The organism is Streptomyces sp. NPDC000983 (assembly GCF_040299205.1).
Taxonomy (GTDB): Bacteria; Actinomycetota; Actinomycetes; order Streptomycetales; family Streptomycetaceae; genus Streptomyces.
In genome coordinates this window covers 55,510-110,990 of record NZ_JBEPBM010000015.1, presented here as the reverse complement: position 1 = coordinate 110,990, position 55,481 = coordinate 55,510, and the positions used below count along the sequence as shown (strand labels likewise).

Here is a 55,481-nt window from a genome sequence, read left to right as displayed (position 1 = left end):
CTCCGCGTCGGGGAGCAGGGTCTGGCGGACGAGGTTCATGACCGGCAGGCTCAGCGGCACCGCGGAGAGGAATCCGGCCAGCCGTTGGGCGAGCGGGGACGCCCCTGCCCTGAACCGGCGCAGGACGTCGTCGGCTTCGTACCGGGTGGGGGGTGAGGGCTCCGCAGACGCAGGCGCAGGCGCAGACGTCGTCGGCTGCGCGCGGGGGATCGTCAGGCACGGCACCCGCGTCCACTGCCCGCTCCCCGCCACCAGCTTCGCCAGGTGCAGCACGGACGCCGGCTCCGCCTCCACCACCGGGATCGCCAGCACCTCGGGCGCGGGCCGCAGCCGTACGCTCCGGCGGCGGCCGGCCGTGGTCGCGCCCAGCCGCCACGACGTGTTCGGCGACGCGGGGCCCACCGAGCGCACCGGCATCGGGCGCGGCCGTACCGCGCCCCGGTCCCACAGCCGGCGCGGCAGCACGTTCAGCAGCGCCACCGGGCCGTGGGCCGCCCACTGCCGAAGCATGCGGGCGACGTCCGCCTCCGCCCAGCCGGACGCCACCGTGTCCGTGACCACCAGGACCAGCCGATGGCCGGACGGGTCGGACACCTCCTGGACGCTGCGCCGCTCGCCGTCGGGTGTGCGGGCCACCGACAGCGGCTCGGCGGAGGCCGGGTCCGTGCCGCGCAGATGCCAGGTGCGTACGTCGCGGAAGATGCCCGTCTGCACGAACAGCCGCCGCAGTTCGCCCACCAGGTCGTGCCAGAGCAGCATCGAGTGGTGGGCGTCGACGACGAGAGCGAGGTCCAGTCGGCGGCCGCGGCGGGGCCGCAGCACCGGTGTGGGGAGGCGCTGCTCGATGGTCCTGCGGACCGTCAGCTCCTCGTCGAGTTCACAGTCGGACGGATTGCCTCCCCAGGTGTCCGTCGACCGGCCCAGGGGGCGCAGCGCCCGCATCACGGCGAGGGGGTCCCGCACGGACGAGGCACGGCGGATACGGACCCGTTCGATGCCCTGCCGTACCGGACCGGGGGTGTCGGTCACGTCGCCCGCGCTGTAGAACTCCTCCTCCGGCACGGGGTCCGGCCCGCCCGGGCCCCCGGCCGGGTGGTCGGGCGGGGGCTGCTCCGCGCACACGTCGGGGAGGTCCGGCTCGGACCCCGGGTCCGGGTGCGCGGTGCCGCCGATGCGCGCGGCCAGCCAGAGGATGTCGGCGAGTTCCTCCGGCCCGGCCTTGGCGCCGGACTCCTCCAGCGCCCGCAGCAGCCGCTCGATCACGCCGACGGGCCCGTCAGCCGTTGCAGTACGGCGTCGAGGAAGTCCGCGCGCTCGTCCGCGCCCGACCACGCGCCCTTCAGCCGCAGCTGGACGGCGTTGAGGAGCTGGTCCGTCGCCAGGTCACCCTCGGTGCGACGCTCGACGAAGTCGGTGATGAGGTCCTGGTAGCGGTCCTCCCGGGTCGAGGCGTCGAGCTTCAGCCGCTGCCGGACGATCTGCTTCAGCTTCTCCTCGCGCGGCGGCTCGACGTGCAGCCGGATGCAGCGGCGCAGGAAGGGCGGCGGGAAGTCGCGCTCGCCGTTGCTGGTCAGTACGACGACCGGGAACGCGCTGCACTGGACGCGGCCGCGGTCGATCCCGGCGCGCAGCTCGGGATCGTCCTGCGTGCCCACCTTGATCAGGGGCTGACGTGCGGCGATCCGGGCCAGTTCGGGGATCTCGAAGGAGCCCTCCTCGAACACGGTGAGCAGGTCGCCGGGCAGGTCGATGTCGCTCTTGTCGATCTCGTCGACGAGGAGGACCCGGGGGCGCTCCTGCGGCAGCAGCGCCGTGCCGAGCGGTCCCAGCCGCAGATACGGCGCGATGGCGCTGCCCGAGGAGGAGCGTCCGCCCGTCCGGCGGCGCGGCGGCGCTCCCCGGCCGGCCTTGAGGTGGCGCAGGTTCGCGTCGTGCAGGCGGCCGATCGCGTCGTACTGGTAGAGCCCGTCGCGGAGGGAGCTCCGGCTGGTCACCGGCCAGTGCAGCACGGGTCCCAGTTCCAGGTCGGCGGCGATGCTGTGGGCCAGTGTCGACTTGCCGACTCCGGGCTTGCCGGTGACGAGGAGTGGGCGGCGCAGATACAGGGCCGTGTTGACGGCGTCGATCTCCTTGTCGTCCGGCACGTATCCGTCGCCGCGTTCGTAGGTGTCGTCCCAGGCCGGTCCGGCGGTGCCGGGCGGGGTGTACTCCGGGTCGGGGGCGCCCTTGAACTCCCGCCACGGCGGCCGGTTCTCGTCGAGCCGGGCGTGCTTCTCGGCGACCGTGCCCGCGCCCCGGTAGATCCACCAGTCCTTGGCGGTGTCCATCAGGCTTCCTCTCGTCGGCGTCGGTTCATCAGGACAGCGACCGCGTGGGAGGTATCCGGCCGGGGTTGTCGTAGAGCAGCGCGAGCGGATGCCGCTCGACCTGGGCGCGTTGCAGCCGCGAGGGCAGGGACGCCACGTCCAGCGGCTCCGGCGGGTCGCCCTCCAGCGCCGTACGGATGGGTGTGCCGGGGGTGGTCGAGGGCCGGCGCCACACGGCGATGGGTATCCCCCCGTCGAACACCGCTCCGAGGGTGTCCGTGACCAACTCCCCCGTCACCTCGGCCAGTACACAGACCGGGGACCCGTTCCGCTGGAGTTCGTAGGCCAGCCGGTCCGACACATGGGTGTCGCTCACGTCGTGGACGGCGTCCGGGTGCAGTCCGCCATTGGTCTCGTACCACTGCCACTTGGCCAGCCACGGGGCCTCCCCGAGGCTCCCCAGGCGTTCCTCCGGGCAGCGCAGCACGACTTCGTAGCGGCAGCCGAGGATCGCCGTACCCGATCCGCGACCGGTGGGCACCAGCCAGGTCTCGAACGGCACCGCCAGCAGGTCGTAGGGGACGTGGATCTCGATCCGGCCCGGCTGTGACGCGGCGTGCGCGAGGAGGTGTTCGCCGAGCGCGGTGCGGATCGCGTCGAGCGACATGGGCTCGGGGTGATCGCCCACACCGTCGAAGTCCTTTTCGTACGACCACAGTTGGAGCCGGTAGGAGTCCTTTTCGTCGTCCGGGGTGAGCCGGATGTGCAGCGCGGGCGGTTCGGCGGCCCGGGGCGGCGGGAGCGGGACGGCAGCCGCGCCGAGGCGCTTGCGGGTGCGCTCCACCCAGGCGTTCGCCTTCACCACCCACGGCGAGGGGTCGGCGCGGGAGGCAAGGAACTTGATGAACGGCAGCGCGAGCGGCACGGAGCGGCGGGTGCCCTGGCGGTCCTCCAGATCGTGCACGATGCCCGTCAAGTGCTCGGCGGGCAGGGTGTGTTCGACGGGCGGTACGCAGCCGGTCGCCTCGAAGGCCCACCGGTACGCCGCGTAGGTGTCCCGCGGCAGATCCGCCTTCTCGGACACCAGCTGTCCCAGCTCCGTCCAGGCGGTCTGGTCGAGGGCGAGTCCGCCGGAGGGTTCGGCCGCTGTGCCGTCCTGCGTCCAGTGGTCGCCGTAGAGCGACGATCCGTCCCAGCCCACGGCGATCTCGAACTGCGGCTCCTGCCAGGCCGTGCCGTTCGCCTTCATGACGGCGAAGTCCGTCTGCACGTCGCGGGCGATGCCGGCGAGGCCGAGGGTCGCCTCCTCGAGGGTCCGCCCCTCCAGCCGTCCGAGGAGGGTGTCCGTGAACTGGCCCCCCTTGCCGTCGTTCATGGCCGCCTGCCCGGGCCGGGCCGCGTAGAGCGTGAACTGCATGCGCCGGGTGCTGTCGCCCGCGGTGTAGTTGACCTGCGGGAAGTTGCGCTTCAGCCGCGCGGTGTCGATCCGGCAGGCGTCGCCGATGGTGACGGTGCGCCGGAAGCGGCCGCCGCCGACCGCGGTCGACTGCCACAGGTGCAGGGCCGAGGTGAGGTTGAGGTGGCTGACCTGACCGGCCGTCGCGTCGGCGTACGGCAGCAGCAGGTGGCGTTGGCGGTTCATGAAGCCGTGCCCGGCCCAGTAGATCCACAGCAGGTCGCCGTCGCACCGGGGGAGGTCGGTGAAGAGCGCGTCCTCGACGTTCCTCTGCGTCGCCGGCTTGGCGTGCGCCGCGACCTCGCCGTCGGCCAGCGGTGACAGCAGCAGGTGCACGTTGCCCTCGGGTACGCCCCCGGTGCCGGTGAGCCAGTCGGCGAAGCGGACGGCGTCGCGGGCGGGGCCGGCAAGGCGCAACTGGGTGTCGAGTTCGTACGCCTCGACGCCCACCACGAGCGCGAAGGTCCGTTCCGGGGTGATCGGCGGCTCGGCGGCGGGGGAGGCGCCCGTCACCGCAGCGCCTCGGCGATCCGCTGGAAGACGGGGGCGAGTTTCCAGTAGGCGCTGTGCGACACCGGGAACGGCATGTCGCTGCACACCTCGTGGTCGGTGACCCGGGCGTCGCCCCGGAAGACGGGCTCGGCGAGGTAGGACAGGACGTCCCTGCGGTCGTAGATGTTGAGCCAGTCGGGGAAGCCGGACGGCAGTTGGTCGCCGGGCTCCAGACCGGCCAGCGCGCCGAGTTCGTGCAGGAACGGGGCCTGCGAGCCGGCCGTGACCAACAGCCGCACCGGCAAGGGGGGTTGGCGGCGGGAGGCGAGGGCGAGGGTGTCCACCAGGGCGATCCCGCCGAGGCTGTGGCCGATGACGACCGGCGGCTCCGGGCTGCCGCCGATCACCTGCTCCAGGTGTGCGCGCAGGTGCTCGCCGCGGGACTGGTAGCGAAGGATGTCACCGATCTCCGAGGCCTTCTCGGAGGTGACCTCACCGCGCTTGCGGTCCAGGAAGGACTGGGTGGCGACGCGTTGCGCCAGCCGGGACAGGACGCCCGCCGTGCGCATCAGCACGCCCCGCACCTCACTGTGGAGCCGCGTGCTCAGCAGGCCGACGAGCCGGTCGCGTTCCTCACCGGTGCACAGGGCGGTGTCCTGGGCCTCGGCGAGCATCACGGCCACGAGGGCGCGCGCGGTGTGGTGACCGAGTTCGGCGGCGGTCGCCTCGTCCGCGGCCGCGGGGCAGGCGGTGTGGAACTCCTCGGAGTCCTCCACCGTCCGCAGGGCGTGCCGGTAGCCTCCCGCCAGCCCGGTCTCCCTGAGCAGTACGGCGAGTTCGTCCTGCGGGGCCGGGTCGCGGGGCAGGGCCTCCAGCGCCTCCCGCACGCCTTCGCCGGGCGCCCGGTGTCCCAGCACCAGCCCGAAGCCGGGGTCCGTGTCCTCCTCGGAGCCGGCCGGGGCGCCGAGTTCGGAGAGTTCGGCGAGGACCCTCAGTTCGCACAGTGGGTCGGCGAGGAGCAGCAGCCATTCGGCGTTCCCGGAATCCGCCTCCGTACCCGGCTCCGGCTCCGGCCGCATGCCCGGTACGGAGGCGCCGCCGGCGCTGAGTTCGGCGCCGAACTCCTCGCCCCAGTAACAGGGTTCGACCTCCGCGCCCGGGAACTCCCTGAGCAGGCCCGCCTCGACCAGTGCGAACAGTTCGTCGAACCGTTCCCGGCGGACACCGGTCCCATGGACAAAGACGAACCTCATGCGTCCCCCGACCCCGACGTGCCTGTAGCCACAACGAGAGTAGACCGTCGGTACGGCCGGGGGAGGCAGAGTGACGAACCGGCCTGACTGCGCGTCATGTTCAGACGGTGACCTCCAGGGTGGAGCCGAGCGGCAGCCACCGGAAGCGGGCGCGGATGTCGGCCGGCGCCCTCGCGAGTTCCGCCTCGATGCGCTCCCGGCCCTCCTGGAAGTGGGACCAGCCCTCGTAGTGGACCGGGAGCGCGGTGTGCGGCCGCAGCAGGCGGCACAGGTCGAGGGCGTGCCGCGCCGTCATGGTGTAGCGGAGCGGTCCGGTCACAGGGAAGCGCACCCCGCCCAGGTGCAGCAGCGCCGTACCCACCTCCAGGCGGCGGCCCACCTCGCGCACGCCGTCGTACAGGACCGTGTCGCCGGAGATCCAGAGGGTGCCGTGCCGCTGGCCGTCCCAGCGCAGGGCGAAACCCGTCACGTCCCCGACGACCGGACGGGACAGGGGCGGGCCGTGGCGGGCGGGTGTGGCGGTGATGTCGATCGGCGGGAGGCCGGGGGAGTGCAGCCGGTGGGTCTGCCACGGTGCGAGGCCGACGGCGTTGCCGCCCAGGCGCCGGGCGCCGGCGGGCGTGGTGAGGACGGTCGTGGCGGAGGGGAGCAGGGCTCGGCCCGCGGTGTCGAGGTTGTCGGCGTGATGGTCGTGGGTGAGCAGGACGGCGTGCAGGGGCGGCAGGTCCGCGGGGTCCACGGCCGGGCCCGCCGTCTTGCGCGAGGAGGTGCCCCGGCCGAACGCGTAGCGGCCGCCCGGCGGGTCGAACGTGGGGTCGGTCAGCAGCCGTCGGCCGGCCACCTCGATCAGCGTGGTCGGGCCGCCGATGTGGGTGATGCGGGCCTCGGTCATACGGGGACTCCTTCCCGGTGCCCGGGGCGGCGGCGCGCCGCCGCCCCGGGAGTGGCGGCTACTGGGCCTTGGCCTGGGCGAGAGCCCAGTCCAGGGCGTGGTCGGCGACCTCCTCCCAGCCGGGCGCCGCGGGCAGCAGGTGCGGCATCCCCGCGAACTCACGGATCTCGGTGACCGTTGCCGACTTGTAGTGCCGGGCGTTGGACTGCTGCACCTTCGGCGGCATCAGGTGGTCCTTCTCGCCGGAGATGAACAGCAGGGGCGCGCGGTCGTCGTTGTGGTAGTCGACGTACGTGCTCTGGTGACCGGGGCGCAGGGTGGCCAGGGCGCTGTCCCAGAAGATCGCGCCGGACGCGGGGATCGCGTACCGCTCGTACAGGGCCCTCGACTCCTCCTCCGGGAAGGTGTTGGTGAAGGCGTAGTGCCACTGGTCGAAGGTCAGACCTACCGCGCGGTGGCGGTTGGCCGGGCTCTTCAGCACCGGGAAGGCCGCCTTGACCTGGGTCAGCGGCACCACCGCGACGCCCTCGGTGGGAGCGGAGTTGATGGCGACGCCGGCGGCGCCGTGACCGCGGTCGAGCAGCAGCTGTACGAACACGCCGCCGGCGGAGTGGCCGATGAGGACGGGCGGCTTGTCGAGCCCGCCGATCAGGGTCTCCAGGCTCTCGACGATCTGCGGGACGGTGACCTTCTCGATGGGCGTGGTGTCGGAGTTGAGGGACTCGACCTCCACCTCGAACCCCGGGTAGGCGGGCGCGAGGACGCGGAAGCCGCGCTTCTCGTAGTGGGCGATCCAGTGCTCCCAGCTGCGTGGGGTCACCCAGAAACCGTGGATCAGGACGATGGTGTCGGGAGTACTGCTCATGGCTTCTCCTCAGAGGTCGGGGAGTCGGGGTCGGGGACTCGGCCGGCGCCTCGACGGCGCACGGCCGGCGCCGGGACCGTGCGTGGCGCGACGGTCAGCGGGTCGCGCGGTACGCGGCCTCGATGTGCCGGACGACGGTGTCCGGGCGGGACATCATCACGACGTGCGAGGCGCCCCCGGCCTCGACGACCTCGCTCCCGGCGCGTTCGGCCATGAAGCGCTGAACGGCCGGCGGGATGACCCGGTCCGCGGTCGCGACGACGTACCAGGACGGCACCGTCCGCCACGCCGGTACGCCGCTCGCGCCGGACAGGCCCCCCACGCTGCCGGGGCGCTGGGCCGTCGCCATGATCCTGGTCTGCGCGTGCGGCAGGTCCTGGGCGAACACGTCGTGGAACTTCGCGGGGTCGATGTACCCGTCCAGACCGGGCTCGGTCGCCCCGGGGATCGGGAAGGGCCGCCCGACGAGGGCGGGCTCCAGCCGGCTGCCGGGGAACTTCCCCGCCAGTTGCAGCGCGCTCTCGCCCTCGTCGGGGGCGAACGCGGCGACGTAGACGAGCGCCTTGACGGCCGCGTGGTCGCGTCCGGCGTTGGTGATGACCTCGCCGCCGTAGGAGTGGCCGACGAGGATGAGCGGTCCGGGGATGGTGTCGATGACGCTGCGGACGTAGGCCGCGTCGCCCGCGAGGTCCCGCAGCGGGTTCGCCGGGGCGATCACCGGGAAGCCGGCCTTCAGCAGCCGGGCCGTGACGGCGCTCCACCCGGAGGCGTCGGCGAACACACCGTGGACCAGCACCACGGTCGGCTTGGCCGCGGACCCGGTGCGGTCGCCCGCGGCGGCGGAGCCGGCGCCGCCGAGGGTGAGGGCGCTGCCCGCCGCGAGCAGTCCGCCCAGGACACGGCGTCGGGGATGGCGTTCGGAGACCATGGAAATGCCCTTTCGGGGTCAGGAGTTGAGGAAGTCGAGGAGATCGGCGCCGAGTTGGTCCCGGTGGGTGTCCGTGATGCCGTGCGGGGCGCCCGGGTAGACCTTCAGCGCCGCGTTCTTGATGCGGGCCGCCGACGCCCGGCCGCCCACCTCGAAGGGAACGACCTGGTCGTCGTCGCCGTGGATGACGAGCGTGGGCACGTCGACCGCGTCCAGGTCGGCGCGGAAGTCGGTGGCGGAGAAGGCGGCCACGCACTCGTAGGCGCCGCGGTGACCGGACTGCATGCCCTGGCTCCAGAAGGCGTCCCTGATGCCCTGGGAGACCTCGGCGCCGGGCCGGTTGTTGCCGAAGAACGGCCCGTCGGCCAGATCGTGGTAGAGCTGCGACCGGTCGGCGAGGGAACCGGCCCGGATCGCGTCGAACACCTCGGCGGGCACCCCGCCCGGATTGTCGTCGGTCCTGAGCATGAACGGTGGTACGGCGGACACGAGGACCAGTTGGGCGACGCGGGCGGTGCCGTGCCGGCCGATGTAGCGGACGACCTCGCCGCCGCCGGTGGAGAACCCGACGAGGGTCACGTCCCGCAGGTCGAGGCTGTCGATGAGGGTGGCGAGGTCGTCGGCGTAGGTGTTCATCTCGTTGCCGTGCCACGGCTGGTCGGAACGGCCGTGGCCGCGCCGGTCGTGCGCGACCACCCGGTATCCGTGGGTGGCGAGGAACAGTTGCTGCGCCTCCCAGCTGTCGGCGTTCAGCGGCCAGCCGTGGCTCAGCACGACCGGCCGCCCCGTGCCCCAGTCCTTGTAGTGGATCCGGGTTCCGTCGGCGGCGTTCACAAAAGGCATGGACTCACTCCCGATCGCGGGGAATTCCGGCACGCCGATCGTTCACCGACGGACGGGTCGCGCGAACCACGTACGGCACGTAGTCATCCGAGCATCGCGCGCGGCAGTTGGCGCCGGGAGGCCACGTCCAGCTTCCGGAACACCTTCCGCAGGTGGTAGTCGACGGTGTTGGCGCTGATGAACAACTGCGCGGCGATCTCGGCGTTGGTCGCACCGCCCGCGGCGAGCCGGGCGACGGCCAGCTCCTGCGGGGTCAGCGGGGAGTCCGACGCGTGCTGCGCCGGACCCGTGTGCTCCCCGGCGGCGGCCAACTCCCGGGCAGTGCGCGCCGCGTAGGCCGTGGCCCGCATCGTGCGGAACAGGCCCAGGGCGGAACGCAGTTGTTCGCGGGCGTCCGCGCGGCGCCTGCGCCGGCGCAGCCACTCGCCGTGGAGCAGGTGCGCGACGGCGAGGTCGGCGTCGGCGCCCGTACCGGACAGCAGCTCCACGGCCCGGCGGTACAGCGCCTCGGCACTCGACGCGGGAGCGAGGAGCGCCTGGGAGCGGGCCAGCACACCCAGTGCCCACGGGGTGCCGGCCGCGCTCGCCCGGTCCGTGAGCGTGCGCAGCACCGCGTCGGCCAGCGGCCGGTCACCGCCGCGGACGCCTGCCTCGACGAGGGAGGGCAGCAGCCGGGAGTGCAGCCCCAGCGTGTCGTGCCGGACCAGCTCGCGTGCGGCGGGCAGGGCGGCGGCGTGATCGCCCCTGCCCAGGGCCAGCACCACCGAGCCGCTCAACGCCAGGGACTCCATCGCGCCGTTGCCGAGTGCCCTCGCTACCTTGAGGGACCGTTCCAGTTGGTCGTCGGCCCGGTCGTCGTTCCCGTGCCAGGCCAGCAGTTCGGGGTTCCGGCAGATCTCCCACCGGGCTCCGCCCAGCCCCGCCGCGGCGCGGATGTGCAGGTTCTCGGCCACCAGGTCGTCGGCCCCGGCCAGGTGTCCGAGCAGGGTCTCGGCCATGGCCGAGCAGAACAGGACGGTGTCGAGGTGCCACAGGGCACCCGTACGGCGGGCGACCGCGTCGGCCCGGCGCAGCAGACGGGTGAGGGAGTCCTGCTCCCAGCCGAGCGTGGCGTACCAGACGCCCAACTGGTAGCCGCGCAGCACGTCCTCGTCCGGGGTGTCCGCAGCCAGCAGCGCGTCCACGGCCTCGCGCAGCCGGGGCACCGCCCGTTCGAACCCGTCGTGCGCGAGTGCGGCGAAGGCGTGCAGCAGCAGAGCGACCGGCTCCCGGGGGCCGGTGGCGGGCAGCCGGGCCCGCACCGCGTCCGCGATCTCGGCGGCCGTCGTGGCCGGCGCCCGATGGCGGGCGGTCAGGGTCCACTGGGCCGCGCGCAGCAGCGCGTCCTGGACCGGTTCGGCAGCACCGGGGCCGACGGTGGTGGCGGCCGCGAGGCACAGGGTCGCGGCCCGGGCGTGGGAGTCGGGCTCGCCCAGGCTGTTGAGGACTCCGGCCCGTACGAGGAGTGCGCGGCCCTTGGCCGAGTCGTCCAGCAGGCCCGTGTCGACGCCGTCCAGCAGCGCCTTCGTCCGGAGCGGGGCACCGGAGGCGAAGGCCGCCTCCGCCGCGGCCAGCAGCCGCCGGGATCGGGACGCGTCGCGCGGTGACAGCTCGGCCGCGCGGGCCAGGAAGGTGGCACGGGCCGCGTGTCCGCCGCGTGCGCCCGCCCGGTCGGCGGCCCGCTCCACCTGGTCGGCGACGACGGGGTCCGGTCCGGTGGCGGCCGCGGCGCGGTGCCAGGCCCGCCGGTCGGCGTCGAAGACGTCGTCCGTCGCCTCGGCCAGGGCGTGGTGGACCCGGCGCCGCTCGACGCTGGTGGCGCCCCCGTACACGGCGGAGCGCACCAGGGGGTGGCGGAACTCTGCGTGGCCGCGCAGCGCCACCAGCCGGGCGGCCTCGGCGGGGCCCGAGGCGTCGGGTCCGGCACCCAGCCGTTCGGCCGCGCCCGCTATGTACCGCAGGGCGCCGGCCGGTTCGGCCGCGGCGAGCAGCAGCCAGACACGGGTCGCGGCGGGGAGATCGCGCACCTGCCGCAGGTAGTGCTCCTCCAGGCCACCGCCCACGGGCAGCGGATCGGGCAGCGCGAGCGCGCCGGAGAGCTGTCCGGGGGACAGTTCCCGGCCGAGATCGGTCAGCGCCAGCGGATTGCCGCCCGTCGCCGACACGATCCGCAGCCCCACCCGGGCGTCCACGGGACCGGCGGCCACCGAGCGCAGCAGCTCCAGCGCGTCCCGCTCGGCCAGCCCGCCGACCTCGGCGACCGGAAGACCCGCCGGAGCGTCGCAGCCGGAGCGCAGCGCGAGGACCATGCCGACGCTCTCGGCGTGCACACGGCGGCCCACGAAGGCCAGCACTTCGACGGAGTCCCGGTCCAGCCACTGGAGGTCGTCCACGCAGGCCAGCAGGGGGCGCCGCTTCGCCGTCTCCGCCAGCACGGTGAGGACCGCCAGACCCACCAGGAACCGGTCCGCGGGCGGCCCGTCCTCCATGCCGCACGCCACGCGCAGGGCCCGGTGCTGCGCCGTCGGCAGCACACCGGGTTCCTTGAGGTCGTCCAGGAAGGGCACCAGCAGCCGCTGAAGCCCCGCGAACGCGAACCCGGCCTCCGCCTCGACGCCGGTCACCCGCAGTACCCGGAGGTCGGCCGCCTCGCCGGCCGCACGGGCGAGCAGTGCCGTCTTGCCTATGCCCGCGTCGCCCCTGAGGACCAGCACACCGCTCAGCCCCCGCCGCAGTTCGGCGAGGAGCCGGTCCAGCCGTTCGCACTCCGCGCTTCGGCCCGTCAGACGCACGCGCCACCCCTCCTCGCTCCCGCAGGGGAACACAAGGCCCGTATCGCCGCAGACCTGTTCTCGGCATGACCATCCATGACGAAGTGCCGCGGCGAAGGGAGCATGGCACGCACCGTCACCTCCGGCTGTGCTGTGCGTGCCAGGGCCTGACACCTGTGTGCCAAGGCGCTCCTTGGACCGTGCTCCGGGCCACGGCGGGACGCTTCGGACCGCGGTCGCGGTCGGATGCTTCAGACCACGGCGGTATGAACCTGCCTGTTACACGCACCTTTGCCGTGCACATCGACCGCGACGGAGACTGCCTCTCGGGTAACCACGGCGTACGGGGGAGGGACAAGGTGCTCGTTCTCGACACCGACACCCTGCCGGTCACCGACCGGCTGGCGGCGCTGCACGCGGCCGTCGCCCGGGAAGGGGGAATCTCCACCGTCCAGGAGCTCGAACCGGCGTCCCGGATGCAGAAACGGCTGGAGGTCTGGAACTTCGGGCCCCTGACCATGTTCGACACCCGCGGTACGGCTGTGCGCTTCGTGCGGTCCCTGCGCCGGGCGCGCCGGGAACTGGCGAACAACGTGTCCTTGATGACACAGCTCGACGGCCACGGCACCGGCGCGTTCGGCTGCAACGGCTACCAACGGCACCTGAGCGCCGACGGGTTGGGCCTGGTGCCGCACATGGCGGCCTCGCACGAGTACGGCTGGGCGGAGAGCGGCCGTTCCATCGCCTTCAGCGTCGACATCGCCGAACTGGGCCTGCCCGTCGACACGGTGCGTGCCGCGGTGCCGCTGATCGGGTACAGCCCGGTCGAGTCCCTGCTGGCGCATCACCTGCGTGCCCTGCACCGGGACGCCGACCGGCTCAGTGCCGGTCCCGAGGCGGAGGCGCTGGCCGCCGCGACCGTGCAGCTCACCCGCGCGCTGATCCTCTCGGTCGCGGGCCACGAGGAGACACGGCGGGAAGCGGCCCGTCACACCCTGCTCACCCGTGTACTCGCCTACCTCCAGGCCCACTTGACCGACCCGGACCTCAGCCCGGCGCGCATCGCGTGGGTGCACGGCATCTCGGTACGGACGTTGTACCGGCTCTGCGAGGAGGGCGGGATCAGCCTCGAACAGTGGATCATCGGGCGCCGTCTGGAGGGGGCCCGCGGCGAACTCGCCGCCACCGACCGGGTCCCGCGCACGATCGAGGCCGTCGCCCGCGCCTGGGGGTTCGGCAACCCCGCCCACTTCACCCGGCGCTTCCGCCGGGCCTACGGCGTCACCCCCGGCGAATGGCTCGCCCAGTCCGCCCAACGAGCCGGGGACGCCTGACGCGCCGGGGCGAACCGGCGCGGGCCCTGCTTCAGGCGATGCGGTGCACCAGCTGGTTCGTCAGCTCGTACCGGGCTCCCACGACGGCGAGTTCACCCGCCGTGACCCTGGCCGCGAGGTCCGGCTCCGCGCCGAGCTGGTCGCGGACCAGCCGTATGTTGGCGTCGATGGTCGCGTCGATCCGCGCCTCGCCCTCCTTGGTGTGATCGATGGCCGGGCTGATCCGGTCGGCGAGGTACTGGATGTGGGCGGGCAGCCGCTCGCCGCTCTCGTCGGCCTCGACTGCGGCCCGCACCGCGCCGCACGACTGGTGCCCGAGCACCAGCACCAGCGGGATGCCGAGTTCGAGCACGCCGTACGCGATGCTGCCGAGCACGGCCTCGTCCAGCACCTCGCCGGCGCTGCGTACGGTCATCAGGTCCCCGAGCCCCTGGTCGAAGACCAGCTCCGGGGGGACCCGGGAGTCGATGCAGCCGAGCACCACCGCGAACGGGTGCTGGCCGGAGACCAGTTCCCGGCGGACGGTGCGCGACTCGTGCGGATGCTCCTCACGGAAGGTGCGCCAACGCGCGTTGCCCGCGGCCAGTTCACGCAGGGCGGCGGCCGGAGTGGCGGGTCGCGGACGTGAGTCGGGGGCCGCGGTCGCGGGGGCGGCTCCGGTGGCGAGGCCCGCGCCGAGGGCGGCGGCTCCGGTGAGCGCGCCGCGCAGGACGAGGCGGCGGGCGGGGTTCGACTCGGCGGGTCGCACGGCGCCCGCGGAAGAATCAGAGGTCACGCACAGAACGTATGTCCGGGGATACGAACATCCGCGCACCCAACCCAATCGTGGCCGGGCCGTGGACCGTCCATGGGGAAGACTTGATCGTCCTTTGGTGGGGGAGGCTCAACCACCCTGCTGGGCAGTCGAGTTGAGGCGCTCACCTCACCTGTGCGGCGATCGCGCGAGCGCAGTCCAGGGACTCGCCGCGCGTGGTGTCCACCTCCACGTCGTACTCCACGCCCTCGTGCACGAGGTCCGCCTGGAGGGCGGCCATCCCCGGTGTGCGGTCGCCCCGGGCGATCTCCCGGCCCGCCGCGACCTCCGCCTCGCACCGGACGGCGACCCACAGCGTCCCGACTCCGCCCAGCGCCTTGCGCCACCGCCGCTGGGACTCGGCCCCGCTCAGGAAGACGTCGTCGACGACGATCCGGGCCCCCGCGCGCGCCGTGGCCGCGACGCCCTCCGCCCAGGCCGCCTGCAACGCCAGGAAGTCGGCGCCGACGCTCACCCCGCCGTCGGCGCCGAACTCGATGCCCCCGTCCGACGACCGCATCCGCGCGGGCAGCGAGTCGACGAAGGTGTCGACCCCGAATGCCAGCCACGGATCGGGCAGCACGGCCTGCAGGCACCGCACGAGACCGGACTTCCCCGAGCTGGAGCCGCCATTGAGAAGGATCACCTGAGTCGTCACCGCGTCACCGTAGGCCGTCGATGCGCGGAGGTGCAGCGAATTTCGGGGGTGTCGGTGCCGACGACCCGCGGACCGGGCCGGTCGGCACCGACGGCCTCCGGACCGCGTCGGTCGGTACCGACCCCCCGACCGGGCTCCAAATCCCGTCGCGCGAGACGATTCCGCCCGGGCAGGCTGCCCCCATGGAACACACGGAAGCGCTGTTGATCGGTGGGCGGGCCGGGGTCGGCAAGACGACGGTGGCATGGGAGGTCTCCGTGCTGCTGCGGGCCGCCGAGGTCGGACACGCGGTCGTCGAGGGCGACTTCATGGGGCAGGTCCATCCGGCTCCGGAGGGCGACCCGCATCGCGCGGAGATCACCGAGGCCAATCTCACCGCCGTCTGGGGCAACTTCGCCCGGCGCGGGTACCGGCGGCTCGTCTACACGAACACCGTGAGCGTGCTGCCCGAGGCGGACGGGATGTTCGGGCGTGCCCTGGGTTCCGGGGCGCGCCTGATCCGGGTGCTGCTCACCGCCTCCGACGCCACGGCCCGCGCCCGCCTGGAAGGGCGCGAACTCGGGTCGGAACTGGAGCCCGAGTTCGAAGCCAGTGTGCGCAAGGCGCGGATGCTGGACGCACGGTCGCCGGCGGCGACCGTACGGGTGACGACGGACGGGCGTACGGTCGCCGACATCGCCCGGGAGGTGGTGTCCGCCACCGGCTGGGTGGATGCGGGACGGGCTCCCGGAGGTGTATAGTCGATCTTGAGCGGGTCACCCCACAGCCGGGGGTGTCCGGCGCTGCGTTGGTGGTCCAAGGAAAGACGCCCCGCTTCCTGCGGGGAAATGCAGGTGCAAGGCCTGCCCGGCGCTCAGAGATGCGGCCCGTCCCCGAAGAGGGGGCGGGCCGCAGTCGTTGCGGGCCCCGCCCGGACGGGCCCGCGCCGGCGCGGGCCGCCTCACACCGGCAGCGTGAACGGCGGGTGTGCCCCGTTGAGGAAGTAGTCGCCGACGTCGCGGAGGCGGTGCGACACCGGCTCGTACAGGCTGTGGGTGCGGGCGTTGCGCCAGAAGCGGTCCAGGCCCAGGCGGGCGGAGGCCGCGCGGACGCCGATGATGTCCAGGGCGCGGGACGTCGACTCGTGGGCGGCCTTCGCGGCGGCCGCTTCGGCGACGGCCACCAGGACCGAGATCTCCGCGCATTCGTCGTAGCTGAGGTCCGCGCCGCGTCCCAGGCCGTGCTCCAGCGCGCCGAGCGCCTCGCCGGCCAGTGCGGAGGCGGAGCGGGTGAGGACGGTCAACTCGCCGTAGGCCGCCAGGGTCTGAGGGTCCTGGGGGGAGCCGGCCGGCCACTCCGGATGCCAGGGCGCGTGACCGGTTCTGTTGTACTCGCGGGCCTCGGCCAGTACGCCCTCCGCCAGGCCGAGGCGCAGCTGGACCGAGATCAGCCGCCACAGCGGCGCGGCCAGCGACGCCGCAGGGGACAGGACGTCGTCGTCGACCGAGAGGGAGCCGAGCACCTCCTCGGCGTCGATCCGGGCACCGTCGAACTCCACGCTCCCGCCGGCCGCGAGCCGCCCGCCGAAGGGGTCGGCGTCGGCGTCGATCCGCACCCCCGGACCGGCCGGGTCGGCCACCACGGCGAGATGCTCGCCGGTGTCCGCGCGGACCGCCCGTACGGCCAGCCGGTCGGCGACCAGCACACCGGTGGCGTAGCTCTGGCGGCCGTCGAGCAGGAATCCGTCCCCCGACGGCGTCAGCGTCAGCCGCGGCTCCTGGCGGGCGACACCCCCGCCCCAGCACCACAGTCCGGCCGCCGACCGGCGCTCGGTGCGCGCGGCGGACGCCGGGTCGGAGAGGAGTCGGGGCGTCCAGCTCAGGACGTAGTGGGAGCCGAGGAGTTGAGCCACGGCCGCGTCCGCGGCGGCGATCTCCCGGACGACCGCGCAGGCCGTGGACCAGTCGGCGCCGCCTCCGCCGAGTCCGGCCGGGACGAGCAGCGTCAGCAGGCCCGCCTCGCGCAGCCGGGACACCTCGTCGAAGGGCGCCTTGCCCGCCTGTTCCCGGGCCACCGCGTCCGTGGCCAGGTCGTCCGCCGTCTCACGGGCGACGCGCAGCCAGTGCGTGCGGTCGGCGCGCTCGATGCGCTCTGTCTCGGACGGGGCAGGGGCGACGCCCATGGAAGGCTCTCCTCAAGGTCGGCCGCACAGTGCGGTCTCGGCGTCGGCGCGCCCGGGTACGAACTTGTAGCCCACGCTGCGCACGGTCACGATCCGGTTCCGGTGGGCCGTGCCCAGCTTCCGGCGCAGCCGGGCGATGTGGACGTCCACGGTGCGGCCGTCGCCCACGTGGTCGTAGCCCCAGATCTCCGCCATCAGCCGTTCCCGCGAGTGCACATGGTGCGGGCGCTGGACGAGATGGGCGAGCAGCGCGAACTCCAGGTAGGTCAGGTCGAGTTCGACGCCGTCCACGGACGCGGCGTGACGCTCGGCGTCGATGCGTACGGCGTCCGCCTCCGGTCGGGTGACGGGGGTCGCGACGGGGCGCACCCCGGCCCGGGCGAACAGCTCGGCGGGGTCGGTGCCCTCGGGCACGAGCACCAGGTAGCCGACGAGCGGCGGGGAGTCGGGGCCGGCGTCGGCGTCCTGCGGGAGGTCGTCCACCAGGCGCAGATGGCGTACGTCGGGCAGCGGTGCGGGAAGTGCGGTGGTCATGGCGTTCGCCCTTCGGAAAGCTGAGGAGGGGGTGACCCCCGGGGAAGGAGCGGAGCGGCGACGCGCGAGGCGTGCCTACGCGGAACAGCAGGCGGCACTGAAGACGTGACCGAAGTCGACGTGCCGACGACGTACGAGTCGTTGCTGTGTGTGGGGCATGGTCACCATCCTGAGCACGGAGAACAGCCGCGTCAAGACTTTCCTAGTAAATCGATAGGGAAAGTAGAGAACGCGCTCTCAAGGGTGGCCGCGGCGGCCGTGCCGTCCAGCGGTCCGCCATCCGGGCGGCGCTTGACGGGAAGCGAAAAGCCCTGCTCAATAGGTTGCATGAACCCTCAGCCGCGCCTGGTCTCCCGCGACCACATCGACTTCGGTCGAGTGTGGTCCGCGGCGTGTTGCGCCTGACGCGGCAGCGGGCCGTCTGACCGGCCCCCGGCTTTCCCGGTGCCCCTTTCGCGGGCCCAGCTCTCTTCCTGTGTGCGGCGTCCGCCGCTTCGGTGACGCCCCACGTCGTCACACCGGTCCCCGTCCCTGACGGTCAGTCATCCATGCCCCCGCGCCGGGCCGTTGTGGCTTCGCCCGGCTACGCATGTCCTTCGAAAGGGCCCCTTGCCATGCCCGTGGCACTCCTCGCCGACGATGTCGCCGAGTACGACGCCGTCCGCGGATCTGCGGTGGTGAACGCATGACCTCCGCACCCGAGTTGACGGTCATTCAGGTCTCGGTCTCCGACCCGCGGGTCGAGCCGCTGATCCGTGAACTGGGCGAGGAGTACTCCAGCCGCTACGGCAGGGACGCCCACGCCGAACTCGCCCGCTACCCCGACGAGGAATTCACCCCCGCCCACGGCGGAGTGCTCCTGCTGCTGCTCGAACACGGCGAGCCCGTCGCGGGCGGCGCCTTCCGCCGGTACGACACCACCACCGCCGAACTCAAGCGGATCTGGACGCACTCCGCCCACCGCGGACGCGGACTGGCCCGCCGGGTCGTCGCCGAGCTGGAGCGCGAGGCGGCCGGCCGCGGGTACCGCCGGATCTTCCTCACCACCGGACCGCGCCAGCCCGAGGCCCGCGGCCTGTACCTGGCCACCGGCTACACGCCCCTCTTCGACACGGACGCCGACCCGGAGTCGATCGGCCCACTGCCCTTCGAGAAGCACCTGGAAGGGGCCCCACGGTGAAGCGCCGTCCCGCGATCGACACCCCGCGGATCCACCCGCCCGAGCACAGGTGACCCATGAGCAGCGACACCTTGACCCAACCCGCGACCAGAGCACCCGAGTTGAAGGTCGTACCCGCCCGCCACCACGCCCGCTGGGCCGCCGCCGTCGCGGTGCTCGTGCTGGCCGCCCAGTTCGTCCACGGGCTGGTCACCAACCCCGTCTGGGAATGGCACGTCGTCGGTGAGTACCTCGTCTCCGAGACGATCGTGCGGGCGGTGTGGGTGACCCTCCAACTCACCGCGTACGCCACCGTGCTGGGCTTCGCGCTCGGCACCGTGATCGCCTTCATGAGGCTGTCGCGCAGCCCGGTCCTGCAGACCGTCGCCTGGACCTACGTCTGGATCTTCCGGTCCATCCCGATGATCGTCCAGCTGGTGTTCTGGTTCAACCTCAGCGCCCTGTACCGGGAGTTGGGTGTCGGCATTCCCTTCGGACCGGTGTTCTGGTCGGTCGACAGCAACAGCCTGATCGGCACCATCGGCGCCGCGGTCATCGGACTCACCCTGCACCAGGCCGCCTATGCCGCCGAGATCGTGCGCGGCGGAGTGCTCGCCGTCGACCAGGGCCAGCAGGAGGCCGCCGCCGCGCTCGGCATCCCCCGGCTCCGGCAGATCCGCCGCATCGTGCTGCCCCAGGCCATGCGCGCCATCCTTCCCACGGCCGGCAACGAGGTCATCGGCCTGCTCAAGGGCACCTCGGTGGTCTACGTCATGTCCATCGGCGAGCTCTTCTACCAGGTACAGGTGATCTACGGCCGCAACGGCCGGGTCATCCCGCTGCTGCTCGTCGCCACCATCTGGTACGTCGTGCTCACCTCGGTGCTGTCGATCGTCCAGTACTACGTCGAGCGGCACTTCGCCCGCGGCGCGAACCGCACCCCGCCGCCCACCCCGCTGGAGCGCCTCCGGCGCTTCGTGGCCGCCGGACGGGCCCCGGGCCCGCGCACCCCGACGGAGAAGGCGCGGCAGAGGACAGGGGAGAAGGCACCGGGGAAGACGGGGGAGAGGGCATGAACGACGTCATGGTCGACGTCAACGGCGTCCACAAGAGCTTCGGCCCGCTGGCCGTGCTGCGCGGGGTCGACCTGCAGGTCCGCGCGGGCGAGGTCACCGTGATCCTCGGCCCGTCCGGATCCGGCAAGTCCACGCTGCTGCGCACCATCAACCATCTGGAGAAGGTCGACCGCGGCCGGATCAGCATCGACGGCGAACTGATCGGCTACCGCCGCTTCGGCGACAAGCTGTACGAACTCAAGGAACGGGACGTGCTCAAGCAGCGCACCGGGATCGGGTTCGTCTTCCAGAACTTCAACCTCTTCCCGCACCTGACCGTGCTGGAGAACCTCGTCGAGGCCCCCGTCTCCGCGCTGCGCCGCCCGCGCGCCCGCGCCGAGGAGAGCGCCCGCCGACTGCTGGACCGGGTCGGACTCGCCGACAAGGCCGACGCCTACCCGCGCCAGCTCTCGGGCGGGCAGCAACAGCGGGTGGCCATCGCCCGCGCCCTCGCCCTGGAACCCAAGGTGCTGCTCTTCGACGAACCCACCTCCGCCCTCGACCCCGAACTCGTCGGCGAAGTCCTGGACGTCATCAAGGACTTGGCCCGCACCGGAACCACCATGATCGTCGTGACGCACGAGATCGGCTTCGCCCGCGAGGTCGCCGACACCGTGGTGTTCATGGACGACGGCGTCGTCGTGGAACAAGGGCCGCCCACGGCCGTCCTGGACGCCCCGCACCACGAACGCACCCGCGCCTTCCTCTCCAAGGTCCTGTGACCCCTCACGTCCCCGCACCATCCCCTCGCACAAGGAGTACAGCCATGCACGCCCCGACCGCCCGCCGCACCGCCGCCGCCGTCCTGGGACTCGCCGCCGCCGTCGTCCTGTCCGCCTGCGGCAACCCGGACGACGCGGCGACGGCCGAGGTGGCCGGCGCGAACGGCGACACCACGAAGATCAACCTCAGCCCCGACCAGAACCGGATCACCACCGAGAAGGTGGAGTCGATAGCCGCGCAGGTCCCCGCCGAGATCCGCGAGAGAGGCACCCTGGAGGTCGTCGACTCCTCCGGCTCCGCCGCGCCGCTGACCTTCTTCGCCACCGACAACAAGACCGTCATCGGCGTCGAACCCGACATCGCCTCCCTGGTCGCCGACGTCCTCGGACTGAAGCTGCGCATCAACCCCGTCTCCTGGGAGAACATCTTCGTCGGCCTGGACAGCGCCAAGTACGACGTCGGCTTCAGCAACATCACGGTCACCGAGGAGCGCAAGGAGAAGTACGACTTCGCCACCTACCGCGAGGACAACCTCGGCTTCGAGGCCAAGAAGGACAGCGGTCTGAAGATCACCGGGCCCGAGGACGTGGCCGGCCTGACCGTGGCCGTCAGCAGCGGCACCAACCAGGAGAAGCTGCTGGTGGAGTGGAGCGAGGAGAACGAGAAGGCGGGCCGCGAGCCGGTCGACATCAAGTACTACCAGAACGAGAGCGACACCTATCTGGCCCTCCAGTCCGGCCGGATCGACGTCTACCTCGGCCCCAACCCGACCGCCGCCTACCACGCCGCCTCCACCGGCAAGACCGAGGTCGTCGGCACCTACTCCGGTGCCGGAGCCACCCTCCAGGGCCTCATCGCGGCCACCACCAAGAAGGACAGCGGGCTCGTCGAACCCCTCGCCGCCGCGCTCGACGAGATCGTCGACAACGGCACCTACGCCAAGGTCCTCAAGCGCTGGGGCCTGTCCGACGAGGCCATCACCGACTCGGAGATCAACCCGCCCGGCCTGCCCAAGACCGCCTCCTGACCCACGCTCCCCGAAAGGTCCGCCATGGCCACCGTCCTGTCCGTCTCCGGAAGCCCCTCCGCCACCTCCCGCACCGCCCGCCTGCTGCGCCACCTCGACGGCCGCCTCAGGGCCCAGGGCCACGAGGTGATCCCCCTCGACGTGCGCACCCTGCCCGCCGAGGCGCTCCTCGGCGCCGATTTCCGCCACCCCGCGATCGTCGAGGCCACCGCCCTGTTCGACCGCGCCGACGGCGTCGTGATCGGCACCCCGGTCTACAAGGCCGCCTACTCCGGCCTGCTCAAGGCCCTGCTCGACCTGCTCCCGCAGTACGCCCTGGCGGGCAAGACCGTCCTGCCCCTGGCCACCGGCGGCACCACCGCCCACGTCCTGGCCATCGACTACGCCCTGCGCCCCGTCCTGAACTCCATGGGCCCCTCCCACATCACCCCGGGCTGGTTCACCCTCGACAAGGACATCACCGTCGCCGAAGACGGCACGCTCACCGTCGCCCCGGGCTCCGCCGAAGCCCTCGCCCAGGTCACCGACCAGTTCTCGCTCGCCCTCGGCGGCCGTACGACGCTGCTCGCCGCGGCGAGCTGAGCCGAGCGGCCCGCCGCCGACGCCGACTCATCCACCGCCCGACCGCCGTCGGGCTCGTCCCCCGCCCGACCGCCGACCGCCGCCCCGCCACCGGCTCATCCGCCGTCCCACCGAGGCCGGTTGAGCCATCGCACCACCACGATCGGAGCCCCCGTGACCCTCACGTTCCACTGGTTCCTGCCCACCAACGGCGACAGCCGTGATGTCGTCGGCGGCGGCCACGGCACCCCCGCCACCAGCACCGGACGGGACCGGCCGCCGACGGTCGCCTACCTCGGCCAGATCGCCCGCGCCGCGGAGGACCTCGGCTTCACCGGCGCGCTCACCCCCACCGGCGCCTGGTGCGAGGACGCGTGGCTGACCACCGCGATGGTGAGTCAGCAGACCGAGCGGCTGAAGTTCCTGGTCGCCTTCCGGCCCGGTCTGCTGTCGCCGACCCTCGCCGCGCAGATGGCGTCGACGTTCCAGCGGCAGACCGGCGGACGGCTGCTGCTCAACGTCGTCACCGGCGGCGAGAGCCAGGAGCAGCGGGCCTACGGCGACTTCCTCGACAAGGACGACCGGTACCGTCGCACCGGCGAGTTCCTCGACGTCGTACGACAGTTGTGGGACGGCAAGAGCGTCGACCTGCGCGGTGAGCATCTGCGGGTGGAGGGCGCGAAGCTGGCGCGGGTGCCCGACCCCGTCCCCGAGGTGTACTTCGGCGGTTCCTCGCCGGCCGCCGGACGGATCGCGGCACGGCACGCCGACGTGTATCTGACCTGGGGCGAGCCGCCCGCCCAGGTCGCCGCGAAGATCGCCCGGGTCCGTGAACTGGCCGCACGCGAGGGCCGTTCCCCCCGCTTCGGCATCCGGCTGCACGTCATCACCCGGGACACCGCCGAGGACGCCTGGGCCGAGGCGCGGCGGCTGGTGGACGGCTTCGACCCGGAGACGGTCCGGGCCGTCCAGGCGGGACTCGCGCGCAGTGAGTCCGAGGGGCAGCGGCGCATGCTCGACCTGCACGGCGGCAGCCGCGACGACCTGGAGATAGCGCCGAACCTGTGGGCCGGCATCGGCCTGGTCCGCGGCGGCGCGGGCACCGCGCTGGTCGGCAGCCACGACGACGTCGCCGAGCGGATCGTCGAGTACCACCGGCTCGGCATCGACGAGTTCGTGCTCTCCGGCTACCCGCACCTGGAGGAGGCGTACTGGTTCGGCGAGGGCGTGCTGCCGCGGCTCGCGGCACGCGGACTGTGGAGCAGGCCCGCCCGGGCGGGCGCCGACGGCCCGGCCCGCGTGCCCTTTACCGGCGCGGCGGTGTGACCACGCCCGATCGGCGACGCCCTCCGGGCGACGCCTCCTCGACGACGCCCTCTTGACGCCGGCCCGCGCCGGACGGACACTCCGAACGGGAATCCTAGTGAACAGGTAGGGAAACATGGGACGCCTTGAGCCGGTCACCCGCCGCGCCCGCGGTGCCGCGTCGGCGTCCCCTCTTCTGACCTCCCGCCGTCACATCGACCTGCAGCGCGTGTGCAGCGCGATCGGTCCCCTCGGGTAACAGGGCCCCGCACCGCCCCACCACGCGCCGCCGACGGGCATCGCCCCACGGCCTCGCGCCCCGGCCCCCGCACCCGCCCGAAGCCCTTCGTCCTGGGGAGAGTCATGTCCGTGACCCCGTTCACCCGCCACTCGTCCGCGCGGCCCGCCCCCGCCTTCCACGGCCGTATCGGCCTCGACGCCCGCAGCGGTCACTACGCGGTGCCCCGCCGCTACCGGCTCCACCTCAACACCGCCTGCCCCGACGGACTCCGCATCGCCATCACCCACAGCCTCCTGCGCCTGGACGACACCTGCCCCGCCGTCCACCTGCCCGCCGTCCCCGACTGTCCCGACGGCGGCTACACCGGCCTGCGCCCGCTCTACGACGCCAGCGCCCACCGCTACACCGGCCCCGCCCACGCCCCGGTCCTCAGCGACGACTGGTCCGGGCGGATCGTCAGCACCCACGCCCCCGGCATCGCCCGCGACCTGGCCCTGCACTTCGCCGCCAACGGACCCCAACTGCGGCCGTGCGGGACCGAGTCGGAGATCGACGCCGTCGAGCAGCTGTGCGCGGTGACCATCGAGGAAGCCGCCCAGCTCGCCGGTTCCGCCGACGTCGACCCGGCCGAACGGGCCGCGGCGGCCGACCGGTTGGTGGACACCCTCCAGGCACTGGAGCGCTGGCTGGAGGACCGCGAGTACATGCTCCGCGAACAACTCACCGCCGCCGACGTCGAGTTGTGGGTCACCCTGCTGCGCCTCGACACCGTGCACCGGCACCACCTGGACGCCTCGGCGGTACACCGCGTCACCGAACAACCCGCCCTGTGGGCCTACGCCCGCCGCTTCGCCGCCCACCCGGCCTTCGGCACCCACCTCGACCTCGACGGCATCGCCCGCCGCCACCACGCCCACTGCCAGGGGCTGGAAGCCGCGGGAGCGGCCGTCCAGATCCTCGACTGGGCGACCCACGCGGGCCGGTGACCCCACCCACACCCCAGGAAGGCACCACCCAGTGTCCCCGACGCCCTCAGCACCTCCTGCCCCCCTGCACCTCGCCGTGGCCCTCGACGGCACCGGCTGGCACCCCGCCTCCTGGCGCGACCCCGCGGCCCGCCCCCGCGACCTGTTCACCGCCGGCCACTGGGCCGACCTGGTCGTGGAGGCGGAGCGCGGACTGCTCGACTTCGTCACCTTCGAGGACGGCCTGGGCCCGCAGTCCTCGCACTTCCTCGACCCCGACGACCGCACCGACCAGGTCCGGGGCCGCCTCGACGCCGTCCTCGTCGCGGCCCGCGTCGCCCCGCTGACCAGCCGCATCGGCCTGGTCCCGACGGTGGTCGCCACCCACACCGAGCCCTTCCACCTCTCCAAGGCCATCGCCACCCTCGACTACGTCAGCCGGGGCCGGGCCGGCCTGCGCGTACAGATCACCGCCCGCCCCAACGAGGCCGCCCACTTCGGCCGCCGCACGATCGACCGCATCGACGCCTACGACAGCCCGGCCGCCCAAGGCGTCGTCACCGACCTCTTCGACGAGGCCGCCGACTACGTAGAGGTGGTCCGCCGGCTCTGGGACAGCTGGGAGGACGACGCCGAGATCCGCGACGCCCGCACCGGCCGCTTCATCGACCGCGACAAGCTCCACTACATCGACTTCCAGGGCCGCCGCTTCAGCGTCAAGGGCCCCTCCATCACCCCGCGCCCGCCCCAGGGCCAGCCGCCGGTGACCGCCCTGGCCCACCAGACCGTGCCCTACCGGCTGGTGGCCCGCCAGGCCGACATCGGCTACGTCACCCCGCACGACGCCGAGCAGGCACGGGCCGTCGTCGCCGAGATCCGCGCCGAGCAGAGCGCCGCCGGCCGCTCCGGACAGCCCCTGCACGTCTTCGCCGATCTCGTCGTCCTCCTCGACGACGACGCCCGTACCGCCCGCACCCGCCTGGACCGGCTCGACGCCCTCGCCGGTGAGCCGTACACCAGCGACGCCCGCGTGTTCGCCGGCACCCCCGCCCAACTCGCCGACCTGCTCATCGAGTTGCGGCGGACCGGCCTCACCGGCTTCCGGCTCAGGCCCGCCGTCCTTGGCCACGACCTGCCCGCCATCACCCGGCGACTGGTCCCCGAACTCCAGCGCCGCGGGGCCTTCCGCCGGGCCTACGAGGCCGACACCCTGCGCGGCCTGCTGGGCCTGGCCCGCCCCGCCAACCGCTACGCCGCCTGAGAGGGAAGCCCCGAGATGACCGACCGCCGCAAGCAGATCCACCTCGCCGCGCACTTCCCCGGCGTCAACAACACCACCGTCTGGAGCGACCCCGCGGCCGGCAGCCACATCGAGTTCGACTCCTTCGCCCACTTCGCGCGGACCGCCGAACGCGCCCGGTTCGACTTCCTCTTCCTCGCCGAAGGACTCCGGCTGCGCGAACAGGGCGGTGAGATCTACGACTTGGACGTCGTCGGCCGCCCCGACACCTTCACCGTGCTGGCCGCGCTCGCCGCCGTCACCGAACACCTCGGCCTGACCGGCACCATCAACTCCACCTTCAACGAGCCCTACGAGGTGGCCCGTCAGTTCGCCACCCTCGACCACCTCTCCGGCGGCCGCGCCGCCTGGAACGTGGTGACCTCCTGGGACGCCTTCACCGGCGAGAACTTCCGCCGCGGCGGCTTCCTCCCGCAGCGCGAACGCTACTCGCGCGCACGGGAGTTCCTCGCCACCGCCAACGAACTCTTCGACTCCTGGACCGGCGACGAGATCCTCGCCGACACGGCCACCGGCACCTTCCTGCGCGACGCCAAGGCCGGTTCCTTCGTCCACAGCGGCACACACTTCGACATCCACGGCCGGTTCAACGTCCCGCGCTCACCGCAGGGCCGCCCGGTGATCTTCCAGGCCGGCGACTCCGACGAGGGCCGCGAGTTCGCCGCCGCCGGCGCCGACGCCATCTTCAGCCGCTACGCGACCCTCACCGAGGGCCGCGCCTTCTACACCGACGTCAAGGACCGCCTCGCCCGCTACGGCCGCCACCGCGACGACCTGCTGATCCTGCCCGCCGCCACCTTCGTCCTCGGCGACACCGACGCCGAGGCCCGCGAGCTCGCCCGCGAGGTCCGCCGCAGCCAGGTCAGCGGGGCCACCGCCCTCAAGCACCTGGAGTGGGTCTGGAACCGCGACCTGTCCGGCTACGACCCCGACGGCCCGCTCCCCGACGTGGACCCCCTGCCCGGCGAGCACACCGTCGCCCGCGGCCGGGCCCAGGTGCGCATGTACCGCGACCCGCAGGCCACCGCCCGGGAATGGCGCGAGCGGGCCGAGGCCAACGGCTGGTCCATCCGCGACCTCGTCATCGAGACCGGGAACCGGCAGAACTTCATCGGCTCCCCGCACACGATCGCCACCGCCCTCGACGACCTCGTCCAGGCCGACGCCTGCGACGGCTTCATCCTCGTCCCGCACCTCACCCCCGGCGGCCTCGACGACTTCGCCGACCGGGTCGTACCGCTCCTCCAGGAAAAGGGTGTCTTCCGCACCGAGTACGAGGGCCCCACCCTCCGCCACCACCTCGGCCTCGCCCACCCGGACGGGGCCCGCGCCCCGCGCGCCGCCTCGTGACCCCGCCCGCCGACCTCTGAGGAGACCAGCCGTGTCAGCCATCCCCCTCGGCGTCCTGGACCTGGTGCCCGTCCCGTCCGGCGCCACCGCCGCCCAGGCCCTGCGCAACTCGATCGACCTCGCCCGCCAGGCGGAACGATTCGGCTACGTCCGCCACTGGTTCGCCGAGCACCACCTCAACCCCGGGGTGGCCGGCACGTCCCCCGCCGTCGTGATCGCCCTCACCGCCGCCGCGACCTCCACCATCCGCCTCGGCTCGGGAGCCGTCCAGCTCGGCCACCGCACCGCCCTGTCCACCGTCGAGGAGTTCGGCCTGATCGACGCGCTCCACCCCGGCCGCCTCGACCTCGGCCTCGGCCGCTCCGGCGGCCGCCCGCCGGGAGAACCGACGGCCGAGCCCCGCCGCCCCACGAACGGCCTCCTCATTCCGCCCCGCTTCGATTTCACGCCCCTGCTCGGCTCACCCCGGATCGCCCTCCAGCGCAAGCTCCTGACCCTGCCCCACGCCGAGTCCCAGGACTACGCCGAGCAGATCGACGACCTCCTCGCCCTGCTCGCCGGGACCTACCGCTCCCCGGAGGGCGTCGAGGCGCACGCCGTACCGGGGGAGGGCGCCCGGGTCGAGGTGTGGATCCTCGGCAGCAGCGGCGGCCAGAGCGCCGAGACGGCCGGCGCCCGGGGCCTGCGCTTCGCCGCGAACTACCACGTCAGCCCCGCCACCGTCCTGGAGGCCGTGGACGGCTACCGCGCACACTTCCGGCCCTCCGACGTCCTGGACACGCCCTATGTGAGCGTCTCGGCGGACGTCGTGGTCGCCGAGGACGACGCGACGGCCCGGGAACTCGCCGAGGGGTACGGACCGTGGGTCCGCAGCATCCGCTCGGCCGAGGGCGCCATCGAGTACCCCACCCTGAAGGAGGCCCGCGCCCACGAGTGGACCGAGGCGGACCGGACCCTGGTCCGGGACCGCCTCGACACCCAGTTCGTGGGCTCCCCCGCCCGCGTCGCCGACCAGCTCGAACAACTCCAGGAGGCCACGGGCGCCGACGAGTTGCTCATCACCACGATGACCCACGACCACACCGCCCGAGTGCGCTCCTACGAGCTCCTCGCCGGGGAGTGGTCGCGGCGCTGAACCGCGCGCCCGCTCCCCGGCCGGCCCGTCAGCCCGCCGAGGCGGTCACCGGGTAGTGGTCGGACAGGTTGGTGTACGTGTACTCGGTGCCCCAGCTCGACACCGTCCAGGGCGCGCTCTCCTCCTTGACGACGTCGTTCTTCCACACCGCCGGACGGGCGTGACCGGCGCGGTGGAGGACGTGGTCCAGGTCCTCGCGCGGGTCGTCGGGGTAGCGGTCGCGCGCTATGGAGTTGTCCCGCGTGTCGAAGGAGTACGGGTGCCCGGTGCGCGCGTCCGCGCCGACCAGGCCGCCGTCGGCGAGCATGGAGCCGTACTCCGCGGTGCGCGAGTCGACGTTGAAGTCACCGGCCACCAGCACCTGTTCGCCGGCGGGGATGTTCCTGGCGTCCAGGAACGCGTCGATCGCCCTGAACTGCTTGCCGCGCACCGCCGCCGCCTCGCCGGCGGCGCACCCCGGGTCCGTCGACTGCGCGTGGGTGCCGACCACATGCACCCTGGTGCCGCCGACGTTCAGCACGACGTACGCGAAGCCCTTGTTCGACCACCAGTCGGCGCCGCAGGCGTCCTTGAAGACGTACTGCTCCTTGCGCAGGATCGGCCACTTGCTGAGGACCGTCACACCGCCGTCCTCCGGAGTCGTCGCCGAGTACGCGCCGCCCGTCGCGTCCCAGCCGGACCTGGAGCGGCCGACCACCGAGGTCTGGTACGGGTACTCGCCCGCGACGGCGCTCCTCAGCGCATCGGAGGAGGAGTTGTCGAACATCTCCTGGAGCACCACGACGTCGTTGCCCCGCACGAACGGGGCCTTCGCGATCTCGGTGGCCCGGTGGTCCTGGCCCCAGTTGGGGTAGAGGGTCTTGCTGAAGAGGAAGACGTTGTACGACAACACCTTCAGCCCGGGCGTCTGTTCGGCCGCCGACGCGGTGGGTGTCGCGCCGGTCAGGCCGGTGACCGTGAGGGCGAGGACGAGCACGGCCGACCCCTGCGCACGGCGCTGTGCGGAAAGCGTCACTGGATCTCCCTGTGGGGTAAGGGGGTTGAGTGGCGCCGCATATCAAACCATCCGGAGTTACTCTCAGGTAACACCTTGGGGGGAAGTCGATGGCGCGGGGGCGGCCAAGTACTCGACCCCGCTAGACGAGCCAGGCCCCGTCCCGCATCAGGTGCCGGCGCGGCAGTTCGCGGACCTCGTGCCACGCCTGCACCGCCTCGGGGCGCACCCGGTAGAACGCGTACGGCGCACGCTCCCCGCGCGGATCCCAGCCCGTCTTCGCCGTGAACGCCTCCGCCGCCGGGGCCGGTACCTCCTCGGCCGTGAACGTCTCGACGGTCCCGTCGATCAGGACCACGTCCCGGGTGTCGCCGAAGGCGAGCCGGGTGCGTCCGCCGGTGCGCAGATTGCGGCCGGTGGGGTTGGTGGGCCGGGTCGCCAGCCACAGCGCCTCGCCGTCCCAGACGAACCAGAGCGCCACCAGGCACGGCACCCCCTCGGGGTCCGCGGTGGCCACCCAGATGTCGATCTCCTTCTCCAGCCGGTCCAGCACATCGAGCCGGCGCTGTTCGGGCGGGCGGGGCACGGGTGAACTCGTCATGCCGCCGACGCTAGCGATCACGCCGCCCCGGCACCTCGGGCCGCGGTCCTACATCTCCGGGACGAGCCCCGCGCCGCCCGGCACTGGCGCCGCGTAGGTTTTACGTATAACCTCTCCCGTCAATCGCACGTCCGAAAGGTTCCGATGAGTCGCATCGCCCTGGTCACCCTCGTCGTCGACGACTACGACGAGGCGATCCGCTTCTACACCGAGGCCCTCGGGTTCCGGCTCGTCGAGGACGCCCCGCGCCCGGACGGCTCCCGCTGGGTCGTCGTGGCGCCCGGCGATCAGGGCACCGGGCTGCTGCTGGCCCGCGCCAAGGGTGAGGCCCAGGGGGCCAGGGTCGGTGACCAGACCGGCGGCCGCGTCGGCTTCTTCCTGCACACCGGGGACTTCGCCGGCGACCACGCCCGGATGCTCGCCGCGGGCGTGACCTTCCTGGAGGAACCGCGCCACGAGCCCTACGGCTCGGTCGCCGTCTTCCAGGACCTGTACGGCAACCGCTGGGACCTGCTCCAGCCGGCCGACTGACCCGCACCCAGGTCGACCAAGCCCTCCGGCGGCGCGCCGGGCCGCCTCCGGGCGACCGCTCCGGCCTCCCCGTCCCGCCGCTTCGAGCCACCCCTTCGAACCGCCCGCCCAAGGAAAGACACACCATGACCGCTACGCGCGTAGACCTCAATGTCGATGTGATCCGCAGCCTCCCCAAGGCCGTCCTCCACGACCACCTCGACGGCGGCCTGCGCCCCGCCACCGTCGTGGAGCTGGCCGAGTCCGTCGGCCACACCCTGCCCACCACCGACCCGGACGAGCTGGCCGCCTGGTACTTCGAGGCCGCCAACTCCGGGGACCTGGTCCGCTACATCGCCACCTTCGAGCACACCCTCGCCGTGATGCAGACCCGCGAGGGCCTGCTGCGCACCGCCGAGGAGTACGTGCTGGACCTGGCGGCGGACGGCGTCGTGTACGCCGAGGTGCGCTACGCGCCCGAGCTGAACACCGCCGGCGGCCTCGCGCTCGCCGAGGTCGTCGAGACCGTCCAGGAGGGCCTGGCGGCCGGTATGGCGAAGGCGGCCGCGGCGGGCACCCCCGTCCGGGTCGGCACCCTGCTGTGCGGCATGCGGATGTTCGACCGGGTGCGCGAGGCCGCCGACCTGGCCGTCGCCTTCCGGGACGCCGGTGTCGTCGGCTTCGACATCGCCGGCGCCGAGGCGGGCTTCCCCGCCGCGGACCACCTCGCCGCCTTCGAGCACCTGCGCCGCGAGAACGTGCCGTTCACCATCCACGCGGGCGAGGCCGACGGCCTGTCCAGCATCCACCAGGCGCTCCAGATCTGCGGAGCCCAGCGCATCGGCCACGGCGTCCGCATCACCGACGACATCCCCGACCTCGCCTCCGGCAAGCTCGGCCGGCTCGCGGGCTGGGTCCGCGACCGCCGGATCGCCCTGGAGATGTGCCCGACCTCCAACCTCCAGACCGGCGCGGCCACCTCGATAGCCGAGCACCCCATCACCGCGCTGAAGGACCTCGGCTTCCGGGTCACCCTCAACACCGACAACCGGCTGGTCTCCGGTACGACGATGACCCGCGAGATGTCCCTGCTGGTCGCGGAGGCCGGCTGGACGCGCGAGGACCTGCGCACGGTCACGGTGAACGCCCTGAAGAGCGCCTTCATCCCGTTCGACGAGCGCAAGGCCCTCATCGAGGACGTCGTCCTGCCCGGCTACGCGCTCTGAAGGAGCCCGCGGACGTAGGCGGCCTGTCCGACGTGCTGAAGATCGTCGGACAGGACGCTGACCAGCCTCACCCCGAGGGTGACCGGCGGGTCCCAGCGCTCGTCGACGACGCGCTCCAGGTCCTCGGCCGCCAGTGCGCCGAGCGCGCCGAGGGTCTGCTCGTGCACGGCGTCGTAGTACCGGGTCAGCAGGTCGCCCGAGGCCACCCGCACCTCGGCGACCTGCGCCGAGGTGTGCCCGTACCCGATGTCACGGCCGGGCAGCCCGAGGTCGAAGGTCTTCTCGAAGCCCTGGCCGAGCCAGATCTGGTCGAGCCCGAAGGCGTCGGCGACATGGTCGTCCTGGACCCGGGTGAGATGCCAGACCAGCCAGGCGATGGAGTTGGCGTCCGGGCCGGGCCGGGCGTGCAGCGCGTCGGGGCCGAGGCCCTCGACGGCGGCGTGGACCTCTTCCCGGATACGGCTGAAGCCCTCGATGAGGATGTCCTTGGCATGCATGCCACCACCATGGCGCAAAGCCGTGCGTCACGCGCCCGGGCTGTAGGTGCCTCACGCGCCCGGGGTGTCGAGGAGTTCCATCAGAGCCCGCGCCGCCGGGCTGGTGGCCTGCGGGGACGGCAGCAGGGCGACCGTCTCGTAGACCCGCTCGCCGGTGCCCTTGACCGGCAGCGCGGTCAGTGAGGGCCGCTTGTGCCGGAAGTGGCGCGGTACGACGGCGACGCCGAGGTTCTCGTCCACCAGGTCCAGCAGGCTGTGCACGTCGTTCACCTCCAGGGCGACCCTGCGCCGTACGCCCGCGGCGGCGAACGCCGCGTCCGTGGTGCGGCGCGGTCCCCAGTCCGGGTGGAAGTCGACGAACACCTCGCCGCCCAGCTCCTCCGGGGTGACGGCCGCCCCGGCGCGGGCGAGCCGGTGGCTGGGATGGCACAGCACGGTCATCGGCTCGCTGGTGAGCGGTATGGCCCGCAGCTGCTCGACGTCCTCCTCGGCCGTGCGCACCGCGAAGGCCAGGTCGAGGCGTCCGGCCGCGACCTCCTCGGCGAGCGCCCCCGACCCGGCCTGGCGCAGACAGATCTCGACGTCCGGATGCCGACGCCGGAAGGTCGCCAGCAGCGCCGCCACCTGGACCCCCGCGATGCACTGCTCGGACCCCACCGCCAGCATGCCGCGCAGCACGCCCTGGACCGCGGCGACCGCCTCGTGCGCCGAGCGCACCTGCGCCAGGATGCGCTCCGCCTCGCCGAGCAGGGCCCGCCCGGCCGGGGTGAGGGTCACGCTGCGCGTCGTACGGACGAACAGCGGGGTCTGCAGTTCCCGCTCCAGGGAGCGGATCGACGCCGACAGGCCCGACTGGGAGACCATGAGCCGTTCGGCGGCCCGGGTGAAATGCTGGTCCTCGGCGACCGCGACGAAGTGCTGGAGATGGCGCAGTTCCATGACTGAGAAGCGTATCCGCTGAATTCCATCGGATTCTCCTGTTGGACCGATGCCCACAGGTCACGAAAGAGTGGGCGGTGGTTCTCAGGGAATCCGTCCCCCCGTGCCCACCCCTCTGGAGTCGCGTTGTACACCCCGCACCCCGACCGCTACGCGGACATGCCCTACCGGCGCACCGGACGCAGCGGCCTGAAACTTCCCGCGCTGTCGCTCGGCCTGTGGCACAACTTCGGCCCGGACCGCCCGGTGCAGACCCAGCGCGCGATCCTGCGCCGCGCCTTCGACCTCGGCGTCACCCACTTCGACCTGGCCAACAACTACGGCCCGCCGCCCGGGGCCGCCGAGTCGGCGCTGGGCGAGGCGCTGAAGGCCGATTTCGCCGCGCACCGCGACGAACTCGTCATCTCCACCAAGGCCGGATACCTGATGTGGCCCGGCCCGTACGGCGAGTGGGGCTCCCGCAAGTACCTGCTGTCCTCCCTCGACCAGAGCCTGAAGCGGATGGGCCTGGACTACGTCGACGTCTTCTACTCGCACCGCCCGGACCCTGAGACTCCGCTGGAGGAGACGATGGGTGCGCTGCACTCGGCCGTCCAGCAGGGCAAGGCGCTCTACGTCGGCGTCTCGAACTACTCGGCGGAGCAGACCCGGGAGGCGGCCCGCATCCTCGGTGAGCTGGGCACCCCGCTCCTGATCCACCAGCCGCGCTACTCCCTGCTCGACCGGCGTCCCGAGGACGAGGGCCTGCTGGACGCGCTGGACGAGCTCCAGGTCGGCTCCATCGCCTACTCCCCGCTGGAGCAGGGCCTGCTGACGGGCCGCTACCTGGACGGCATCCCCGAGGGCTCCCGGGCCGCGAGCGACAGCCCGTTCCTGAACTCCGACGCGCTCACCGAGGACCTGGTCGCGCGGCTGCGGACGCTGAACGACCTGGCGAAGTCCCGCGGCCAGTCGCTGGCCCAGATGGCGCTGGCCTGGGTGCTGCGCGGCGGCCGGGTGACCTCGGCGCTGGTCGGCGCGAGCAGCCCGCAGCAGCTGGAGGACAGTGTGGCCGCGATTCGCAACCTCGACTTCGACGCCGAGGAACTGGCCCGGATCGACGAGGCCGCCAAGGGCTGAGCGGAAGCGGACGCCGAGGTGCCCGGGGCGCGGACCGTCGCCCCGGGCACCTTCGTGTCTCCGGGGCCGGCGGCGGGCTCCCGGGGCCCGTCGCGCCCTCTGCTTTCGGCCAACGATCTCGGTGAATATGCCAGGAGACTGGCCGGAAAGTCATGGTGACAGTGATTCAGTAGTGAACATACTCAAAAGCAGCGGGCACTTCACGCGGAGCGAGGTTCCCCTCACGCACGGCACCGACCCGCACAGCACCGAAACACACCGCACAGCACCGAGCCGCACGGAAGCTAGGCCCCGCCGAGAGGCGAAAGCACCACGGGGGAGTGAGACGTGCACGACGAATTCCTGTGCCATGTCACGGCGTACGGCACCTGCGGCGGCCGGCGTATCGGAGTCCCGCTCGGCACCTACCGGGCGCCCACGCTGGCGCTCGCCCTGTGGTGGCTGAGGGACCGCGCCTCCTGGATCGCCGAGCGATTAGACCCGCGTCCCGATGCCGAGCACTTCCCCCCGAGCGCCCTCGTCCCCGTCGCCGAGACCGTCCCCGACGTGCCCGCCGTGCTGCGAGCCTGGTGCGGCGACTCCGGCCGGCAGGAGCTGGTCGCCGAGCAGTTGGCCGCCGGCCGGCTGGTCCGTATCGCCATCAGCGACGAGACCACCGAGTACGAACTGCTCGCCGAGTCCATCGACGCCCTGCGGATGCAGCGCACCGGTCAATCCCTGTTCGCCCCCGTCGGTTGAGCCCCCGCGCCAGGCGCGCGATCGGGTGAATCGGTAGAATTCAGACATGGCGGATAGGCCTCTGGCACCGACAGCGCCCGTACTCGTGCTGGAGACCGAGTCGGGCTCCACGGTGATGACTCCCGGCCGCGACTACCACGTGGGCCGCGACCCCCTCAGCGATGTCGTCCTCGACGACGCCCGGGTCTCCTGGCACCACGCCGTCCTGCATCCCGCCGGCGACCACTGGACCCTCCAGGACGAGGGCAGCACCAACGGCACCTACGCCGACGGCCGACGCATCCGCGCCCGGGACGTCGGCCCCGGCACCGAGATCCGCTTCGGCAACATCGCCGACGGCCCCCGCGCCGTCCTCCTGGACCGCCCCCGGCCCGCCCCGGAACGCCCCTCGGCCGTGTCGATGCCCGCGCTCACCGGCACCTTCCGGCAGCCGACCACCGTGCGCCCGGTACCCGCCCGTACGGTCCGCATCGGCCGCGCCCCCGACAACGACCTCGTCCTCGACGACCTCGTCGTCTCCCGCCACCACGCCGAGCTGCGCGCCCTGCCCGACGGCGGCCACGAGATCGCCGACCTCGGCAGCCACAACGGCACCTACCTCAACGGCGGCGCGATCACCTCCGCCCCGGTGGGCCCGGGCGACGTCATCGGCATCGGGCACTCGGCGTTCTGCCTGGTCGGCGACGAGCTCCAGGAGTACGTCGACACCGGCGAGGTCTCCCTGGAGGTGCAGGACCTCACCGTCGCCGTCGACCGCGGCCGCAAGACCCTCCTCGACGACGTCTCCTTCCCGGTGGGGGAGAAGTGCCTGCTCGCCGTCGTCGGACCCAGCGGCGCCGGGAAGTCCACCCTCCTGAACGCGCTCACCGGCCAGCGGCCCGCCGACCACGGCACCGTCGTCTACGACGGCCGCGACCTCTACCGCGACTACGCCGAACTGCGCCAGCGCATCGGCCTGGTCCCGCAGGACGACATCCTGCACGCCCAGCTCACCGTCCGCGCCGCCCTGTCCTACGCCGCCGAACTGCGCTTCCCGCAGGACACCGCGAAGGCCGAACGACAGGCCAGGGTCGACGAGGTCATCCGCGAACTCGGCCTCGAACAGCGCGCCGGACAGCCCGTGCACAGCCTCTCCGGCGGTCAGCGCAAGCGGGTCAGCGTCGCCCTGGAACTGCTCACGAAACCCTCCCTGCTCTTCCTCGACGAACCCACCTCGGGACTCGACCCCGGCATGGACCGCTCGGTCATGCACATGCTCCGGGGGCTGGCGGACGACGGCCGTACCGTCATCGTCGTCACCCACAGCGTCCTCAGCCTCGACGTCTGCGACCGCCTCCTGGTCCTCGCGCCCGGCGGCCGGATCGCCTACTACGGGCCGCCCGAGGACGCCCTCGCCTACTTCGGCTTCACCGAGTGGCCGGAGGCGTTCGAGGCGTTCGAGCGCGACCGGGACCGCGACTGGGCCGGCGACTACGCCGCCTCCCCGGCGCACCGCCGCTACGTCGTCGACGCCACCGCCCAGCCTCCGCTGGACCGCACCGGACCGGTCGTCATCACCCCGCCGCGCCGGCCCCGCAGCCGCGCCGCCCAGCTCGGCACCCTCGTCCGCCGCTACACCGCGGCCCTCGGCGCCGACCGCACCTTCCTCATCATCATGATCGCCCTGCCGTTCGTGATGGGCGCCATGGCCCGCGCCCTGGCCGGCGGCGAGCTGACCCGGGACACCGCGATGAACGCGCTGCTCATCCTGTGCGTCGGCGCGGTCCTCACCGGCGCCGCCAACGCCGTGCGCGAACTGGTCAAGGAACGGGTGATCTACCGGCGCGAGCGCGCCGTCGGCCTGTCCAGATCGGCGTACCTGATGTCCAAGGTCGTCGTCCTCGGCACCGTCACCGTGTTCCAGGCCGTGGTGCTGACCCTCGTCGGCCTGCTCGGCGTCGACCTCAACGCCCCCGGCGGCGAGGGCGTGCTGATGCCACCGCTGGTGGAGATCACCGTCGCCGTCGCCCTGCTCGCGTTCACCGCGATGATGCTCGGCCTGCTGGTCTCCGCGCTGGTGCGCAAGGAGGAGGTGACGATGCCGCTGCTGGTGCTGCTCGCCATCGTCCAGGTGGTGTTCTGCGGCGCCCTGCTGAAACTCGACGGCGTCCCCGGCCTGGAGCAGCTCGCCTGGCTGGTGCCCTCGCGCTGGGCCCTGGGCGCGATGGCCGGCACCGTAGACCTGGCGCGGATCGTGCCCGGCGAACTGACCGGCGACCCGCTGTTCCGTCACTCGGCGGGCGTGTGGCTGCTGAACATCGGCATGCTGATCGTCCTGTCCGTGCTCTTCGGCTGGCTGGTCTCCCGGCTGCTGCGCCGCCAGGAACCCGTCGTGATGCGGAAGTAGGCCCCACCGTGACGATGACGACCCCCGGCTTCCGTCCCACCCACGTCGCCCCCGCCCACGGCATGCCCGCCTGGGTGGCGCCCGACCCCGCCCGGCCCACAGTGCCCCTGGACCCGCTGCTGCCGGTCCAGCTCCTCGAACGGCGCGGCGACTGGGGCCACATCCTGTGCGCCAACGGCTGGTCGGCCTGGGTCGACGGCCGCCATCTGGTCGCCGTGCCCCAGGACCCGCCCACCCCCGACGCCGCCCTGGCCCGCACCGCCGACCCCCGCCCCCACCTCACCCGCACCGAGCAGGCCCTGGCCCGCTACCGCGCGGCCGTGGAGGACCTCGCCGCCGGCGGCCTGGACGGCGAGTCCTTCCGCGCCCGCACCCACGGCCTGCGCATCGGCGTGGTCGTCGAGGGCGAGCACGTCTGGCTCTACGACACCGACCACGGCCGCTGGGTCTACGCCGACGGCATGAGCCTGAGCACGTTCACCACCGACGCGGCACCCCGCGCCGAAGCGGCCGACCGCGACCACACCGCCACCCAGGTGGTGAACCCCGATGGCCCGTGAGACGAGCCTGTTCTCCGGCCGTCCCTCCGAACTGATCGGCCGGCAGGTGGCCGGCTACCGCATCGAGGCGGAGATCGGCCGCGGCGGCATGGCCGTCGTCTACCGCGCCCGGGACCTGCGCCTGGACCGGACGGTCGCGCTGAAGCTGCTCGCCCCCGAACTCGCCCGCAACGACACCTTCCGCCGCCGTTTCACCCATGAGTCCCGGGCCGCCGCCTCGATCGACCACCCGCACATCGTGCCGGTCTTCGAGGCGGGCGAGACCGACGGCGTCCTGTACATCGCCATGCGGTTCGTGGCCGGCAGCGACCTGCGCCACCTGCTGGACCGCCAGGGCCCGCTCACCCCCGCGACGGCCGTCAGGATCGCCGCCCAGGTGGCCTCCGCGCTCGACGCTGCCCACGAACACGGCCTGGTCCACCGCGATGTGAAGCCCGGCAACATCCTGGTCGCCCGCGGCACGGACAGCGACCACCCCGAGCACGCCTATCTCACCGACTTCGGACTGACGAAGAAGTCGCTGTCCCTGACGGGGTTCACCACCGTCGGCCAGTTCGTCGGCACCCTCGACTACGTGTCGCCCGAACAGATCTCCGGCAAGCCCGTCGACGCCCGCTGCGACGTCTACGGCTTCGCCTGCGTCGTCCACGAGTGCCTGGCCGGGCAGCCGCCCTTCCGGCGGGACGACGACATGGCACTGCTCTGGGCCCACCAGTACGACGAGCCGCCGCCGCTCACCTCCCTGCGGCCCGACCTGCCGGTCCGGGTCGACGGGGTGTTCGCCAAGGCGCTGGCCAAGAGCCCCGACGACCGGTACGACTCCTGCCTCGCCTTCGTGGCCGCGCTGCGCGCCGCGCTGCAGGGCGATCCGGAGCGGGTCCACCCGCCGACGCGGGTCGATCTGAGGGCCGCGGAGGGCCCGGCGGAGGGCCCGAAGCCACCGCCGCGCTGGGCGGAGCCGTTCTTCGGCGGCAGGTGACCGACAGGGCTGGGCCGGCCCGACCCGGCCCGCGTACGGCTCAGGGGCGCCGACGTCGGCCAGGCCGTACTCAGGACGCCCTGTTCAGGGACGCCGTACCGGCCGGGCGAGCAGCCCCCCGAGGAAGCCCCCGGCCAGGCCCCACAGCAGCGCGAAGCCCAGCGCGCCCCACACCTGCGGCTCCAGCAGCAGCTCCCCGCCCAGATCGCCCCCGAGGTCGCCGATGCCCAGCACCGAGAGGCCGTAGTGCGCGGAGAGCCGGCCGACCAGGCAGATCATCAGCACCGTCAGCGCCAGCGCCACCGCCAGATGCACCGCGTGCTGCCAGACGCGCATCCGGCGCGGCGAGCGGGCCGCCGACACGAACCCGGCGGCCAGCACCAGCACCGCGTCCACCGCCACCAGCCACCACACCCGGCCGTCGTACTCGGCGAGCGTGCTCAGATTGAGCGTCGCCGTCTCCGAACCCCGCAGCACCTCGTCCAGGACATGCGGCATCGGCAGGTCGAACGGGCCGTCGACCCTGCCGTCCCAGGTCGCCCCGAGCCCGATCGTGAAGGCGAGCCAGACCAGATTGGGCAGACCGAGCAGGATGACGGCGAGGGTCTCCCGGGCGTGGCCGCGGGTGGCCGCCACGACCACCCCGATCACCACACCGACGGCGACACACACCAGCAGCAGCACGACCATGGCGTACGCCGCCGGACGCACCGACTCCTGGAAGCGCAGCAGCCGGGGCGGCAGCGGAGCGCCGCGGGAGACCAGCAGAGCCAGCACCACCACACCCGCCAGCCACAGCAGGCCGAAGAACAGGGTCGGCGGCACGTCGGTGCGGAACCCCACCTTCGGCGAGATGCCGAACAGATCGCCCAGGTCCGCCAGGGTGTCGTCGCCGAGGGAGACGGTGAAGTCCTGGCGGGCGGCGAGGGCCACGCCGAGCAGCGCCGCCAGCCACAGCACCGCGATCCGGGCGGCCCAGCCCAGCAGCTCGCGGGCGCCGGCCACGGCCCGGTGCCGCAGCGGCCGCAGGAAGCCGGCCGCGATCACCAGTGCGCCGACGAGCGTCACGGACAGCGGCATCACGGTCAGGCCGGCGGCCGACTCGGCCAGTCCGCCCGCGTCGCCCGACATCTCCACGGTGCCGCCGACGGCGGTGACCACGGTCGCGGCCACGACCCGGGGAAAGGCGTTGTCCGGCAGGCCGGTGGCACCGGCCGCCCACAGGCCCAGGGCGGCGACCACACCCATGGCCAGCAGTCCGGCCAGCACCACGGCCACGGCCTGCGGCCAGCCGTGGCGGGCCACCGCCTGGTCGGAGGGGGTGCGTGCGCTCACCCTGCCACGCTAAGCAGCACCTTCGGGGCGCGCCTGCCGGGAGGGCCGTCCGGCGGTCCGCTTGCGGACCGTGCCGCACCGGCGCACACAATGGTGACGATGTGGAAGAAACGGCACACCGTGCGAACGCCGTGAGGTCCCGCATCGGGAAGAAGGGCTCGTGAGCGTCGAACCTCCGTCCTCGGGCCGACCGACAGGACCCCCCTCGGGTCCGCTGTCCGGACCCTCGCAGCCTCCTTCCGGGCCGCCCTCACAACCCCCGTCGCAGCCGCCCCCGCCGCCGACGGGAACCGGCGGCGGTGGCGGGGCGCCGGAGCCGGAACCCCACCGGGCCTGGTGGCGTTCGGCGCCCCGGATCGCGGTGCTGACCACGGTCGTGGTCGCGGCCGTGGTGCTCGCGCTGGTCTTCAGCCGGGGCGACGGCGGCGGCGGCTCGGGCGGCGAGGTCTTCCTCCAGGCGGCCGGCGAGAGCGGCCCCGACCCCTTCACCGAGTCCGCCGCGACGGACAGCTCGGCCCCGCCGGTCACCCCGTCCCCGGCCACGCCGACCGCCACCGGCAACACCGTCCGCGGTGTCGACGGCGGCGCCCCCGGCCTGTACGGCGGTACCCGCAACACGGCCAGCTGCGACGTGGAGAAGCAGATCAAGGCACTCCAGGGGGAGCCGGAGAAGAACGACGCGTTCGCGTCCGTCGCCGACGTGGAGCCGGCCGGTGTGCCGGCGTACCTGCGCGACCTGACCCCGGTGCAGCTGCGGCTGGACACCCGGGTCACCAACCACGGCTACCAGGACGGCAGGGCCACCCCCTACCAGGCCGTCCTCCAGACCGGCACCGCCGTCCTGGTCGACGACCGCGGGGTGCCCCGGGTGCGCTGCGCCTGCGGCAACCCGCTGACCCCGCCGGTCGCCCAGCAGTCCACGCCCAGGACCACGGGCGACTCCTGGCCCTCGTACAACCCCTCGAACGTCGTCGTGGTCGCACCCTCCACGACGGTCGTCAACGTCTTCGTGGTCTACGACGACGAGCACGACGACTGGTTCCGCCGGGAGTCCGGCGACACCGGGCACAAGGACAAGAAGACCGACCCGCCCGCCCACCGGCCCTCCGTGTCACCGAGCACCCCGCCCTCGAAGTCGCCGTCCACCGGCACCACGATCACCTGCCCGGGCACCCCGACCGCGACGCCGACCGGCGACCCGCCGAACTGCCCGCCGACCTCGACGGCGCCCTCCGAGCCGACCACGCCCCCGACCTCAGAGTCCCCCTCGGAGCCGTCCTCCGAACCCCCCTCGGTGCCGGAGAGCGCCGACACCTCCTCCGCCGAGGCGCCCGCCTCCGAGTCGCTCCCCGCCAGCGGCAGCCCGCTCTCTCCCGCGAGCTCGCCCGAGGTGTGACGCACCCGGCGCTCGGCAGGGGGACTGCCGGGCGCTTCACGGGGTACGAGCCCTGATGCAGCAGCGTCCGGCCGGGCCGGCTTCCGAGAGAGAAACGCATGATCGAACACGACGGGGCAGTGATTCCTACTGATTTCGACGTGCCCGTGGAGCCGCTGAGGAGGGCGGCCCACTACACCGGTGAGCCGGGGTGCATCGCCGAGGCCAGGGCCTTCGCCGCGGGCTTCCTCGACCGGCTGCGCACCGAGTGGTGCGCGGCGATCGGCGAGCGGACCCACGAGGAGATCCTCCTGGTCGTCAGCGAACTGGTCACCAACGCCGACCGGCACAGCAACGGCCCCTACATCCTCGACCTGGAGGGCACCGACGCGCGGGTGACGGTGTCCGTCTACGACAGCAGCGCCGCACTGCCCCGCCGCTTCCCCAGGGACCCCGAACGGGTCGGGCGGCACGGTCTGGAGATCGTGCACGCGCTGGCGGCCGAGGTCGCCGTCGAACACGTCCCGGTCGGCAAGCGGGTCCGCGCAGCGATGTGGCTGAGCGACCGCTGACCGGCGGCGCGCCCGTCAACCCCCTGTTCGCGCCCGGCGATTCTTCCGAGGGCAGAACGCCCCGGCCTTCCCCCCACGGCCACGGCTCCTAGGCTGGGAGGGTGAGCGACCAAGCGCCGAACCAAGCCCGTGTCATCCCGCTGCGCCCGTCCGCGCGCCCGGAGTCCGCACGCCGGGGACCCGCGCGCCAGGACCCGCCCCGCAAGGACCTCGCCCGCAAGGAACCCGCGCGCCCGCAGCCCGTCGCACCCGCGCCCGCCCCCAGAGAACCCCTGTGGCGGGACCTCGTCGGCGACGTCCTGCGCCGGGAGCGCCTCGACCAGGAGCGCACCCTGAAGGACGTGGCCGACGCCGCCCGGATCTCGATGCCCTACCTCTCCGAGGTGGAGCGGGGCCGCAAGGAGGCCTCCTCGGAGGTCCTCGCGGCCGCCGCGCACGCCCTCGGCCTCGGCCTCGGCGACCTGCTCTCCCGGGCCCAGGGCGAGCTGGTCCGGCTCACCTCCCGGCACGGCACGGTCCGAAGCCGCGGGGCCGGTTCCTCCTACGACGGACTCTGCCTGGCCGCCTGACCGCGGGTGCCCGGCGTCTCACGTCCTGACGAGGCGCCGGGAGACCACCTCGTCGGCCAGCCCGTACGCCACGGCCTCCTCGGCCGTGAACACCTTGTCGCGGTCCATGTCGGCGCGGAGCGTCGCGGGGTCGTGGTGGGTGTGGCGGGCCAGCACCTCCTCGACCTGGCCCCGGATCCGGACCATCTCCTTGGCCTGGAGGGCCAGGTCGGAGACCGTGCCCTGGCGTCCGCCGCTGGCGGGCTGCCCGAGGAGCACCCGGGCGTGCTCCAGCACGAACCGCCGCCCGGCGTCCCCGCCGGCCAGCAGCACGGCCGCCGTGGACGCCGCCTGCCCCACGCAGAAGGTGGAGACCGGCGCCTGCACGTAGGTCATGGTGTCGTAGATCGCCATCAGCGAAGTGAACGATCCGCCGGGGGAGTTGAGGTAGATCGCGATCTCGTTCTCGGGTGCCGCCGACTCCAGATGGAGGAGTTGCGCGATGACGACATTGGCCACCCCGTCGTCGATCTCGGTGCCGATGAAGATGATCCGCTCGTTGAGCAGCCGGCTGAAGACGTCGAAGGAGCGCTCGCCCTGCGGGGTCCGCTCGATGACGTTCGGAATCGTGTAACTCCCCATGTCTACAGTCCCATCCGTCGCTTGGAGGCCGCCGGGCGTACGTCGGTGAAGGACTCCACCACCCGGTCGACCAGGCCGTACTCCCTGGCCTCCTCGGCCGTGAACCAGCGGTCCCGGTCGCCGTCCCGGGAGATCGTCTCCGGGCTCTGGCCGGTGTGCTCGGCGGTGAGCCGCTCGATGGTCCGCTTGGTGTGCTCCAGGTTCTCCGCCTGGATCTCGATGTCCGCGGTCGTGCCGCCGATTCCGGCCGACGGCTGGTGCATCATGATGCGCGCGTGGGGCAGGGCGAACCGTTTGCCGGGTGCGCCCACGCTCAGCAGGAACTGGCCCATGCTGGCCGCGAAGCCCATGGCCAGCGTCGAGACGTCGTTCGGGATCAGCCGCATGGTGTCGTAGACGGCGAGGCCCGCGTGGACCGAGCCGCCGGGGCTGTTGATGTACAGGCTGATGTCGGTGCGCGGGTCCTCGGCGGAGAGGATCAGCAGCTGCGCGCAGACCCGGTTCGCGGAGACCTCGTCGACCTGGGTGCCCAGCAGTACGATCCGCTGCCCCAGCAGCTGGGCGGCCAACTGGTCGTCGAACCGGCTGGGCGGGGTGTCGCCCTCCTCGGCCCGTGGCGCGAGCGCGGTGAACGGGGTCATGGGTGCCCTCCTCGTCGTGGTGCGGATGCCGTCCACCCCACTGTCGGCCGCCCGACCCGTTCACCGGGGATTTCTCTGCCCGGGGCAGATTCGCCATCGGCAGAGCGGCCCGCCGGGCGGGCCGTCGCGACGGCCGTACGGGTCAGTCCGCCGCCCGGCCGATGAGTTCCGGCGCCAGGACCGGTCTGCAGAGGTGACCGTGTTCCGCACCCAGGAGGTACCGATGGCCAGCACCGGATTCACCACATGTCTGTGGTTCGACAACGAGGCCGAGGAGGCCGCGCACCACTACGTGTCGATCTTCAAGAACTCCGGCATCGGGAAGATCGCCCACTACCCCGAGGGCGCGCCCCGCCCCGCGGGCACCGTGCTGACCGTGGAGTTCACGGCCAACGGCCACCGGTTCCTCGCGCTCAACGGCGGCCCCGAGTTCAAGTTCAACGAGGCCGTCTCCTTCATGATCCTCTGCGAGGACCAGGAGGAGATCGACCACTACTGGACCAGGCTCACCGAAGGCGGCGGCGAGCCCGGCCCGTGCGGCTGGCTGAAGGACAGGTACGGGGTGTCCTGGCAGGTGATCCCGGACACCCTGGAAGCCATGACGACCGACCCGGACCCGGCCAAGGCGGCCCGCGCGACCCAGGCGATGCTCGGCATGGGCAAGCTCGACATCGCGGCCCTGCGCAAGGCGTACGAGGGCGAGTGAGCGCGGCCGCGCCCGGCGTCCGTGGCACCGGACGCCGGGCCCGCCTCACACCCGGTCGGCGGCGATCAGCAGGTACTGGAAACTGCCGTTCCGGTACGCGCCGAGGAACGTCTCCTCGATGCCGGTGACGAGGTGCTCGGCCTGTTGGCGCAGCTCCCAGTAGGGGATCGTCGCCGCGGTCAGGTCCTCCACATGGACCGGCACCAGCCGGTTGCGCGCCATCGCCCGGAAGTAGGCCGAGCGGGGATGGATGTCGCAGATGTAGTGCGCGTTGATCAGCGACACCTCGCGCGAGGCGCGCCCGTAGGTGTCGTTGTAGCAGCCGGTGATCACCACATAGCGTCCGCCGCGGCGCAGCAGCCGGGCGTGCTCGGCGAAGAGCAGGTCCAGCTCGACGTACATGGTCGACTCGTTGTTCCACGAGGCCGCGTACCCGCCCGTGGGCAGGCCGGTGTCGAGCATGTTGCGGCAGTGGTAGCGCACCCGGTCGTCGATGCCCCGCTTGCGGGCCTGCTCGTTGGCGAACTCGGCCTGCTTCTCGGAGAGGGTGACCCCGTCGGCCCCGCAGCCGTGGCGCAGATGGGCCACGACGCTGCCGCCGCCACGTCCGCAGCCGGCGTCGAAGACCCGGTCGGCGGGGGTGAGCGGGCCGAGCCGCTCGGCGAGAAGCTCGGCCTGCGCGTGCTCCAGACGGTGCAGTTCGGCGGTGATCCGCTCCTGGCGCAGTTCGGGGTCGGGCTCGTCGAGCACCGACACGTCGGCGGCGCCGACGCCGTAGTGGTGGTGGTAGAGGTCGTCGATCTTCCCGAGTTCGAGGTTGACCGGGTTCTCCTCGGCGTTCCAGTAGTCCGCCACGCGGTTCTGGTACGAGGACTGGGACGGCACCGGCACGGTCGTGGCGCCGACTTCGGTGGAGCTCAACGCGGATTCCTCCTGGTGTCTCTGACGTTGTGTCAGGGTGGGGGTTACCAGTAGTCGGGCAGGTGGTAGCGGTGGCTGTTGGTGGCGTGCCACTCGTGGTTGCCGGCGACCCAGGCCGCGAGCCCGCCGGTGTAGCGCTCGACGAGCGGGGACAGGGCGGAGACCGCCGCCGCCTCCTCCTCGAAGGCGGTCATGATCCGGTTGTGGATCTCGACGGACTCCAGATAGGCGGCCCTGAGCCCGCACCGCTCCTCGGCGGCGACCACCACGGGCAGGTTCGGATGGGTGGGGTCGCTCGCCAGCTCCTTGGTGAAGGAGTACAGGTCGTTGACGATCGTGGTGGCGTTGCAGGCCAGCGCCGTCACCCGCTGGATCTCCGGCCGGGCGTACAGGGCCTCGGGCAGCTCGTAGCCGTCGACGGCGTCGACCAGCGACAGGCAGGGCCGGAAGTTGTTGAACTGACGCATCGTCAAGTACTCCCAGACGTGCGGCATGTGGCCGGTCTCCGCCCAGGCCGCCTCCCCGAGGTAGCCCAGGTGCAGCCGGGCGATGTCGTGCACCAGCCGCCCGGTCTGGCTCGGCGTGGCGAACGCGGCGTACTCCTTGAGCGCCCAGTGGTACGAGCGCAGCGGCCCGTCCGCCTGGACGCCGTGGCGCCAGCGCTCCTCCGTGGCGGGGTCGCCGTGGTACGGGTCGAGCGCCGACTGGGCGATGACCAGCCGCCCGCCCAGACCGCGCGCCGACGCGCCCCGGCCCTCGGAGACCTCGCAGTAGCAGCTGTCGACGACGTTCTCGGCGAGGAGCAGCTTGCCGGCCGCGGTGAGGCGGTCCAGGTCGGCGGCGCCCGGGTGCTGGAGCGCCACCGCGCGGCCGAAGCCGAACCCCGCGAAGTCGCCGGACCACGCGGCGGGGAACAGGTCGAGGGCGCGGGCCCACGCCTCCAGCCGCAGATCCACCTCCGCGGCCTTCTTGGGGTCGGCCGGCACCGCGGGCCGGTACAGCAGTCCGGGTACGGCCCCGGTGCGCCGGGCCCGCACCGAGCGGGCGAGGTTGGGGGCGCCGGGCGCCCGGAACGTGGACGTGCTCATACGGGTACTCCGCCCGGTCAGTCGGCCGTCCGGCCGATCTGGACGTTCTCCAGGATTCCGGCGGCGTCCGGCACGAGGATCGCGACGGAGTAGTAGGCCGTGACGAGGTAGCGCAGGATCGCGGCCTCGTCGATGCCCATGAACCGCACGTTCAGGCCCGGTTGGTACTCCTCCGGGATCCCGGTCTGGTACAGGCCCACCACGCCCTGGTCGGCCTCGCCGGTGCGCAGCGCGATGATGCTGGTGCTGTGCCGGGGGCCGATCGGGATCTTGCCGCACGGCAGCATCGGCACGCCCCGCCAGGCGGGCACCTCGTGACCGTCGACGGTCGCCGTGCCGGGCACCAGACCGCGCCGGTTGCACTGGCGGAAGAAGGCCGCGATGGCCTTCGGGTGGGCCAGGAAGAGCCGGGTCTTGCGCCGCATGGAGAGCAGCTCGTCCAGGTCGTCCGGGGTCGGCGGCCCGCCGAAGGTGCTGATCCGCTGGTCGTAGGCGGTGTTGTGGAGCAGCCCGAACTCCCGGTTGTTGACCAGCTCCCACTCCTGGCGCTCGCGGATCTCCTCGATGGTGAGCCGCAGTTGCTGCTCGGTCTGGTCCATCGGGTCGTTGTAGAGGTCGGCGACCCGGGTGTGCACCCGCAGCACGGTCTGGGTCAGGGACAACTCGTATTCGCGCGGGGCGAGTTCGTAGTCGACGAAGCCGCCGGTCAGGGTGGGTTCGCCGCTGTGGCCGGCCTGGACCGGCACATCGGCCTCGCCCTTGCGGTTCATGGGTTTGCTCTGCCGCTCGGCGTACGCGGCCAGTTGGGCGGCGAGCGAGGGGGCGCGGTCCACGTACTCCATGAGCGAGTCCCAGGGCAGGACGAGCACCACCCCGGCCGTCTCCGCGCGGACCGAGCTGAGCCAGAGCGGGTCGGCCCGGCCGACCGCCTCGTCGCCCATGCCCTCGCCGTCGGTGACGACCCCGATGACCTCCTCCTCGCCGTACTTGCCGGCGGTGAAGCGGGTGAAGCGGCCGTGCACGACGAGATACGCCTCGGTGACCGGCTGCCCGGCCTCGAAGAGGACCTGGCCCGCCCGCACCTCGCGGACCCGGAACCGGGAGGCGATCTCGCGCAGCGCCTCGGTGTCGGTGTAGCCGCGCAGCACCGGCAGCTCGGTGAGGGTCTCGGGGATGACCCGGACGTCGTCCGCGCCGTTCTGGTCGAACTGCACCCGGCCGCGGCCGATGCTCAGCTGGAGCCGCCGGTTGACCCGGTAGGCGCCGCCCCGCACATCGACCCAGGGCAGCATCTTCAGCAGCCACCGCGAGGTGATGGCCTGCATCTGGGGTTCGGACTTGGTGGTCGTGGTGAGCTGGCGGGCCGCTCGGGTGCTGAGGCTGGTGAACGGGCGGGTGGGGGTGGCGGGGTCGTCGACTTCGGGATCGGCGGCACTTTCGGGTGCGGACACGGGTCCCTCCCTGGAGGGGGGCAGGGGGTGGGCGGGGGGAACGGCGCCCCGGTGGCGCGAGGTGGACAGCGAGCGCTGCCTGTACACAAGGCAAACAGCGCCGGGTGACTGCCGGGAACCGCGTGAAAGGGGCGGTTTCGCGCGCCGGATGTGCAAACCCCCCGATCGGGGCGGAGCCGGTCCCAGCGGATGATCGCGCGCCGGTCCACGGGCCCCGGACGGCCGGCGCGCGGGGCGCGCGCGAGCCGCGTACGAAGGTCACCGCGCGCGGGCCGCCGCAGCGCCGGTTCCTCCTGGTCCGTGGTGGATCATCCGTTCGGCGCGCGCTCCGCGCGGGGGGTGGCTAGCGTGTGGAAGCGGACCCGGAACCTACTTGGAGAGGCCGCGCTCATGGCCGTACAGCCAGAGGGAACCCCCTGTTGGGCCGACGCGATGTTCGGTGACGTCGAGGGAGCCAAGCGCTTCTACGGCGACGTCCTGGGCTGGACCTTCGCCGAGTCGTCGTCGGAGTTCGGCGACTACACCCAGGCGTACGCGGACGGCAAGGCGGCCGCCGCCGTCGTCCCGCCCATGCCCGGCCAGGAGGGCGCGTCCCAGTGGTGCCTCTACTTCGCCTCCCCCGACGCCGCTACCACCGCCGCGCGGATCCGGGAGAGCGGAGGCGAGGTGCTGATGGAGCCGATGCGGGTCGGTGACTTCGGCACGATGTGCCTGGCCCGCGACCCCGGCGGGGTCGTCTTCGGCGTGTGGCAGGGCGGTACGCACGAGGGCTTCGAGGCGACCGGGGAGCAGCCCGGCGCGTTCTGCTGGGCCGAGGTCTTCACCCGGGAGCCCGACCGGTCCGACGCGTTCTTCCCGGCGGTGTTCCCCGGTTACACCGCACGGCAGATGGACGACGACGGGATGGACTTCCGGATCTTCAACGTCGGCGAGGCGCCGGTCCTCGGCCGGATGAGGATGACCGAGGAGTTCCCGCCCGAGGTGCCGGCGTACATCAACGTCTACTTCAGCGTCGCCGACTGCGACGCGGCCGTCGCGAAGGCCACCGAGCTGGGCGGGATCCTGCGGTTCGGGCCGATGGACAGCCCCTTCGGCCGGTTCGCCGCGCTGAGCGACCCGCAGGGCGCGAACTTCTCGGTGATCGACGTCACCACCACCCAGGGGGAGATGCCCGAGCTCACCGACGTCTGAGCGGTCACCCCGTCGGCCCATGGCATGATCGGCACATGCGTGAACGAGCAGTGGCCGCGTGCGACGGGGCTTCGAAGGGAAATCCCGGTCCCGCCGGCTGGGCCTGGGTCGTCGCCGACGAGACGGAGACCCCGGCCCGCTGGGAGGCCGGCCCGCTCGGCAAGGCCACCAACAACGTCGCCGAGCTGACCGCCCTGGAGCGGCTGCTCGCCGCCACCGACCCCGGCGTGCCCCTGGAGGTCCGGATGGACTCCCAGTACGCCATGAAGGCGGTCACCACCTGGCTGCCCGGGTGGAAGCGCAACGGCTGGAAGACCTCCGGCGGCAAGCCGGTCGCCAACCAGGAACTCGTCGTACGCATCGACGAACTGCTGGCCGGCCGCTCGGTGGAGTTCCGCTACGTGCCCGCCCACCAGGTCGACGGCGACCGCCTCAACGACTTCGCCGACCGCGCGGCGAGCCAGGCGGCCACCGCGCAGGAGGCCGCGGGCAGCGACCACGGCTCGCCCGAGCCGCCGCCCTCCCCGGACACCCCCGCCAAGACCCCGCGCCGCCGCCCCGCTGCCGCGAAGAAGAGCGGCGGCTCGTCCTCCGCGCGCACCATCAAGGCGAAGTTCCCCGGCCGCTGCCTGTGCGGCCGCTCCTACGCGGCGGGCGAGCCGATCGCCAAGAACCCGCAGGGCTGGGGCCACCCGGAGTGCCGCACGGCCGAGGGCTGAGCCCGGTCGCACGGCGGCCCCACGGCCGGGCGCCGAGCGCCGGTCCGGCTCAGGCGGCGTCGAAGGTGTAGTGCGGCGTGTGGTCCAGCAGGTCCGCCGGCCGTACGTCGTTCCACGGCTTCATCGTGTCGCCGAGGTCGACCACGTCCGGGGTGCCCGCGGCCGGCAGATAGCCGGAGCGGGGGTGGCGGCGCTGCCAGTCCGCCCACAGCTTGTCCACGAAGGCGTGGTGCAGCCAGAACACCGGGTCGTTGGGCGACACCCCGGTCGCCATCTGGCCGCCCACCCACACATGCACCCGGTTGTGCAGGTTGACCCCGCGCCACCCCTCCAGATGGTTGCGGAAGCCGTCCGAGCCGCTGTTCCAGGGCGCCATGTCGTACGTCTCCATGGCGAGCACCGAGTCCACCTCGGCCCGGGTCGGCAGCGGGCGGCCGCCGCCGAGGGCCCGGCGCAGATAAGTACGGCCGTCGATAAGGACGTTGACCGGCCAGTTGCCGGACGCGGCGGCGAACGGGCCGTCGGTGACCCGGCCGTCCAGGCTGCGCCCGGTGCCGCCGAGGAAGTCCGGTGCCCACAGCGAGGCCCGCGGGGTGCGGTCGACGGTCCAGTCCCAGTACGGCAGTGCCACCGACGCGTCGACCGCCTGAAGGGCCCGCTCGAAGTCGAGCAGGAATCTGCGGTGCCAGGGCAGGAAGGACGGCGAACGATGGCCGGTGCGCTCGCCGTTGTCCGTGTCGGACACGATGAAGGCGTTGTGGGTGGTGACGAACTCGTCGTAGCGGCCGGTGCGCTTGAGCTCCAGGACGGCGGCGACGAAGCGGCGCTTCTCGTCGGCGGTCAGGGTCGCCTGGTTCTTGCGGACAGTCATGTGCGAAGGCTCCCGAAAGTGCTGGAAGGGCGGGTCAGTTGGCGGGGAAGGGCAGCAGTGCGGCGCCCTGGAGCTCGTCCACCGCGGCCCGTGCCGCGGCGCGCGGCGTGGCCACCGGGTCGTAGTGGCTGACGACGCTGATCCAGCTGCCGTCGGCGTTGCGCATCACATGCAGCTCCACCCCGTCCACGAGGACCGCATAGCCGCCGCCGTGGTCGTGGTGGCCCCCGCCGTGATCGCCGTGGCCGCCGCCCGGGCGTGACCGGCCCTGTATCCGGCGGCCCTTGTAGACCTCGTCGAAGGGGGCGGGCGAGGAGCCGTGGTGACCCGCGGCCCGGGCGGTCGGGGCGGTGAGCGCGGCGGCGGTGGGGGTGGCGGCGAGGGCGGCAGCGGCGGTGAGCGCGCGGCGGCGGCTGAGTTCCGGCATACGGATCTCCCGGTTCGGTCTCGGACGGTGACCCCGTATGCCTATCGGGAGCGGTGGGACCGGGAGAAATCGCTCGGAAGCGGTTGGCTGCGATCAGGACAATTACCCACATGTCATACAGGGTTGAACAAAGATGATCTTGGCTCCGGCGATGGAGGTCGCCCCCGGAACGGGCAATTCCTTCCCCTGGAGGGCCTGGTTCGGGTGATCCTTGCCCCGCCCCCGCGTCGCCGGTGGCCCAGGTCACCCCCGGAAGGTGACGCGATCCGGCGGCCGGGCCGGAGGTCACCCCGCTGCTACTCTCCGTCTCGCAATGAACGCATCGAGTGACTCCAAGGGGTGCGCGTGAAGGTCGCCTGTGTCGGAGGCGGGCCCGCCGGCCTGTACCTGTCGATCCTGCTCAAGCTCCAGGACCCGTCCCACGACATCACCGTCCACGAGCGCAACGCCGAGGGCTCGACGTACGGCTGGGGCGTCACCTACTGGCGCCCACTGCTCGACAGGCTCCACGCGCACGACCCGGACTCCGCCCGCGCCCTCGCCGAGCACTCGGTCAGCTGGACCGAGGGCGTCGCCCGGGTGCGGGACCTGACCACCCGGCACCCCGGCGACGAGGGCTTCGGCATCGGCCGGCACCGGCTGCTGGACATCCTCGCGACCCGGGCCCGCTCCCTCGGCGTCCACGTCGAGTACGAGCGGGAGGTCGACGCCGCCGCCCCGCCGCCCGGAGCCGACCTGGTCGTGGCGAGCGACGGCGTGCACAGCGCACTGCGCGGCCGGCACGCGGACCGCTTCGGCACCGAGATCCGCGAGGGCCGCAACCACTACATCTGGCTCGGCACCACCAAGGTCTTCGACGCCTTCACCTTCGCCTTCGTGGAGACCGACCACGGCTGGATCTGGGCCTACGGCTACGGATTCGGGCCCGACCACAGCACCTGCGTCGTCGAATGCGCCCCCGAGACCTTCACCGGACTGGGCCTGGACCGCGCCGACGAGGCCGAAGGGCTCGCCCTGCTGGAGAAGCTGTTCGCCGACACCCTCGACGGCCACGCCCTCATCGGCCGCTCCCCGGCCGACGGCAGCTCGCCCTGGCTGCACTTCCGCACCCTGACCAACCGCACCTGGCACCACGGCAACCTCGTCCTGCTCGGCGACGCCGCCCACACCACCCACTACTCCATCGGCGCCGGCACCACCCTCGCCCTGGAGGACGCCATCGAGCTGGCCGGCGCCCTGCGCGAGCACACCGCACTGCCCGACGCCCTCGCCCACTACGAGCGGGCCCGCAAACAGGCCCTCCTGCCCCTGCAGAGCGCGGCCCGCTACAGCGCCCAGTGGTACGAGAACCTGCCCCGCTACATCCGGCTGCCCCCCGAGCACATGTTCGCCCTCCTCGGCCAGCGCCACTCACCGCTGCTGCCCCACGTCCCGCCCCAGCTCTACTACCGCCTCGACCGGGCGGCCGGACAGCTCGACTCGCTGCGCCGGCTCAAGCGCTGGCTCGGCCCCAGGCTCGCCCGCACGGTCCAGGCACGCTCGCTGACCTCGCGGAAGTAGCCGTACGGCGCCCGCCCCGCGCGGCCGGCACGCGGGGCGGATGACAGACTGGCGCCATGGAAGAGCGCACATTCAGCAGGTCACAGCAGCACGCCTCCGTGATCGGTCTCGGCACCTGGCAACTCGGCGCCGACTGGGGCGACGTGGACGACAAGGAAGCCCTCCGGGTGCTGGAGGCGGCGGCCGAGGCCGGGGTGACCTTCTTCGACACCGCCGACGTCTACGGCGACGGCCGCAGCGAGGAGACCATCGCCTCCTTCCTGAGCGGCCGGCCCGATCTGCACGTCATGGTCGCCACCAAGATGGGCCGCCGGGTCGAGCAGATCCCCGAGAACTACGTCCTGGACAACTTCCGCGCCTGGAACGACCGTTCCCGCCGCAACCTCGGCGTCGACCGCATCGACCTGGTCCAGCTGCACTGCCCGCCGACCCCCGTCCACTCCACCGACGAGGTCTTCGACGCCCTGGACACCCTGGTCGCCGAGGAGCGGATCGCCGCCTACGGCGTGAGCGTGGAGACCTGCGCCGAGGCGCTCACCGCCATCGCCCGGCCGGGCGTGGCCAGCGTGCAGATCATCCTCAACCCGTTCCGCATGAAGCCGCTGTACGAGGTGCTGCCGGTGGCCCGGGAGGCGGGCGTCGGCATCATCGCCCGCGTCCCGCTCGCCTCCGGTCTGCTCTCCGGGAAGTACACCAAGGACACCGTCTTCCCCGAGAACGACCACCGCACCTACAACCGGCACGGCGAGTCCTTCGACCAGGGCGAGACCTTCTCCGGCGTGGACTACGCGACGGGCGTCGAGGCCGCCGTGGAGTTCGCCGCCCTCGCCCCCGAGGGCTTCACCCCGGCCCAGCTGGCCCTGCGCTGGATCGTCCAGCAGCCCGGTGTGACCACCGTGATCCCCGGCGCCCGCTCGCCCCGGCAGGCCCGCGCCAACGCGGCCGCCGCCGAGCTGCCGGAGCTGTCGCAGGAGACCCTCACCGCGATCCGCGATCTCTACGACCGCCGGATCAAGGAGCAGGTGGAGAACCGCTGGTGAGCGTTTGACCCGACGGCGGCTGGGCACTCGGGCCGCATGGTGGAGACGGCAGGCAGACGCGAGACACGCGACGGACGCGACGAGACCGAGGAGGAGCGCGCCGACCGCAAGTGGGCCGAACTCCTCCAGGAGGTCCGGGTCGCCCAGATGGGCGTACAGATCCTCTTCGGTTTCCTGCTGACGGTCGTGTTCACCCCGACCTACGCGGACCTGGGCGACACCGAGAAGACCATCTACCTCGTGACCGTCGTGGTGGGCGCCGCCGCCACCGGAGCGCTGATCGGCCCGGTCGCCCTGCACCGGGTGGTCTCCGGACGGCGGATCAAGACGCACGCGGTGACCTGGGCCGCCCGGCTGACCATGGTCGGGCTGGTTCTGCTGCTGGCCACCCTGACCTCCTCGCTGCTGCTGATACTCCGGGTGGCCACCCACGACGGCTACGTGCCGTGGCTGGTCACCGGTGTCGTCGCGTGGTACCTGCTGTGCTGGTTCCTGCTGCCGTGGTGGGTCCGGAGCCGCTACACGTCGGACGACTGAGCCGCAGCGCGGCGAGCCGCCGGTCGTGCAGCCGGCTGAGCAGCAGCAGCGACAGGCTCGCCCCGATCAGCGCGCAGAACATGTCCCACTGGGTGTCCCAGACGTCGCCCTGGGTGGCGAGGAACGCGTCGGCGGCCTCGCCGCCGATCACCGCGGCCGCCCACTCCAGCATCTCGAAGACGGCGCTGAAGGCCAGACAGGCGCAGACCGTCAGCGGCGCCAGCCAGCCGCTCCCCGTCAGCGGGGAGGTCCGGCGGAGCAACTCCCGTACCAGCAGGGCCGGGACGAAGCCCTGCATCAGATGCCCGAACCTGTTGTACGGGTTGCGCTCCAGGCCGAAGGTGTCGCGGACCCAGTCGCCGAGCGGCACCTCGGCGTAGGTGTAGTGGCCGCCCACCAGCAGCACCAGGGCGTGCGCGGCGAGCAGGCAGTACAGCAGGTCCGTCAGCGGGAAGCGCCTGCGGGTCAGGAACAGCAGCGGCAGCCCGGCCAGCACCCACACCGTCTCCAGGAACCAGGTCGCGCGGTCGTGCGGGGACCAGGCCGAGAGGGCCAGAGCCGCGACCACCACCGCGGCCGACAGGGCGGGCAGCGCGGGACGCGGGGAGGAGAGGGCAACGGGCATCGGGGGCTCCTTGTCGTGGGAGCCCCATCGTGGCCGGGCGCCGCCGCGGCGGCATGAGTACGGCTACTCAGCCGCACCCGCGTTCCGGGCCCCGCGCAACTCGGCGATGCACGAGGCGATCGCCCGCTGGAGATCCTCCAACTGCTGCACCATGTCGTCCTCGACGAACTCCTGCGCGTCGTCGAAGGTCAGCTCCTCGAACACCTTCGTCGCCTTCTGCAGGCTGCTGTAGAACTTCGTCCGCCGTTCCCGGACCCGCAGTTCGGGGTCGGCCTCCACCGTCTCGGCGACCAGGCCGCGCATCGTCTCGTAGGCCTCGCCGGCCCACACCCCGGCGTCCTCGTCCTCGTCCAGCTCGTCGATCAGCGACAGATGCCGCTCGGCCTCCTGCCGCAGGTCGGCGGGGGCGTCGATGGTCTGCCCGGCGGGGGTCTTGACCTGCCCGGACTCCGCGATCTGGCGGACGTAGCCGATCCG

General features: G+C 72.7%; 56 protein-coding genes (2 of these 56 only partly in view). 29 read left to right on the top strand and 27 right to left on the bottom strand.

Translation table 11 applies throughout. From position 1 onward, the window contains the following. The 9 genes from ABT296_RS19235 to ABT296_RS19195 all read right to left on the bottom strand — a co-directional run. Positions 1–1,263, bottom strand: the beginning of a protein-coding gene (locus ABT296_RS19235) for an SAV_2336 N-terminal domain-related protein (protein WP_351928780.1). It extends 2,688 nt beyond the left edge of the window; only the first 1,263 of its 3,951 coding nucleotides appear in the window; the start codon lies at positions 1,261–1,263; its stop codon lies off the left edge, out of view. Then, complete coding sequence (locus tag ABT296_RS19230) at positions 1,260–2,327, bottom strand: AAA family ATPase (RefSeq protein WP_351928778.1); 1,068 nt, start codon at positions 2,325–2,327, stop codon at positions 1,260–1,262. The genes ABT296_RS19235 and ABT296_RS19230 overlap by 4 nt, the downstream gene beginning before the upstream one ends. A gap of 28 nt (positions 2,328–2,355) precedes the next feature. Beyond that, positions 2,356–4,275, bottom strand: coding sequence for a VMAP-C domain-containing protein (locus tag ABT296_RS19225; RefSeq protein WP_351928776.1), 1,920 nt, complete (start codon positions 4,273–4,275; stop codon positions 2,356–2,358). Continuing rightward, positions 4,272–5,507, bottom strand: a complete 1,236-nt coding sequence (locus ABT296_RS19220) for an RBBP9/YdeN family alpha/beta hydrolase (protein WP_351928774.1) — start codon at positions 5,505–5,507, stop codon at positions 4,272–4,274. Before ABT296_RS19220 ends, ABT296_RS19225 begins: the two co-directional genes overlap by 4 nt. Positions 5,508–5,607: 100 nt before the next feature. Next, positions 5,608–6,399 (bottom strand): MBL fold metallo-hydrolase, encoded by a 792-nt coding sequence (locus ABT296_RS19215; RefSeq protein ID WP_351928772.1) that lies wholly within the window; start codon positions 6,397–6,399, stop codon positions 5,608–5,610. A 58-nt stretch (positions 6,400–6,457) separates the two neighbouring features. Further along, positions 6,458–7,264 carry an alpha/beta hydrolase gene (locus tag ABT296_RS19210; RefSeq protein ID WP_351928770.1) on the bottom strand — a complete coding sequence of 269 codons (807 nt, stop codon included), beginning with the start codon at positions 7,262–7,264 and terminating at the stop codon, positions 6,458–6,460. 94 nt (positions 7,265–7,358) lie between these two features. Further along, on the bottom strand, positions 7,359–8,192 hold the full coding sequence (locus tag ABT296_RS19205) for an alpha/beta fold hydrolase (RefSeq protein WP_351928768.1): 834 nt from the start codon (positions 8,190–8,192) through the stop codon (positions 7,359–7,361). An 18-nt stretch (positions 8,193–8,210) separates the two neighbouring features. Next, positions 8,211–9,035 (bottom strand): alpha/beta fold hydrolase, encoded by an 825-nt coding sequence (locus ABT296_RS19200; RefSeq protein WP_351928766.1) that lies wholly within the window; start codon positions 9,033–9,035, stop codon positions 8,211–8,213. Between the two features lie 83 nt (positions 9,036–9,118). Continuing rightward, positions 9,119–11,866, bottom strand: a complete 2,748-nt coding sequence (locus ABT296_RS19195; protein WP_351928764.1) for an AAA family ATPase — start codon at positions 11,864–11,866, stop codon at positions 9,119–9,121. Positions 11,867–12,204: 338 nt separating this feature from the next. Here ABT296_RS19195 and ABT296_RS19190 point away from each other — a divergent pair, with 338 nt between their 5' ends. Continuing rightward, positions 12,205–13,179 (top strand): helix-turn-helix domain-containing protein, encoded by a 975-nt coding sequence (locus ABT296_RS19190; RefSeq protein WP_351928762.1) that lies wholly within the window; start codon positions 12,205–12,207, stop codon positions 13,177–13,179. Between the two features lie 31 nt (positions 13,180–13,210). Here the strand turns inward: ABT296_RS19190 and ABT296_RS19185 are convergent, their stop codons facing one another. Both ABT296_RS19185 and cpt read right to left on the bottom strand, forming a co-directional pair. Next, positions 13,211–13,954: a carbonic anhydrase gene (locus tag ABT296_RS19185; protein ID WP_351928760.1), complete on the bottom strand. Its 744-nt coding sequence runs from the start codon at positions 13,952–13,954 to the stop codon at positions 13,211–13,213. Positions 13,955–14,096: 142 nt separating this feature from the next. Beyond that, positions 14,097–14,630, bottom strand: a complete 534-nt coding sequence (gene cpt / locus ABT296_RS19180; RefSeq protein WP_351928758.1) for a chloramphenicol phosphotransferase CPT — start codon at positions 14,628–14,630, stop codon at positions 14,097–14,099. A 182-nt stretch (positions 14,631–14,812) separates the two neighbouring features. Here cpt and ABT296_RS19175 point away from each other — a divergent pair, with 182 nt between their 5' ends. Next, positions 14,813–15,370, top strand: a complete 558-nt coding sequence (locus ABT296_RS19175; protein WP_351928756.1) for a P-loop nucleotide/nucleoside kinase family protein — start codon at positions 14,813–14,815, stop codon at positions 15,368–15,370. Positions 15,371–15,570: 200 nt separating this feature from the next. Here ABT296_RS19175 and ABT296_RS19170 read toward each other — a convergent pair whose 3' ends face one another. Both ABT296_RS19170 and ABT296_RS19165 read right to left on the bottom strand, forming a co-directional pair. Beyond that, entirely contained in the window at positions 15,571–16,791 is a 1,221-nt protein-coding gene (locus tag ABT296_RS19170; RefSeq protein ID WP_351928754.1) for an acyl-CoA dehydrogenase family protein, read from the bottom strand. Between the two features lie 12 nt (positions 16,792–16,803). After that, complete coding sequence (locus ABT296_RS19165; protein WP_351928752.1) at positions 16,804–17,325, bottom strand: winged helix-turn-helix domain-containing protein; 522 nt, start codon at positions 17,323–17,325, stop codon at positions 16,804–16,806. A 685-nt stretch (positions 17,326–18,010) separates the two neighbouring features. Between ABT296_RS19165 and ABT296_RS19160 the strand changes: the two genes are divergently transcribed. The 11 genes from ABT296_RS19160 to ABT296_RS19110 all read left to right on the top strand — a co-directional run bounded on the left by ABT296_RS19160 (position 18,011) and on the right by ABT296_RS19110 (position 28,206). Next, the gene (locus ABT296_RS19160; protein ID WP_351928750.1) at positions 18,011–18,505 is read left to right on the top strand and encodes a GNAT family N-acetyltransferase; all 495 of its coding nucleotides are present in this window, start codon (positions 18,011–18,013) and stop codon (positions 18,503–18,505) included. A gap of 56 nt (positions 18,506–18,561) precedes the next feature. Beyond that, positions 18,562–19,560: an amino acid ABC transporter permease gene (locus tag ABT296_RS19155; RefSeq protein ID WP_351928748.1), complete on the top strand. Its 999-nt coding sequence runs from the start codon at positions 18,562–18,564 to the stop codon at positions 19,558–19,560. Beyond that, entirely contained in the window at positions 19,557–20,321 is a 765-nt protein-coding gene (locus tag ABT296_RS19150) for an amino acid ABC transporter ATP-binding protein (protein WP_351928746.1), read from the top strand. The genes ABT296_RS19155 and ABT296_RS19150 overlap by 4 nt, the downstream gene beginning before the upstream one ends. Positions 20,322–20,365: 44 nt before the next feature. Beyond that, positions 20,366–21,349, top strand: a complete 984-nt coding sequence (locus tag ABT296_RS19145) for an ABC transporter substrate-binding protein (RefSeq protein ID WP_351928744.1) — start codon at positions 20,366–20,368, stop codon at positions 21,347–21,349. A 24-nt stretch (positions 21,350–21,373) separates the two neighbouring features. Then, the gene (gene ssuE / locus ABT296_RS19140) at positions 21,374–21,931 is read left to right on the top strand and encodes an NADPH-dependent FMN reductase (protein ID WP_351928742.1); all 558 of its coding nucleotides are present in this window, start codon (positions 21,374–21,376) and stop codon (positions 21,929–21,931) included. 153 nt (positions 21,932–22,084) lie between these two features. Beyond that, positions 22,085–23,236: an LLM class flavin-dependent oxidoreductase gene (locus ABT296_RS19135; RefSeq protein ID WP_351928740.1), complete on the top strand. Its 1,152-nt coding sequence runs from the start codon at positions 22,085–22,087 to the stop codon at positions 23,234–23,236. Between the two features lie 115 nt (positions 23,237–23,351). Beyond that, positions 23,352–23,474, top strand: a complete 123-nt coding sequence (locus ABT296_RS19130; protein ID WP_351928738.1) for a putative leader peptide — start codon at positions 23,352–23,354, stop codon at positions 23,472–23,474. A gap of 104 nt (positions 23,475–23,578) precedes the next feature. Beyond that, complete coding sequence (locus ABT296_RS19125) at positions 23,579–24,442, top strand: glutathione S-transferase C-terminal domain-containing protein (RefSeq protein ID WP_351928736.1); 864 nt, start codon at positions 23,579–23,581, stop codon at positions 24,440–24,442. A 31-nt stretch (positions 24,443–24,473) separates the two neighbouring features. Then, on the top strand, positions 24,474–25,682 hold the full coding sequence (locus ABT296_RS19120) for an LLM class flavin-dependent oxidoreductase (RefSeq protein ID WP_351928734.1): 1,209 nt from the start codon (positions 24,474–24,476) through the stop codon (positions 25,680–25,682). Between the two features lie 15 nt (positions 25,683–25,697). Further along, a complete protein-coding gene (locus tag ABT296_RS19115; protein WP_351928732.1) occupies positions 25,698–27,071 on the top strand; it encodes an NtaA/DmoA family FMN-dependent monooxygenase in 1,374 nt (457 codons plus the stop codon). Positions 27,072–27,102: 31 nt separating this feature from the next. Continuing rightward, positions 27,103–28,206, top strand: coding sequence for an LLM class flavin-dependent oxidoreductase (locus tag ABT296_RS19110; RefSeq protein WP_351928730.1), 1,104 nt, complete (start codon positions 27,103–27,105; stop codon positions 28,204–28,206). A 28-nt stretch (positions 28,207–28,234) separates the two neighbouring features. Here ABT296_RS19110 and sph read toward each other — a convergent pair whose 3' ends face one another. Further along, complete coding sequence (gene sph / locus ABT296_RS19105; RefSeq protein WP_351928728.1) at positions 28,235–29,221, bottom strand: sphingomyelin phosphodiesterase; 987 nt, start codon at positions 29,219–29,221, stop codon at positions 28,235–28,237. 121 nt (positions 29,222–29,342) lie between these two features. Continuing rightward, positions 29,343–29,801 (bottom strand): pyridoxamine 5'-phosphate oxidase family protein, encoded by a 459-nt coding sequence (locus ABT296_RS19100; protein ID WP_351928726.1) that lies wholly within the window; start codon positions 29,799–29,801, stop codon positions 29,343–29,345. Between the two features lie 144 nt (positions 29,802–29,945). Here ABT296_RS19100 and ABT296_RS19095 point away from each other — a divergent pair, with 144 nt between their 5' ends. Together ABT296_RS19095 and ABT296_RS19090 are read left to right on the top strand one after the other, a co-directional pair. Next, positions 29,946–30,332, top strand: a complete 387-nt coding sequence (locus ABT296_RS19095; RefSeq protein WP_351928724.1) for a VOC family protein — start codon at positions 29,946–29,948, stop codon at positions 30,330–30,332. 125 nt (positions 30,333–30,457) lie between these two features. Continuing rightward, entirely contained in the window at positions 30,458–31,537 is a 1,080-nt protein-coding gene (locus ABT296_RS19090; protein WP_351928722.1) for an adenosine deaminase, read from the top strand. On the opposite strand, the gene ABT296_RS19085 is transcribed toward ABT296_RS19090, so the two are convergent. Then, the gene (locus tag ABT296_RS19085; RefSeq protein WP_351928720.1) at positions 31,525–32,034 is read right to left on the bottom strand and encodes a mycothiol transferase; all 510 of its coding nucleotides are present in this window, start codon (positions 32,032–32,034) and stop codon (positions 31,525–31,527) included. The two genes, ABT296_RS19090 and ABT296_RS19085, sit on opposite strands and share 13 nt — an antisense overlap. A 51-nt stretch (positions 32,035–32,085) precedes the next feature. Then, positions 32,086–32,973, bottom strand: coding sequence for a LysR family transcriptional regulator (locus tag ABT296_RS19080; RefSeq protein ID WP_351928718.1), 888 nt, complete (start codon positions 32,971–32,973; stop codon positions 32,086–32,088). A gap of 126 nt (positions 32,974–33,099) precedes the next feature. On the opposite strand from ABT296_RS19080, the gene mgrA reads away from it, so the two are divergent. The 5 genes from mgrA to ABT296_RS19055 all read left to right on the top strand — a co-directional run bounded on the left by mgrA (position 33,100) and on the right by ABT296_RS19055 (position 38,755). Next, positions 33,100–34,092: an L-glyceraldehyde 3-phosphate reductase gene (gene mgrA, locus ABT296_RS19075; protein ID WP_351928716.1), complete on the top strand. Its 993-nt coding sequence runs from the start codon at positions 33,100–33,102 to the stop codon at positions 34,090–34,092. 327 nt (positions 34,093–34,419) lie between these two features. Then, positions 34,420–34,830 (top strand): hypothetical protein, encoded by a 411-nt coding sequence (locus tag ABT296_RS19070; RefSeq protein WP_351928714.1) that lies wholly within the window; start codon positions 34,420–34,422, stop codon positions 34,828–34,830. Positions 34,831–34,876: 46 nt separating this feature from the next. Then, a complete protein-coding gene (locus ABT296_RS19065; RefSeq protein WP_351928712.1) occupies positions 34,877–37,216 on the top strand; it encodes an ABC transporter ATP-binding protein/permease in 2,340 nt (779 codons plus the stop codon). 14 nt (positions 37,217–37,230) lie between these two features. After that, positions 37,231–37,776 (top strand): SH3 domain-containing protein, encoded by a 546-nt coding sequence (locus ABT296_RS19060; protein ID WP_351928913.1) that lies wholly within the window; start codon positions 37,231–37,233, stop codon positions 37,774–37,776. Further along, positions 37,766–38,755, top strand: a complete 990-nt coding sequence (locus ABT296_RS19055) for a serine/threonine-protein kinase (protein WP_351928710.1) — start codon at positions 37,766–37,768, stop codon at positions 38,753–38,755. The genes ABT296_RS19060 and ABT296_RS19055 overlap by 11 nt, the downstream gene beginning before the upstream one ends. Positions 38,756–38,839: 84 nt before the next feature. On the opposite strand, the gene ABT296_RS19050 is transcribed toward ABT296_RS19055, so the two are convergent. Next, positions 38,840–40,090, bottom strand: a complete 1,251-nt coding sequence (locus tag ABT296_RS19050) for a streptophobe family protein (protein WP_351928708.1) — start codon at positions 40,088–40,090, stop codon at positions 38,840–38,842. A gap of 160 nt (positions 40,091–40,250) precedes the next feature. Between ABT296_RS19050 and ABT296_RS19045 the strand changes: the two genes are divergently transcribed. From ABT296_RS19045 to ABT296_RS19035, 3 genes are all read left to right on the top strand, one after another. Further along, positions 40,251–41,486 (top strand): DUF6777 domain-containing protein, encoded by a 1,236-nt coding sequence (locus ABT296_RS19045; RefSeq protein WP_351928706.1) that lies wholly within the window; start codon positions 40,251–40,253, stop codon positions 41,484–41,486. A gap of 98 nt (positions 41,487–41,584) precedes the next feature. Further along, complete coding sequence (locus ABT296_RS19040) at positions 41,585–42,037, top strand: ATP-binding protein (protein WP_351928705.1); 453 nt, start codon at positions 41,585–41,587, stop codon at positions 42,035–42,037. A gap of 101 nt (positions 42,038–42,138) precedes the next feature. After that, on the top strand, positions 42,139–42,606 hold the full coding sequence (locus ABT296_RS19035) for a helix-turn-helix domain-containing protein (RefSeq protein WP_351928703.1): 468 nt from the start codon (positions 42,139–42,141) through the stop codon (positions 42,604–42,606). A gap of 18 nt (positions 42,607–42,624) precedes the next feature. Here the strand turns inward: ABT296_RS19035 and ABT296_RS19030 are convergent, their stop codons facing one another. Together ABT296_RS19030 and ABT296_RS19025 are read right to left on the bottom strand one after the other, a co-directional pair. After that, a complete protein-coding gene (locus tag ABT296_RS19030; RefSeq protein WP_351928701.1) occupies positions 42,625–43,227 on the bottom strand; it encodes a ClpP family protease in 603 nt (200 codons plus the stop codon). 2 nt (positions 43,228–43,229) lie between these two features. Continuing rightward, entirely contained in the window at positions 43,230–43,868 is a 639-nt protein-coding gene (locus ABT296_RS19025; RefSeq protein ID WP_351928699.1) for an ATP-dependent Clp protease proteolytic subunit, read from the bottom strand. 223 nt (positions 43,869–44,091) lie between these two features. Here ABT296_RS19025 and ABT296_RS19020 point away from each other — a divergent pair, with 223 nt between their 5' ends. Continuing rightward, on the top strand, positions 44,092–44,574 hold the full coding sequence (locus ABT296_RS19020) for a VOC family protein (RefSeq protein WP_351928697.1): 483 nt from the start codon (positions 44,092–44,094) through the stop codon (positions 44,572–44,574). Between the two features lie 45 nt (positions 44,575–44,619). Here ABT296_RS19020 and ABT296_RS19015 read toward each other — a convergent pair whose 3' ends face one another. The 3 genes from ABT296_RS19015 to ABT296_RS19005 are packed head-to-tail and all read right to left on the bottom strand — an operon-like array spanning position 44,620 to position 48,034. Beyond that, positions 44,620–45,495: a geranyl diphosphate 2-C-methyltransferase gene (locus tag ABT296_RS19015; protein ID WP_351928695.1), complete on the bottom strand. Its 876-nt coding sequence runs from the start codon at positions 45,493–45,495 to the stop codon at positions 44,620–44,622. Between the two features lie 44 nt (positions 45,496–45,539). Then, positions 45,540–46,583: a family 2 encapsulin nanocompartment cargo protein terpene cyclase gene (locus ABT296_RS19010; protein WP_351928693.1), complete on the bottom strand. Its 1,044-nt coding sequence runs from the start codon at positions 46,581–46,583 to the stop codon at positions 45,540–45,542. 17 nt (positions 46,584–46,600) lie between these two features. After that, complete coding sequence (locus ABT296_RS19005; RefSeq protein WP_351928691.1) at positions 46,601–48,034, bottom strand: family 2B encapsulin nanocompartment shell protein; 1,434 nt, start codon at positions 48,032–48,034, stop codon at positions 46,601–46,603. A gap of 390 nt (positions 48,035–48,424) precedes the next feature. Here ABT296_RS19005 and ABT296_RS19000 point away from each other — a divergent pair, with 390 nt between their 5' ends. Both ABT296_RS19000 and ABT296_RS18995 read left to right on the top strand, forming a co-directional pair. Beyond that, complete coding sequence (locus ABT296_RS19000) at positions 48,425–49,225, top strand: VOC family protein (protein ID WP_351928689.1); 801 nt, start codon at positions 48,425–48,427, stop codon at positions 49,223–49,225. A 35-nt stretch (positions 49,226–49,260) separates the two neighbouring features. After that, positions 49,261–49,944: a ribonuclease H family protein gene (locus tag ABT296_RS18995; protein ID WP_351928687.1), complete on the top strand. Its 684-nt coding sequence runs from the start codon at positions 49,261–49,263 to the stop codon at positions 49,942–49,944. Positions 49,945–49,993: 49 nt separating this feature from the next. Here the strand turns inward: ABT296_RS18995 and melC2 are convergent, their stop codons facing one another. Beyond that, a complete protein-coding gene (gene melC2, locus ABT296_RS18990; RefSeq protein ID WP_351928685.1) occupies positions 49,994–50,815 on the bottom strand; it encodes a tyrosinase MelC2 in 822 nt (273 codons plus the stop codon). A 34-nt stretch (positions 50,816–50,849) separates the two neighbouring features. After that, on the bottom strand, positions 50,850–51,242 hold the full coding sequence (gene melC1 / locus ABT296_RS18985) for an apotyrosinase chaperone MelC1 (RefSeq protein WP_351928683.1): 393 nt from the start codon (positions 51,240–51,242) through the stop codon (positions 50,850–50,852). Positions 51,243–51,581: 339 nt separating this feature from the next. On the opposite strand from melC1, the gene ABT296_RS18980 reads away from it, so the two are divergent. Genes ABT296_RS18980 through ABT296_RS18970 form a run of 3 tightly spaced genes read left to right on the top strand, consistent with a single transcriptional unit; the run spans position 51,582 to position 54,379 of the window. Next, a complete protein-coding gene (locus ABT296_RS18980; RefSeq protein ID WP_351928681.1) occupies positions 51,582–52,802 on the top strand; it encodes an FAD-dependent monooxygenase in 1,221 nt (406 codons plus the stop codon). Between the two features lie 56 nt (positions 52,803–52,858). Further along, on the top strand, positions 52,859–53,842 hold the full coding sequence (locus ABT296_RS18975; RefSeq protein WP_351928679.1) for an aldo/keto reductase: 984 nt from the start codon (positions 52,859–52,861) through the stop codon (positions 53,840–53,842). A gap of 36 nt (positions 53,843–53,878) precedes the next feature. Continuing rightward, complete coding sequence (locus ABT296_RS18970; RefSeq protein ID WP_351928677.1) at positions 53,879–54,379, top strand: DUF6328 family protein; 501 nt, start codon at positions 53,879–53,881, stop codon at positions 54,377–54,379. On the opposite strand, the gene ABT296_RS18965 is transcribed toward ABT296_RS18970, so the two are convergent. Then, a complete protein-coding gene (locus ABT296_RS18965) occupies positions 54,297–55,004 on the bottom strand; it encodes a DUF2238 domain-containing protein (RefSeq protein ID WP_351928675.1) in 708 nt (235 codons plus the stop codon). The genes ABT296_RS18970 and ABT296_RS18965 overlap by 83 nt on opposite strands. Before the next feature lie 63 nt (positions 55,005–55,067). Further along, a protein-coding gene (locus ABT296_RS18960) for a hypothetical protein (protein WP_351928674.1) crosses the window boundary here: on the bottom strand, positions 55,068–55,481 show its 3' portion. The gene runs 618 nt beyond the window's last position; the window shows 414 of its 1,032 coding nt (coding positions 619–1,032); its start codon lies beyond the right edge, outside the window — the gene reads right to left on this strand; its stop codon occupies positions 55,068–55,070.

What these genes read in the sequence shown, in the direction of transcription:
- ABT296_RS19230 (WP_351928778.1), bottom strand. Translation starts at nt 2,327, where the DNA reads ATGGACACCGCCAAGGACTGGTGGATCTACCGGGGCGCGGGCACGGTC.
- ABT296_RS19220 (WP_351928774.1), bottom strand. Translation starts at nt 5,507, where the DNA reads ATGAGGTTCGTCTTTGTCCATGGGACCGGTGTCCGCCGGGAACGGTTC.
- ABT296_RS19215 (WP_351928772.1), bottom strand. Translation starts at nt 6,399, where the DNA reads ATGACCGAGGCCCGCATCACCCACATCGGCGGCCCGACCACGCTGATC.
- ABT296_RS19210 (WP_351928770.1), bottom strand. Translation starts at nt 7,264, where the DNA reads ATGAGCAGTACTCCCGACACCATCGTCCTGATCCACGGTTTCTGGGTG.
- ABT296_RS19205 (WP_351928768.1), bottom strand. Translation starts at nt 8,192, where the DNA reads ATGGTCTCCGAACGCCATCCCCGACGCCGTGTCCTGGGCGGACTGCTC.
- ABT296_RS19200 (WP_351928766.1), bottom strand. Translation starts at nt 9,035, where the DNA reads ATGCCTTTTGTGAACGCCGCCGACGGAACCCGGATCCACTACAAGGAC.
- ABT296_RS19175 (WP_351928756.1), top strand. Translation starts at nt 14,813, where the DNA reads ATGGAACACACGGAAGCGCTGTTGATCGGTGGGCGGGCCGGGGTCGGC.
- ABT296_RS19170 (WP_351928754.1), bottom strand. Translation starts at nt 16,791, where the DNA reads ATGGGCGTCGCCCCTGCCCCGTCCGAGACAGAGCGCATCGAGCGCGCC.
- ABT296_RS19165 (WP_351928752.1), bottom strand. Translation starts at nt 17,325, where the DNA reads ATGACCACCGCACTTCCCGCACCGCTGCCCGACGTACGCCATCTGCGC.
- ABT296_RS19160 (WP_351928750.1), top strand. Translation starts at nt 18,011, where the DNA reads ATGACCTCCGCACCCGAGTTGACGGTCATTCAGGTCTCGGTCTCCGAC.
- ABT296_RS19155 (WP_351928748.1), top strand. Translation starts at nt 18,562, where the DNA reads ATGAGCAGCGACACCTTGACCCAACCCGCGACCAGAGCACCCGAGTTG.
- ABT296_RS19150 (WP_351928746.1), top strand. Translation starts at nt 19,557, where the DNA reads ATGAACGACGTCATGGTCGACGTCAACGGCGTCCACAAGAGCTTCGGC.
- ABT296_RS19145 (WP_351928744.1), top strand. Translation starts at nt 20,366, where the DNA reads ATGCACGCCCCGACCGCCCGCCGCACCGCCGCCGCCGTCCTGGGACTC.
- ssuE (WP_351928742.1), top strand. Translation starts at nt 21,374, where the DNA reads ATGGCCACCGTCCTGTCCGTCTCCGGAAGCCCCTCCGCCACCTCCCGC.
- ABT296_RS19130 (WP_351928738.1), top strand. Translation starts at nt 23,352, where the DNA reads ATGGGACGCCTTGAGCCGGTCACCCGCCGCGCCCGCGGTGCCGCGTCG.
- ABT296_RS19125 (WP_351928736.1), top strand. Translation starts at nt 23,579, where the DNA reads ATGTCCGTGACCCCGTTCACCCGCCACTCGTCCGCGCGGCCCGCCCCC.
- ABT296_RS19115 (WP_351928732.1), top strand. Translation starts at nt 25,698, where the DNA reads ATGACCGACCGCCGCAAGCAGATCCACCTCGCCGCGCACTTCCCCGGC.
- ABT296_RS19100 (WP_351928726.1), bottom strand. Translation starts at nt 29,801, where the DNA reads ATGACGAGTTCACCCGTGCCCCGCCCGCCCGAACAGCGCCGGCTCGAT.
- ABT296_RS19095 (WP_351928724.1), top strand. Translation starts at nt 29,946, where the DNA reads ATGAGTCGCATCGCCCTGGTCACCCTCGTCGTCGACGACTACGACGAG.
- ABT296_RS19090 (WP_351928722.1), top strand. Translation starts at nt 30,458, where the DNA reads ATGACCGCTACGCGCGTAGACCTCAATGTCGATGTGATCCGCAGCCTC.
- ABT296_RS19085 (WP_351928720.1), bottom strand. Translation starts at nt 32,034, where the DNA reads ATGCATGCCAAGGACATCCTCATCGAGGGCTTCAGCCGTATCCGGGAA.
- ABT296_RS19080 (WP_351928718.1), bottom strand. Translation starts at nt 32,973, where the DNA reads ATGGAACTGCGCCATCTCCAGCACTTCGTCGCGGTCGCCGAGGACCAG.
- ABT296_RS19065 (WP_351928712.1), top strand. Translation starts at nt 34,877, where the DNA reads ATGGCGGATAGGCCTCTGGCACCGACAGCGCCCGTACTCGTGCTGGAG.
- ABT296_RS19060 (WP_351928913.1), top strand. Translation starts at nt 37,231, where the DNA reads ATGACGACCCCCGGCTTCCGTCCCACCCACGTCGCCCCCGCCCACGGC.
- ABT296_RS19055 (WP_351928710.1), top strand. Translation starts at nt 37,766, where the DNA reads ATGGCCCGTGAGACGAGCCTGTTCTCCGGCCGTCCCTCCGAACTGATC.
- ABT296_RS19040 (WP_351928705.1), top strand. Translation starts at nt 41,585, where the DNA reads ATGATCGAACACGACGGGGCAGTGATTCCTACTGATTTCGACGTGCCC.
- ABT296_RS19030 (WP_351928701.1), bottom strand. Translation starts at nt 43,227, where the DNA reads ATGGGGAGTTACACGATTCCGAACGTCATCGAGCGGACCCCGCAGGGC.
- ABT296_RS19025 (WP_351928699.1), bottom strand. Translation starts at nt 43,868, where the DNA reads ATGACCCCGTTCACCGCGCTCGCGCCACGGGCCGAGGAGGGCGACACC.
- ABT296_RS19020 (WP_351928697.1), top strand. Translation starts at nt 44,092, where the DNA reads ATGGCCAGCACCGGATTCACCACATGTCTGTGGTTCGACAACGAGGCC.
- ABT296_RS19010 (WP_351928693.1), bottom strand. Translation starts at nt 46,583, where the DNA reads ATGAGCACGTCCACGTTCCGGGCGCCCGGCGCCCCCAACCTCGCCCGC.
- ABT296_RS19000 (WP_351928689.1), top strand. Translation starts at nt 48,425, where the DNA reads ATGGCCGTACAGCCAGAGGGAACCCCCTGTTGGGCCGACGCGATGTTC.
- ABT296_RS18995 (WP_351928687.1), top strand. Translation starts at nt 49,261, where the DNA reads ATGCGTGAACGAGCAGTGGCCGCGTGCGACGGGGCTTCGAAGGGAAAT.
- melC2 (WP_351928685.1), bottom strand. Translation starts at nt 50,815, where the DNA reads ATGACTGTCCGCAAGAACCAGGCGACCCTGACCGCCGACGAGAAGCGC.
- melC1 (WP_351928683.1), bottom strand. Translation starts at nt 51,242, where the DNA reads ATGCCGGAACTCAGCCGCCGCCGCGCGCTCACCGCCGCTGCCGCCCTC.
- ABT296_RS18975 (WP_351928679.1), top strand. Translation starts at nt 52,859, where the DNA reads ATGGAAGAGCGCACATTCAGCAGGTCACAGCAGCACGCCTCCGTGATC.
- ABT296_RS18970 (WP_351928677.1), top strand. Translation starts at nt 53,879, where the DNA reads ATGGTGGAGACGGCAGGCAGACGCGAGACACGCGACGGACGCGACGAG.
- ABT296_RS18965 (WP_351928675.1), bottom strand. Translation starts at nt 55,004, where the DNA reads ATGCCCGTTGCCCTCTCCTCCCCGCGTCCCGCGCTGCCCGCCCTGTCG.